General features: G+C 63.4%; 54 protein-coding genes, 1 tRNA gene, 1 other RNA gene and 2 riboswitches. Of the genes, 32 read left to right on the top strand and 24 right to left on the bottom strand.

Translation table 11 applies throughout. The annotated features are described in order from the left end of the window. The first annotated feature begins 152 nt into the window (after positions 1-152). The 12 genes from aceA to ACYVOC_RS17020 all read left to right on the top strand — a co-directional run bounded on the left by aceA (position 153) and on the right by ACYVOC_RS17020 (position 13242). Positions 153-1484 (top strand): isocitrate lyase, encoded by a 1332-nt coding sequence (gene aceA / locus ACYVOC_RS17075; protein WP_116003282.1) that lies wholly within the window; start codon positions 153-155, stop codon positions 1482-1484. 179 nt (positions 1485-1663) lie between these two features. Then, the gene (locus ACYVOC_RS17070) at positions 1664-2020 is read left to right on the top strand and encodes a hypothetical protein (protein WP_461162566.1); all 357 of its coding nucleotides are present in this window, start codon (positions 1664-1666) and stop codon (positions 2018-2020) included. Positions 2021-2339: 319 nt separating this feature from the next. Beyond that, complete coding sequence (gene thrS, locus ACYVOC_RS17065; RefSeq protein ID WP_461162565.1) at positions 2340-4259, top strand: threonine--tRNA ligase; 1920 nt, start codon at positions 2340-2342, stop codon at positions 4257-4259. Between the two features lie 77 nt (positions 4260-4336). Beyond that, positions 4337-4948, top strand: coding sequence for a translation initiation factor IF-3 (gene infC, locus ACYVOC_RS17060; RefSeq protein WP_116003284.1), 612 nt, complete (start codon positions 4337-4339; stop codon positions 4946-4948). Between the two features lie 187 nt (positions 4949-5135). Beyond that, on the top strand, positions 5136-5339 hold the full coding sequence (gene rpmI / locus ACYVOC_RS17055; RefSeq protein WP_116003285.1) for a 50S ribosomal protein L35: 204 nt from the start codon (positions 5136-5138) through the stop codon (positions 5337-5339). Between the two features lie 26 nt (positions 5340-5365). Next, complete coding sequence (gene rplT / locus ACYVOC_RS17050; protein WP_106447603.1) at positions 5366-5725, top strand: 50S ribosomal protein L20; 360 nt, start codon at positions 5366-5368, stop codon at positions 5723-5725. A 101-nt stretch (positions 5726-5826) separates the two neighbouring features. Beyond that, on the top strand, positions 5827-6879 hold the full coding sequence (gene pheS / locus ACYVOC_RS17045; protein WP_461162564.1) for a phenylalanine--tRNA ligase subunit alpha: 1053 nt from the start codon (positions 5827-5829) through the stop codon (positions 6877-6879). 121 nt (positions 6880-7000) lie between these two features. Next, positions 7001-9448, top strand: coding sequence for a phenylalanine--tRNA ligase subunit beta (gene pheT, locus ACYVOC_RS17040; RefSeq protein WP_461162563.1), 2448 nt, complete (start codon positions 7001-7003; stop codon positions 9446-9448). A gap of 20 nt (positions 9449-9468) precedes the next feature. Continuing rightward, complete coding sequence (locus ACYVOC_RS17035) at positions 9469-9792, top strand: integration host factor subunit alpha (RefSeq protein ID WP_116003288.1); 324 nt, start codon at positions 9469-9471, stop codon at positions 9790-9792. 113 nt (positions 9793-9905) lie between these two features. Then, positions 9906-10313, top strand: coding sequence for a MerR family transcriptional regulator (locus ACYVOC_RS17030; RefSeq protein ID WP_461162562.1), 408 nt, complete (start codon positions 9906-9908; stop codon positions 10311-10313). Positions 10314-10339: 26 nt separating this feature from the next. Continuing rightward, positions 10340-10416, top strand: a tRNA-Pro gene (locus ACYVOC_RS17025). Between the two features lie 132 nt (positions 10417-10548). Beyond that, positions 10549-13242, top strand: coding sequence for a bifunctional acetate--CoA ligase family protein/GNAT family N-acetyltransferase (locus ACYVOC_RS17020; RefSeq protein WP_461162561.1), 2694 nt, complete (start codon positions 10549-10551; stop codon positions 13240-13242). 19 nt (positions 13243-13261) lie between these two features. Here the strand turns inward: ACYVOC_RS17020 and ACYVOC_RS17015 are convergent, their stop codons facing one another. From ACYVOC_RS17015 to putA, 7 genes are all read right to left on the bottom strand, one after another. Beyond that, positions 13262-13552, bottom strand: coding sequence for an antibiotic biosynthesis monooxygenase family protein (locus ACYVOC_RS17015; protein ID WP_461162560.1), 291 nt, complete (start codon positions 13550-13552; stop codon positions 13262-13264). A gap of 84 nt (positions 13553-13636) precedes the next feature. Next, positions 13637-14116 (bottom strand): hypothetical protein, encoded by a 480-nt coding sequence (locus ACYVOC_RS17010; protein ID WP_116003291.1) that lies wholly within the window; start codon positions 14114-14116, stop codon positions 13637-13639. A gap of 142 nt (positions 14117-14258) precedes the next feature. Further along, the gene (locus tag ACYVOC_RS17005) at positions 14259-14732 is read right to left on the bottom strand and encodes a Spy/CpxP family protein refolding chaperone (protein ID WP_461162559.1); all 474 of its coding nucleotides are present in this window, start codon (positions 14730-14732) and stop codon (positions 14259-14261) included. Next, positions 14729-15175 carry an anti-sigma factor family protein gene (locus ACYVOC_RS17000; protein WP_461162558.1) on the bottom strand — a complete coding sequence of 149 codons (447 nt, stop codon included), beginning with the start codon at positions 15173-15175 and terminating at the stop codon, positions 14729-14731. Before ACYVOC_RS17000 ends, ACYVOC_RS17005 begins: the two co-directional genes overlap by 4 nt. Positions 15176-15189: 14 nt before the next feature. Beyond that, positions 15190-15744, bottom strand: coding sequence for a sigma-70 family RNA polymerase sigma factor (locus ACYVOC_RS16995; protein ID WP_461162557.1), 555 nt, complete (start codon positions 15742-15744; stop codon positions 15190-15192). Positions 15745-15861: 117 nt separating this feature from the next. Continuing rightward, positions 15862-16191 carry a hypothetical protein gene (locus ACYVOC_RS16990; RefSeq protein ID WP_233521073.1) on the bottom strand — a complete coding sequence of 110 codons (330 nt, stop codon included), beginning with the start codon at positions 16189-16191 and terminating at the stop codon, positions 15862-15864. Positions 16192-16328: 137 nt separating this feature from the next. Further along, positions 16329-20093, bottom strand: coding sequence for a trifunctional transcriptional regulator/proline dehydrogenase/L-glutamate gamma-semialdehyde dehydrogenase (gene putA, locus ACYVOC_RS16985; RefSeq protein WP_461162556.1), 3765 nt, complete (start codon positions 20091-20093; stop codon positions 16329-16331). 111 nt (positions 20094-20204) lie between these two features. On the opposite strand from putA, the gene ACYVOC_RS16980 reads away from it, so the two are divergent. The 3 genes from ACYVOC_RS16980 (at position 20205) to rlmD (ending at position 22514) form a co-directional block, all read left to right on the top strand. Next, complete coding sequence (locus ACYVOC_RS16980; RefSeq protein WP_116003295.1) at positions 20205-20681, top strand: Lrp/AsnC ligand binding domain-containing protein; 477 nt, start codon at positions 20205-20207, stop codon at positions 20679-20681. A 71-nt stretch (positions 20682-20752) separates the two neighbouring features. Further along, a complete protein-coding gene (locus ACYVOC_RS16975) occupies positions 20753-21025 on the top strand; it encodes a hypothetical protein (RefSeq protein WP_116005948.1) in 273 nt (90 codons plus the stop codon). 52 nt (positions 21026-21077) lie between these two features. After that, positions 21078-22514 carry a 23S rRNA (uracil(1939)-C(5))-methyltransferase RlmD gene (rlmD, locus tag ACYVOC_RS16970; RefSeq protein ID WP_461162555.1) on the top strand — a complete coding sequence of 479 codons (1437 nt, stop codon included), beginning with the start codon at positions 21078-21080 and terminating at the stop codon, positions 22512-22514. Positions 22515-22518: 4 nt separating this feature from the next. Here the strand turns inward: rlmD and ACYVOC_RS16965 are convergent, their stop codons facing one another. Together ACYVOC_RS16965 and ACYVOC_RS16960 are read right to left on the bottom strand one after the other, a co-directional pair. Then, on the bottom strand, positions 22519-22872 hold the full coding sequence (locus ACYVOC_RS16965; RefSeq protein ID WP_461162554.1) for a hypothetical protein: 354 nt from the start codon (positions 22870-22872) through the stop codon (positions 22519-22521). A 107-nt stretch (positions 22873-22979) separates the two neighbouring features. Next, positions 22980-23678 carry a Bax inhibitor-1/YccA family protein gene (locus tag ACYVOC_RS16960; protein ID WP_116003298.1) on the bottom strand — a complete coding sequence of 233 codons (699 nt, stop codon included), beginning with the start codon at positions 23676-23678 and terminating at the stop codon, positions 22980-22982. 213 nt (positions 23679-23891) lie between these two features. Between ACYVOC_RS16960 and ACYVOC_RS16955 the strand changes: the two genes are divergently transcribed. Continuing rightward, entirely contained in the window at positions 23892-24299 is a 408-nt protein-coding gene (locus ACYVOC_RS16955; RefSeq protein WP_116003300.1) for a GlcG/HbpS family heme-binding protein, read from the top strand. Positions 24300-24542: 243 nt separating this feature from the next. Here ACYVOC_RS16955 and hemP read toward each other — a convergent pair whose 3' ends face one another. From hemP to fnr, 10 genes are all read right to left on the bottom strand, one after another. Then, entirely contained in the window at positions 24543-24749 is a 207-nt protein-coding gene (gene hemP, locus ACYVOC_RS16950) for a hemin uptake protein HemP (RefSeq protein ID WP_116003301.1), read from the bottom strand. 77 nt (positions 24750-24826) lie between these two features. Next, a complete protein-coding gene (locus ACYVOC_RS16945) occupies positions 24827-25237 on the bottom strand; it encodes an ExbD/TolR family protein (protein WP_461162553.1) in 411 nt (136 codons plus the stop codon). A gap of 2 nt (positions 25238-25239) precedes the next feature. After that, positions 25240-25959 carry a MotA/TolQ/ExbB proton channel family protein gene (locus ACYVOC_RS16940; RefSeq protein ID WP_116003303.1) on the bottom strand — a complete coding sequence of 240 codons (720 nt, stop codon included), beginning with the start codon at positions 25957-25959 and terminating at the stop codon, positions 25240-25242. A 15-nt stretch (positions 25960-25974) separates the two neighbouring features. Continuing rightward, complete coding sequence (locus tag ACYVOC_RS16935) at positions 25975-26661, bottom strand: energy transducer TonB (protein WP_116003304.1); 687 nt, start codon at positions 26659-26661, stop codon at positions 25975-25977. A 140-nt stretch (positions 26662-26801) separates the two neighbouring features. Beyond that, positions 26802-27029: a (2Fe-2S)-binding protein gene (locus tag ACYVOC_RS16930; RefSeq protein ID WP_116003305.1), complete on the bottom strand. Its 228-nt coding sequence runs from the start codon at positions 27027-27029 to the stop codon at positions 26802-26804. A gap of 92 nt (positions 27030-27121) precedes the next feature. After that, positions 27122-28243, bottom strand: a complete 1122-nt coding sequence (locus ACYVOC_RS16925) for an alpha-hydroxy acid oxidase (protein ID WP_116003306.1) — start codon at positions 28241-28243, stop codon at positions 27122-27124. Positions 28244-28293: 50 nt separating this feature from the next. Then, entirely contained in the window at positions 28294-28983 is a 690-nt protein-coding gene (locus tag ACYVOC_RS16920) for a Fe2+-dependent dioxygenase (protein ID WP_461162552.1), read from the bottom strand. A gap of 26 nt (positions 28984-29009) precedes the next feature. After that, on the bottom strand, positions 29010-31241 hold the full coding sequence (locus ACYVOC_RS16915; protein ID WP_461162551.1) for a TonB-dependent receptor: 2232 nt from the start codon (positions 31239-31241) through the stop codon (positions 29010-29012). A gap of 225 nt (positions 31242-31466) precedes the next feature. Continuing rightward, positions 31467-31784 (bottom strand): SWIB/MDM2 domain-containing protein, encoded by a 318-nt coding sequence (locus ACYVOC_RS16910; RefSeq protein WP_116005950.1) that lies wholly within the window; start codon positions 31782-31784, stop codon positions 31467-31469. A gap of 163 nt (positions 31785-31947) precedes the next feature. Next, a complete protein-coding gene (gene fnr, locus ACYVOC_RS16905; protein WP_116003308.1) occupies positions 31948-32670 on the bottom strand; it encodes a fumarate/nitrate reduction transcriptional regulator Fnr in 723 nt (240 codons plus the stop codon). Positions 32671-32890: 220 nt separating this feature from the next. Here fnr and hemN point away from each other — a divergent pair, with 220 nt between their 5' ends. The 4 genes from hemN to ACYVOC_RS16885 all read left to right on the top strand — a co-directional run bounded on the left by hemN (position 32891) and on the right by ACYVOC_RS16885 (position 38887). Further along, positions 32891-34273: an oxygen-independent coproporphyrinogen III oxidase gene (hemN, locus tag ACYVOC_RS16900; protein ID WP_116003309.1), complete on the top strand. Its 1383-nt coding sequence runs from the start codon at positions 32891-32893 to the stop codon at positions 34271-34273. Between the two features lie 5 nt (positions 34274-34278). Continuing rightward, a complete protein-coding gene (locus tag ACYVOC_RS16895) occupies positions 34279-35007 on the top strand; it encodes a sulfite exporter TauE/SafE family protein (RefSeq protein ID WP_116003310.1) in 729 nt (242 codons plus the stop codon). Positions 35008-35141: 134 nt separating this feature from the next. Continuing rightward, positions 35142-36446 carry an HD-GYP domain-containing protein gene (locus ACYVOC_RS16890; RefSeq protein WP_461162550.1) on the top strand — a complete coding sequence of 435 codons (1305 nt, stop codon included), beginning with the start codon at positions 35142-35144 and terminating at the stop codon, positions 36444-36446. Then, complete coding sequence (locus ACYVOC_RS16885; RefSeq protein WP_461162549.1) at positions 36443-38887, top strand: sensor domain-containing protein; 2445 nt, start codon at positions 36443-36445, stop codon at positions 38885-38887. Before ACYVOC_RS16890 ends, ACYVOC_RS16885 begins: the two co-directional genes overlap by 4 nt. Here ACYVOC_RS16885 and ACYVOC_RS16880 read toward each other — a convergent pair. The 4 genes from ACYVOC_RS16880 to ACYVOC_RS16865 all read right to left on the bottom strand — a co-directional run bounded on the left by ACYVOC_RS16880 (position 38874) and on the right by ACYVOC_RS16865 (position 40515). Further along, a complete protein-coding gene (locus tag ACYVOC_RS16880; RefSeq protein WP_461162548.1) occupies positions 38874-39692 on the bottom strand; it encodes a sulfite exporter TauE/SafE family protein in 819 nt (272 codons plus the stop codon). The genes ACYVOC_RS16885 and ACYVOC_RS16880 overlap by 14 nt on opposite strands. A 45-nt stretch (positions 39693-39737) precedes the next feature. Then, positions 39738-39917: non-coding RNA, 6S RNA (gene ssrS, locus ACYVOC_RS16875), on the bottom strand. 29 nt (positions 39918-39946) lie between these two features. Next, entirely contained in the window at positions 39947-40297 is a 351-nt protein-coding gene (locus ACYVOC_RS16870) for a cell division protein ZapA (RefSeq protein WP_461162547.1), read from the bottom strand. After that, entirely contained in the window at positions 40294-40515 is a 222-nt protein-coding gene (locus tag ACYVOC_RS16865) for a DUF904 domain-containing protein (protein ID WP_116003315.1), read from the bottom strand. The genes ACYVOC_RS16870 and ACYVOC_RS16865 overlap by 4 nt, the downstream gene beginning before the upstream one ends. 37 nt (positions 40516-40552) lie before the next feature. After that, positions 40553-40793, top strand: a riboswitch (cobalamin riboswitch). Positions 40794-40874: 81 nt separating this feature from the next. Between ACYVOC_RS16865 and ACYVOC_RS16860 the strand changes: the two genes are divergently transcribed. The 12 genes from ACYVOC_RS16860 to cobT all read left to right on the top strand — a co-directional run bounded on the left by ACYVOC_RS16860 (position 40875) and on the right by cobT (position 54515). Further along, positions 40875-42779 (top strand): TonB-dependent receptor domain-containing protein, encoded by a 1905-nt coding sequence (locus ACYVOC_RS16860; RefSeq protein ID WP_461162546.1) that lies wholly within the window; start codon positions 40875-40877, stop codon positions 42777-42779. Positions 42780-42942: 163 nt separating this feature from the next. Continuing rightward, positions 42943-44289: a cobyrinate a,c-diamide synthase gene (locus ACYVOC_RS16855; protein WP_461162545.1), complete on the top strand. Its 1347-nt coding sequence runs from the start codon at positions 42943-42945 to the stop codon at positions 44287-44289. After that, on the top strand, positions 44286-44873 hold the full coding sequence (locus ACYVOC_RS16850; RefSeq protein WP_461162544.1) for a bifunctional adenosylcobinamide kinase/adenosylcobinamide-phosphate guanylyltransferase: 588 nt from the start codon (positions 44286-44288) through the stop codon (positions 44871-44873). Before ACYVOC_RS16855 ends, ACYVOC_RS16850 begins: the two co-directional genes overlap by 4 nt. Next, positions 44870-45778 carry an ABC transporter substrate-binding protein gene (locus ACYVOC_RS16845; RefSeq protein WP_461162543.1) on the top strand — a complete coding sequence of 303 codons (909 nt, stop codon included), beginning with the start codon at positions 44870-44872 and terminating at the stop codon, positions 45776-45778. The genes ACYVOC_RS16850 and ACYVOC_RS16845 overlap by 4 nt, the downstream gene beginning before the upstream one ends. Next, positions 45775-46896, top strand: coding sequence for a FecCD family ABC transporter permease (locus ACYVOC_RS16840; RefSeq protein ID WP_461162542.1), 1122 nt, complete (start codon positions 45775-45777; stop codon positions 46894-46896). Before ACYVOC_RS16845 ends, ACYVOC_RS16840 begins: the two co-directional genes overlap by 4 nt. Positions 46897-46958: 62 nt before the next feature. Further along, positions 46959-47693 carry an ABC transporter ATP-binding protein gene (locus tag ACYVOC_RS16835; protein ID WP_461162598.1) on the top strand — a complete coding sequence of 245 codons (735 nt, stop codon included), beginning with the start codon at positions 46959-46961 and terminating at the stop codon, positions 47691-47693. A 10-nt stretch (positions 47694-47703) separates the two neighbouring features. Then, positions 47704-48273, top strand: a complete 570-nt coding sequence (gene cobO, locus ACYVOC_RS16830) for a cob(I)yrinic acid a,c-diamide adenosyltransferase (protein WP_116003322.1) — start codon at positions 47704-47706, stop codon at positions 48271-48273. Positions 48274-48544: 271 nt separating this feature from the next. Next, positions 48545-49621 carry an adenosylcobinamide-phosphate synthase CbiB gene (gene cbiB, locus ACYVOC_RS16825; RefSeq protein WP_461162541.1) on the top strand — a complete coding sequence of 359 codons (1077 nt, stop codon included), beginning with the start codon at positions 48545-48547 and terminating at the stop codon, positions 49619-49621. Then, positions 49621-50664 carry an aminotransferase class I/II-fold pyridoxal phosphate-dependent enzyme gene (locus ACYVOC_RS16820; RefSeq protein WP_461162540.1) on the top strand — a complete coding sequence of 348 codons (1044 nt, stop codon included), beginning with the start codon at positions 49621-49623 and terminating at the stop codon, positions 50662-50664. The genes cbiB and ACYVOC_RS16820 overlap by 1 nt, the downstream gene beginning before the upstream one ends. 38 nt (positions 50665-50702) lie before the next feature. Further along, the gene (locus ACYVOC_RS16815; protein WP_461162597.1) at positions 50703-52154 is read left to right on the top strand and encodes a cobyric acid synthase; all 1452 of its coding nucleotides are present in this window, start codon (positions 50703-50705) and stop codon (positions 52152-52154) included. Between the two features lie 21 nt (positions 52155-52175). Continuing rightward, positions 52176-52528: riboswitch (cobalamin riboswitch) on the top strand. A gap of 46 nt (positions 52529-52574) precedes the next feature. After that, positions 52575-53336 (top strand): 5,6-dimethylbenzimidazole synthase, encoded by a 762-nt coding sequence (gene bluB / locus ACYVOC_RS16810; protein WP_461162539.1) that lies wholly within the window; start codon positions 52575-52577, stop codon positions 53334-53336. Between the two features lie 117 nt (positions 53337-53453). Then, positions 53454-54515, top strand: coding sequence for a nicotinate-nucleotide--dimethylbenzimidazole phosphoribosyltransferase (gene cobT / locus ACYVOC_RS16805; RefSeq protein WP_461162538.1), 1062 nt, complete (start codon positions 53454-53456; stop codon positions 54513-54515). 260 nt (positions 54516-54775) lie between these two features. Here cobT and ACYVOC_RS16800 read toward each other — a convergent pair. Then, a partial coding sequence (locus tag ACYVOC_RS16800) for a hypothetical protein (protein ID WP_461162537.1) occupies positions 54776-55401 on the bottom strand: 626 nt, incomplete at its 5' end.

Below are 55401 nucleotides of genomic sequence, written 5' to 3'. Positions count from 1 at the left end.
GAATAATTTACCTAAGTTGTTGATTTTATGTGTAAAATTTAAGTCTTCTATAAGACATAAGATATTGCGCAAGTCTTATAGAAGACTTAAAGTAGACCCATGCGCAGCACTTGCTGTACCGATAAATTTCAATCAACCGACGGAGTAATTAAATGCCCCAATCCCTGACCCAACAACTGAGCCGCGAACAGCAAATTGCTGCCCTGGAAAAAGACTGGGCCCAAAACCCCCGTTGGAAGGGCGTCAAGCGCGGTTACACCGCTGCCGACGTTGTGCGCCTGCGCGGTAGCCTGCAGCCCCAGCACACCCTGGCCCAGCGCGGTGCCGAGAAGCTGTGGGAAAAAGTCAATGGTGGTGCCAAGAAAGGTTACGTCAACGCTTTCGGCGCGATCTCTGCCGGCCAAGCCATGCAGCAAGCCAAGGCTGGGTTGGAAGCTGTCTACCTGTCGGGCTGGCAAGTAGCCGCTGACGGCAACACGTCGGAAACCATGTACCCCGACCAGTCCCTGTACGCTTACGACTCGGTGCCCACCATGGTGCGCCGCATCAACAACACTTTCAAGCGTGCGGACGAAATCCAGTGGAGCCGTGGCATCAACCCTGGCGACCAGGAATTCATCGACTACTTCCTGCCCATCGTGGCCGATGCGGAAGCTGGTTTTGGCGGCGTGCTCAATGCCTTTGAGTTGATGAAGAACATGATCGCCGCAGGCGCTGCCGGTGTGCACTTTGAAGACCAGCTGGCTGCCGTGAAGAAGTGTGGCCACATGGGTGGCAAGGTGCTGGTGCCCACGCAGGAAGCCTGCGAGAAACTGATTTCGGCTCGTTTTGCTGCCGACGTGATGGGTGTGCCCACCATCATCCTGGCACGCACCGACGCAGAAGCCGCCAACCTGATCACGTCCGACCACGACGCCAATGACAAGCCTTTCCTGACTGGCGAGCGCACGCAAGAAGGCTTCTACCGTGTCAAAAACGGTCTGGAGCAGTCCATCAGCCGTGGTGTGGCTTACGCCCCCTATGCCGATCTGGTGTGGTGCGAAACCGGCGTGCCTGACATCGGCTTCGCCCGCGAATTCGCCCAAGCCGTGCTGTCTGCCTGCCCTGGCAAGCTGTTGTCGTACAACTGCTCGCCTTCGTTCAACTGGAAGAAGAACCTCAACGATAAGCAGATCGCCTCGTTCCAGGAAGATCTGTCGGCACTGGGTTACAAATTCCAGTTCATTACGCTGGCTGGCATCCACATCAACTGGTTCAACACCTTCCAGTTCGCCCATGCCTATGCACGCGGCGAAGGCATGAAGCACTACACGGAAATGGTGCAAGAGCCCGAATTCGCAGCACGTGAGAAGGGCTACACCTTCGTGTCGCACCAGCAAGAAGTGGGCGCAGGCTACTTCGACGACGTGACTACCGTGATCCAGGGCGGTTCTTCCAGCGTGAAGGCCTTGACTGGTTCCACCGAAGAAGAGCAGTTCCACTGATCTGATGCTTTGGCGTCCATGGGGATGCCAAAGTAGAACTCAGCAAACCACCTGGTGCCTTGGCATCCGGTGGTTTTGCTTTTGGTGCCCTGCTGGTGTCGGCCACGCGCTTGGGATATTGCGATCCTCCATTGCAGTCCTAGAATGGAAAGGCGCGATGTGCTGCAAGCGAGGCCGACATGAAGAAAATTTGGATACTGACGCTTTGGCTGTTGGTGGGCAGTGCCCATGCGTACGATGGCCTGACGAGCGAATTGAGCCATGCCGCAGGTGGTGCGTTGCTGGCCAGTGCGGTGACGCGGTTCTATAGCGAATCCGAGAACCGTGCTTGGATTGGCTTCGCCCTGAGCACCTCTGCCATCGTGCTTGAATCGGCCTACCAGATCTCGCGTGGCGCGAAGCGGTCAAGCCAGTTGCTCGATATTGGTTCCCATGCGGCAGGTGCTGCCTTGGGGGCATGGGTCACCGATAAATATGTCCTCATGCCTGTGATCGGGCGCTCGTATGTGGGATTCATCTATTCCCGTCAGTTTTGACAGGGGGAGGCGACGATTCCTGTGCCGTTCCATGGGCCACGAGCCATGATGCCGACGCATGTTGATTGCTGCCTGATTTCCGGAATTGCCCGTACAGGCTAAAATAACCGCAGTTACTAATGCACAAGGGCGAGAAAGGCATGCTGGTTATGACACCGCGAACTACATCGGAGATGTTTACCGGCCGTTGAGGCTGGCCGTTCGCGCCTGCACAGGATTTGTACCCTCTCCCTGAAAAAGCGCGGACATGTTCCGCGCTTTTTTGTTTCTGCATGAGAAGCGCTGCATTGCACCCACACAAGATTTGACAAGGACTTCCATGATTCACATCACGCTCCCCGATGGCTCACAGCGCGAGTATCCCGGCCCGGTCACGGTGGCCGAGGTCGCCGCTTCCATTGGTGCCGGTCTGGCCAAGGCGGCGCTGGCCGGCAAGATTGGCGATAAGGTGGTCGATACGAGCTATTTGATTGCGCAGGACAGCCCGCTCTCGATCGTGACGGCCAAGGACGCCGATGGGCTGGAGGTCATTCGCCATTCCACGGCCCACCTCTTGGCCTATGCGGTCAAGGAGCTGTTCCCTGAGGCGCAGGTCACGATTGGCCCTGTGATCGAACACGGTTTCTTCTACGACTTTGCCTACAAGCGCCCCTTCACACCCGAAGATTTGGCTGCGATCGAAAAGCGCATGGCTGAACTGGCGGCCAAGGATGAGCCTGTGGTGCGCCGGGTGCTGCCGCGTGATGAAGCCGTACAGTACTTCAAGGACCTGGGCGAGCATTACAAGGCAGAAATTATTGCCAGCATTCCCAGTAATGAAGATGTGAGCCTGTACCGCGAGGGCGCTTTTGAAGACCTGTGTCGCGGCCCCCACGTGCCGAGCACGGGCAAGCTCAAGTTCTTCAAGCTCATGAAGGTGGCTGGTGCCTATTGGCGCGGCGACCACCGCAACGAAATGCTGCAGCGCATCTACGGTACAGCCTGGGCCACCAAGGACGAGCTGCAGCAGTACCTGACCATGCTGGAAGAGGCCGAGAAGCGTGACCACCGCAAGCTGGGCCGTGAACTGGACCTGTTCCACATCGACGAGCATTCGCCCGGTACGGTGTTCTGGCACCCCAAGGGCTGGACGCTGTGGCAGGAGGTGGAGCAGTACATGCGCCGTGTGTACCGCGACAACGGCTACCAGGAAGTCAAGGGGCCACAAATTCTGGACAAGGGCCTGTGGGAGAAGACGGGCCACTGGGACAAGTACCGTGAGAACATGTTCACCACGGAAAGCGAAAAGCGCGATTACGCGCTCAAGCCGATGAACTGTCCGGGCCACATCATCATCTTCAACCAGGGCATCAAAAGCTACCGCGATCTGCCGCTGCGTTTTGGTGAGTTTGGCCAGTGCCATCGCAATGAACCCACGGGCGGTTTGCACGGCATCATGCGGGTGCGTGCCTTCACACAGGACGATGGCCACATTTTTTGCACCGAAGAGCAGATCCAGGGCGAGGTGGTGGCGTTCACCACTTTGCTGCAGAAGGTGTACAAGGATTTTGGCTTTACGGACATCGTCTACAAGCTGTCCACCCGGCCTGAACAGCGCATTGGCTCCGAAGAAAGCTGGGACCGTGCCGAGCAGGCGTTGGCCGAAGGCTTGCGGGCTTCCGGCTGCGCGTTCGAGTACTTGCCGGGTGAAGGCGCCTTCTATGGCCCCAAGATCGAATACACGCTCAAGGACGCATTGGGGCGCCCCTGGCAGTGCGGCACCATCCAGGTGGATCCCAACATGCCCGAGCGACTGGGCGCGGAGTATGTGGGCGAGGATGGCGCGCGCCATCGACCCATCATGCTGCACCGTGCCATCGTCGGCAGTCTGGAGCGGTTCATCGGTATTCTGATCGAGCAGCACGCCGGTGCCTTGCCGGCCTGGCTGGCGCCAGTGCAGGTGGCAGTGCTCAATATCACCGATGCGCAGAGCGATTACTGTCGTGAAATTGCCGAAAAACTGGAAAAAGCACTGTCCCAACACCCTTTGCGTGTGGCGCTGGATCTGCGTAACGAAAAGATTACGTATAAAATACGGGAGCATTCCATGCAAAAGCTGCCTTTTATCCTCGTCGCTGGCGACAAGGAGCGGACAGCTGGTGCCGTCGCAGTACGCGCCCGTGGCAACAAAGACCTCGGCGTGATGCCGGTCGATGCGTTTATTGAACTCATCACCCAGGCGATTGCATCCAAGACCTAATTTTTGGTTGAAATGCGCTCCAGCGTAAGCTGGTTGCGCGCTAGCAGCTACGCTTTTTGTAGCGTTTTGATTTAAGGGTGAAAGCCATAGCTACTGAATTTCGTGATCGTCGCCACCGTGAAGAGCGCAAGCACCGCCTGAACCGTGAAATCATGGCCCCGGAAGTCCGTCTTTCCGGGCCGGAAAACGAGCCTCTCGGTGTGGTTAGCCTCATGGAGGCGCTGCGCATGGCGGGTGAACTGGATGTGGATCTGGTGGAAATCGCCGCTACGGCCAATCCGCCTGTCTGCCGCCTGATGGACTACGGCAAGTTCAAATACATTGAACAAAAGCGTGCAGCGGAAGCCAAGGCCAAGCAGACGGTCATTGAGATCAAGGAAGTCAAGTTCCGTCCCGGTACGGACGATGGCGACTACAACATCAAGTTGCGCAATATTCGCCGTTTTTTGGCGGAAGGCGACAAGTGCAAGATCACGCTGCGTTTCCGCGGTCGCGAGATTACGCACCAGGATCTGGGCTTGGCCCTGCTCAATCGCCTGCGTGATGATCTGGCCGATACCATTCTGGTGGAGCAGTTTCCCCGCCTTGAAGGTCGCCAGATGATCATGATGATTGCACCGGCACGCAAGAAGGCCGCTGCGCCCAAACCTGTTGCCGATGGCGCAGCAGGTGCGGATTCTGCGGATTGAGTCTTTGCCTGCGGGATATTCACAAGATGGGCTGGTTTCATTGGCGACGATGAAACCAGGCATAGGAGGGGCGCTAGCGCCTTTCTGCGGCGGGTTGTAAAGCCCGCCGGTAAAAGTGGCTCGGGGCCAACAAGTTTGCAAATCGTTTTGCAAACGCCTCACGAGCACAAAAAATAGGAGCATTCAAATGCCCAAAATGAAGACCAAGAGCAGCGCTAAAAAGCGCTTTCGCGTTCGTCCAGGTGGTACCGTCAAGCGCGGCCAAGCCTTCAAACGTCACATCCTGACCAAGAAGACCACGAAGAACAAGCGCCACCTGCGTGGCATTGTCGGCGTGCATGATGGCGATATGGGCTCCATCGCAAAGATGTTGCCCTCCGCTGGCCTGTAATCAACTGACGAACAAGGAGTACTCACATGCCTCGCGTTAAACGTGGTGTAACGGCCCATGCCCGTCACAAAAAGGTTCTGGCCCTCGCTAAGGGTTTTCGCGGTCGTCGCGGTAATGTTTTCCGGATCGCCAAACAGGCGGTCATGAAGGCGGGGCAATATGCCTACCGTGACCGCCGTGCCAAGAAGCGCGTGTTCCGCCGCCTCTGGATTGCCCGTATCAACGCTGGTGCGCGTGAACTGGGTCTGACCTACAGCCAGTTCGCCAACGGCCTGAAGAAGGCATCTATCGAGATCGACCGCAAGATGCTGGCCGACCTCGCGGTGCACGACAAGGCTGCCTTCGGCAGCATCGTGGAACAGGTCAAGGCCAAGCTGGCTGCCTGAGTTCACGGTTTGCAACTATCGTTTTGATAGCTGTAAGCGCTTAAACAACAAGGGCTAGGGCTTGAAAAGGCACTAGCCCTTGTTTCTTTTGAAGAACACATATGAACGAGTTGGACTCTCTGGTCGAAAGCGCGCAGCAGTTGTTTGCACAAAGCGCCACGCCCGCTGATCTGGAAAATGCCAAAGCCCAGTTTCTGGGCAAGTCCGGTCGTGTGACCGAACTCATGAAAGGCATGGCACAGCTTTCCGTGGAAGAGAAGAAATCCCGCGGCGCCGCCATCAATGTGACCAAGCAGGCCATTGAGGCCGCGCTCACGGCGCGCCGCCAGGCACTGGCAGATGCCGAGCTGCAGGCGCAGCTCAAGGCCGAGGCGCTGGACGTCACGCTGCCGGGCCGCCAGCGGGGCCAGGGTGGTTTGCACCCCGTGTCCCTGACGCTCGAACGTATCGAGGGTATCTTCGGTTCGATGGGTTTCGACGTGGCCGAGGGCCCCGAGATCGAGACCGACTGGTTCAACTTCACCGCACTGAACACGCCCGAAGACCACCCGGCGCGTTCCATGCACGACACTTTTTACGTCGAGGGCGGATCGCCCGAGGCGCCCCATCTGCTGCGCACGCACACCAGCCCCATGCAGATCCGCCACGCGGTGCAGCATGTCAAGCGCCACCGCGCACTGCTCGACGCCGGCCAGCCCATGCCCGAGATCCGCGTCATCGCGCCGGGCCGCACCTACCGTGTAGACAGCGATGCCACGCATTCGCCCATGTTCCACCAGTGCGAGGGCCTGTGGATCGGCGAGAACGTGAGCTTTAAAGATCTGAAGGTCATCTTTACGGCGTTTTGCCGTACTTTCTTCGAGAGCGATGACCTGGTGCTGCGCTTTCGCCCCAGCTTTTTCCCGTTCACCGAACCGAGTGCCGAGATCGACATCCAGTTCCAGGACGGGCCGCTCGCCGGCCGCTGGCTCGAAGTGGCTGGCTCCGGCCAGGTGCACCCCAACGTGGTGCGCAATATGGGGCTCGATCCCGAGCGCTACATTGGTTTTGCTTTCGGCATGGGGCCAGACCGGCTCACCATGCTGCGCTATGGCGTGAACGATCTGCGCCTGTTCTTCGACGGTGACATCCGTTTTCTGTCGCAGTTCCAGTAATACAAAAAAGTGAGCTGCCAGCGCTTATATTTATTGATTTTCAATTTGTTTTGTTGATCAAACCTATACCTGATAAGCGCAAGCAGCTCATTTTTTAAGAGCACGCCAAAGAAGTCTGACTATGCAATTTCCTGAATCCTGGTTGCGCGAATTCTGCAACCCGCCGCTCACAACCCAAGAACTGGCCGACACCCTGACCATGGCAGGGCTGGAGGTTGAAGAGCTGCAACCCGTGGCGCCGCCGTTCACGAAAATTGTCGTGGGCGAGATCAAGGCTGCCCTGCAGCATCCCAACGCCGACCGCCTGCGCGTGTGCCAGGTGGACGTGGGCCAGGGCGAGCTGCTCAACATCGTCTGCGGCGCGCCCAATGCGCGCGTGGGCATCCGCGTGCCTTGCGCCATGGTGGGCGCCGAGCTGCCGCCCGGCGAGGATGGCAAGCCCTTCCTCATCAAGGTTGGCAAGCTGCGCGGTGTGGAGAGCCAGGGCATGCTGTGCTCGGCGCGCGAGCTCAAGCTCTCCGAAGACCACGGCGGCCTGCTGGAACTGGCACAGGACGCCCCGCTGGGCCAGGACATCCGCGAATACTTGAATCTGGACGACACGCTGTTCACGCTCAAGCTCACTCCCAACCTGGCGCATTGCCTGAGCGTCTATGGCGTGGCGCGTGAAGTGGCTGCCCTGACCGGCGCACCCTTGAAGACGCCCACGTTCCCCGCCGCCGCTGTGGCGCTGGACGACCAGCTGGCCGTAAAAATCAGCGCACCCGACCTGTGCGGGCGCTTCTCCGGTCGCATCGTGCGCAACGTCAACACCCAGGCCAAGACCCCGCAGTGGATGGTGGACCGTCTGGCCCGCTGTGGCCAGCGCAGCGTGACGGCGTTGGTGGACATCTCCAACTACGTGATGTTCGAGCTGGGCCGTCCCTCGCACATCTTCGACCTCGACAAGATCCATGGCGGCCTGGAGGTGCGCTGGGGCCGCACGGGCGAACAGCTCAAGCTGCTCAACGGCAACACGGTTGAGCTCGATGAAAAGGTCGGGGTGATTGCCGACCAAGCCCAGGTTGAATCGCTCGCCGGCATCATGGGCGGTGACGCCACTGCCGTGTCGGATGACACGCGCAATATCTATGTGGAAGCCGCTTTCTGGTGGCCTCGCGCCGTGGCCGGGCGTTCGCGCCGGTTCAATTTTTCGACCGATGCCGGTCACCGTTTCGAGCGTGGTGTTGATCCACAGCTCACCGTGGAACACATCGAGCGCATCACGCAACTCATCCTTGAGATCTGCGGTACACCCGAAACCGTTTGCGGCCCCGTGGTGGACCAGCAGGCAGGGATGCCTGTTCCACAGCCCGTCACGCTGCGCGTAGCGCGCGCTGCCAAGGTGATTGGCATGCCACTCACCCAGGCGCAGTGCGCCGACGCACTCCAGCGCCTGGGATTGTCCGTGTTGCTGGGCGATGCGACGGTCACGGTGGTGCCGCCCTCGTACCGTTTCGACATTGCGATCGAAGAAGACCTGATCGAAGAAGTTGCACGCATGGTGGGCTACAACCAGCTGCCCACCACCCCGCCGCTGGCCCCGATCACCCCCAAGTTGCAGGCTGAAAACCGGCGCGGCCCGTTTGCGGTGCGGCGCCAGCTGGCCGGCTTGGGTTACCAGGAAACCATCAATTTCAGCTTTGTCGAGGAGCGCTGGGAGCATGGGCTGGCAGGCAATCCCAACCCGATCAAGCTGCTCAACCCGATTGCCAGCCAGATGGGTGTCATGCGCTCGACGCTGCTGGGTTCGCTGCTGCAGGTGCTGAAGTTCAATCTCGATCGCCGCACCGAGCGTGTGCGTGTGTTTGAGATGGGCCGCGTGTTTCTGCGTGATTCGTCCGTGGAAAACACCGATACGACGGTGGAGGGGTTCGACCAGCCCATGCGCGTTGCCGGTCTGGCGTGCGGCCCGGCCGATAGGCTGCAGTGGGGGCGCAAGGAGCAGGCGGTCGACTTCTACGACGTCAAGGGCGATATCGAAGCCTTGCTGGCACCCTTGCAGCCGCAGTTTGAAGTGGCCGCACACCCTGCAATGCACCCGGGTCGCTGCGCCCGCGTGCTGCTCGATGGCGAAGCCATCGGCTTTGTCGGCGAGTTGCACCCGCAGTGGCGCCAGTCGTGGGAGCTGGCCCAGGTTCCCGTGCTGTTTGAACTGGACCTGAACGCCGTGCAGGGGCGCGTGGTGCCGCGGTTCAAGCCGGTTTCCAAGCACCAGTCGGTCGAGCGCGACCTGGCGGTGGTGGTCGCCGAGCAGGTGACCCATGCCGATATCATGGCGTCCATTCGGGCGGCATTGCCGGGCACCCTGTTGCGCAATGCCGTGCTTTTCGATGTCTATCGGCCCAAGCCCGCCAAGCATGAAGGCGCTGCCGAAGGAGCCAACAGCCTGACAGCAGGCGAAAAGAGCCTTGCAGTGCGCTTGACGTTGGGCGGGGACGCCAACCTGACGGACGCTGAAATCGATGCAGCCATGCAAGCGGTGTTGGCCCGCCTGGTAGAGCAAGTCGGCGCAAGACTGCGCGTGTAAAACAGGAATGGAGCAGTGACGTGATCGAATTTGCGGTAGAGAGCCTCGAAACGCCGGCCCTGACCAAGGCGCAGCTTGCGGACCTGTTGTTTGACCACATCGGGCTCAATAAGCGCGAGTCCAAGGACATGGTGGATGCCTTCTTTGACCTGATCGCGCAAAGCCTGGTGGAGGGTGAGGACGTCAAACTGTCGGGGTTTGGCAATTTCCAGATTCGTACCAAGGCGCCTCGCCCTGGCCGCAATCCGCGCACGGGGGAAGCCATTCCCATTGGCGCGCGCCGCGTTGTCACCTTCCATGCCAGCAGCAAGCTCAAGGAGCAGATCCAGGGCGCTCCTGAGTGATGGGGGCCGGGCCCCGTTGTTGTGGCTCATTTGCTGCAGCCGGGTGGCGTTTAACGTGCGTCTGCAGTAGGCTTAAGGGTTTTCCGTCGCTGCATTGTTTCTGATCTGAATTCATGGGCACGCTGCTTCCTTCCATTCCGGCCAAGCGCTATTTCACTATTGGTGAAGTGGCCGAGCTTTGCGGCGTCAAACCCCATGTGCTGCGCTATTGGGAGCAGGAATTTACCCAGTTGCGCCCCATGAAACGGCGTGGAAACCGCCGCTACTACCAGCACCACGAGGTGTTGATGATCCGCCGCATCCGGGATTTGCTGTACGACCAGGGGTTCACCATCAGTGGCGCCCGCAACCAACTACAGGATTCACACCATGCGCAGCGACCTGCCCTGGAGATGCAAGCCGATACAGCGTTGCCCATGGACCCGTCACCCGAAGAGGTTTTGACGGGTCGATTGCAGAGCTGGGAAGCTGTTCAGAAAGAGTTGTTTGAAATTCGGGCGCTTCTTTCGTTGGACGCATAATTTTCGGCCTATAATCACAGGCTTGTCGGCGTGTGGCGCAGCCTGGTAGCGCACTTGCATGGGGTGCAAGGGGTCGAAGGTTCGAATCCTTTCACGCCGACCAAATATAAAGAAGACAACGGGTTACAGTAGAAATGCTGTAGCCCGTTTTCATTTCTGCGCAAGTTGCGCCCGTGTCCTGTAGTCTGCAGGGAGCTAGGCCGGATGTGCGTTGATACGGCTGTCGGAGAAAATCATGGAAAAGCATTACCTCACCCCTCTTTTCTCTCCCGAAACTGTTGCTGTCTTTGCCGGAGATTGCGAAGACGACGCCCATTTGACTTCTCAGGCCAAAGCGCTGCATGAAGCGTTGAGAGCGCAGCGTTATACGGGACGTCTGGTCTTTGTGGATCTGCAAAAAACGACGGGCTCCTTGGCCGATCTGGTTCAGACACGCGCCGATTTGGCGGTCATCGCACTGCCTGCGGCCGATGTGGCGGCGGCACTGGAAGTGGCGGGACGCATGGCCTGCCGGGCGGCGATGATTGTTTCGAGTGGCATTGGCCCCGACCTGGCCACACAACTGAAAAAGATTGCCCACCGCGAGGGCATGTACCTCCTGGGGCCCAACAGCCTGGGGCTGCAGCGGCCGGCCTTGCAACTCAATGCCAGTGCTGCGGGGCCGTTGGCCAGAACCGGCTCACTGGCACTGGTGTCGCAATCGGGGGCGCTCACAGCGTCCATCCTGGATTGGGCGCGCAACAATGCCGTGGGGTTTTCTTCCGTGGTGTCGCTGGGACCGAACACCGATATTGATATTGCGCAGGTGCTGGATTTCCTGGCCAATGACCCCCAAACCCACAGCATTGTGGTGTACATGGAGGGCATTACCAGCGCCCGTGCTTTCATGAGCGCTCTGCGGTCGGCAGCCAATGCCAAGCCCGTGGTGGTGCTCAAGGCTGGGCGCAAGCCGGCGGGCAATGAAGCCGCGCAGACCCACAGCGGCACCATCGTGGGCAGTGATGATGTGTTCGATGCCGCCTTGCGGCGGGCGGGTGCTGTGCGGGTGCGGTCCTTCGTGGCGCTGTTTTCTGCGGCCAAGTGCCTGGCATCGCGCTACCGTCCTGTGGGGCGGCGGCTGGCCATCGTCACGAATGGCGGCGGCCCCGGTGTCCTCGCGGCCGACTGGGTGAACGAGATTTTTCTGGATTTGGGCAAGCTCTCGCCAGAATCAGTTGCTGCACTCAAGCCGCAATTGCCAGAACTGGCCTCCTTGTCGGATTTGATTGATGTGTCGGAGGATGCCACTGCCGAGCATTACCGCATCGCCGTTGAAGCCGCTTCCAAAGACCGGCAGATTGACGGTGTGCTGGCCATCCATTCACCCAAGTCCGGTGTGGACCCTTCAGACGTGGCGCGCGTGTTGGCCGAAGTCAAACGCCAGATGACCAAGCCGCTACTGACCTGCTGGATGGGTGACGCCACCGTGGTCCCGGCCCGGGGCATCTTGCTTGAAGCCTCTATTCCGAGTTTTCGTACCCCTGAGGCGGCGGTTGGCGCTTTTGGCAACATCGCCGCCTTCCACCAGAACCAGCAACTGCTGCAGCAAACGCCGCCACCGCTCTCGGCCCTTGCCAAACCGGATATCAAGGGTGCGCGTTTGGTCATCGAGAGTGTGTTGGCCGAGCGCCGCAAGGTGCTCACCGAGATGGAATCCAAGACGCTGCTGGCGGCATTCCACATACCCGTCACCAAAACCATTCTGGCGCGCAGCGCGCACGAAGCCATGATGATCGCCACGCAACTGGGTTTTCCGGTGGCGCTCAAGATCGACTCGCCCGACATCAGTCACAAGTCGGATGTGCAGGGCGTGGCCTTGAACGTAATAGACGGCGCAAGCGCGCGTGATACCTATACCGATATGGTGGCGCGCGTAGCGCGCCTGCAACCCCATGCCCGCATCAATGGCGTCACCGTGCAGAACATGGTGCGCGCACGACGGGGGCGTGAAGTGTGCATTGGGTTGGTGACGGATGATCCTTTTGGTCCAGTCATTACCTTTGGTGCCGGGGGCACGATGATCGAGCTCATCAATGACCGTGCCATGGAACTGCCGCCCCTCAACCAGTTTCTGGCGCGCCGTTTGATCGAGCGTTCGCGCGTTGCCGAAACGCTGGGAGAGTGGCGCGGTGCCACGGCCGCAGACCATGAGGCGCTGGAGCAAATTTTGCTGCGTGTGTCAGAAATGGTGTGCCAGCTGCCTCAGCTGCGCGAGATGGACATCAACCCCATCATCGTGGATGAGTCAGGCGCCGTGGCGGTGGACGCCCGCATTGTGATCGACCATACCCCGCATTCCGGCAATGGCAGTGTCGGCCAGTATGGCCACTTGGCCATCCTGCCGTATCCCGCGCGCTACGAGCAGATCTGGCCGCTGCGCGGCGGTGGTGAATACACGGTGCGCCCTATCCGGCCGGACGATGCACAGATGCTTCAGACGCTGGTACAGAACCTCTCGCCAGAGAGCCGCTATTTCCGCTTCATCTCATCCATGGCGCAGCTCCCGCCGATGATGCTGGCCCGCTTTACCCTGATCGACTACGACCGTGAGATGGCTTTGGTGGCCATCTTCAAGGAACGCAAGGCAGGGCCGGATGGCGAAATCGTCGAAACCGAACGCATTGTTGGCGTGTCACGCTACATCACCAACCCCGATCATTCCAGCTGTGAGTTTGCCTTGGTGGTCGCGGATGATTTCAGTGGCAAAGGCCTGGGCTCACGGCTGATGCTCAGCATCATGGATGTCGCCCGTGACAAGGGGCTTGCTGAAATCGAAGGATTGGTGCTGGCGAACAACCCAGAGATGCTCAAGCTTATGCGCAACCTGGGTTTCTCGATCAAGGCTTATGCCGATGATCCAGAATTCAAGATGGTGACACACACGCTTTAGCAAGGCAGGGTGCGGTTTTTCAGCCAATGATCACATCGTAGAACTGAGGCGTCCGGCGGCCATCAAAAAGGGGTGCAACACGCTCACTGGCTTGGGCATGGGCGGGGGTGCTGTGCATTTTCATGAAAGTTTCATGGCTCTCATGCTCCACGATGGCTGCATAGTTGCCGCCTTTGAGGGGGTTCAAGAGTCGTCGGCTAATGAATCCTTCATGTTTTCCAAACTCATCGTTGGTCTGGATAAACCACTCACGAAACTCGGCATCCTTGCCCGGCTGGATCGGTGGGAAATCAATAATGACAATGAACATGGTGCGTACCTCGGTTTTTGGGATTGACGATTCCAACGAGCGGGGAGCGTAAGTTCCACCGCTCTTTCCAGTTCAACCTGCCCTTCAGTGCGGCACCTTGATCGCCTTCCAGCCTGCATGATCGAAGTGCTTGCCGTATGCATTGGCGGCCTGGGCAACCTTGACGACTCCCGCAGCGCGTTTCTTCTCGCCTTCCTTGCCCTCGGCGGCTTCCACGCCGCTCATCATGTCTGCCACGATGATGTGAAGTTGCTCATCGGCCTTGGGGTCGAGTTTGCAGTTCTCCACGATATAGGTGATTTGCGCTGTGACGTCCTTGCCAAAGGCTTCGTAATCGGCAACCTTTGCCTTGCCTGAATGGGCCGTGGGCAGCGTCTGCGAAACCGTTTGGTGGATGGTCGACATGGCCTGGCGCAGCGCGTCGTCGGTGCCCCACTTCTTGCCCGCATTCAGTTCGAGCTTGTGGGGGGCGGACTTGCCGTGGTCATGGGCGTCGGTAGCGGCCAGCGCGGCCAGGGGGGACGAAAGGGCAACGGCGAGCATCAGGGCGATGGGTGATTTCATGGGGACTCCGTGAGGGTAGATGGAAACTGGGGCCTCGCGATTGCGGGGCCTTGCTGGTTTCAACGAGCCGCCTTCGAAAATGTTCCATTTTCTTTGCATCTTTTTTCTCTGTATGGCTGCCGCGGGCTGCAGGACCGCCGCTTCAGTCCCGGTGCAGCTGTTCTTCCTCCGTGCTTTCCTGGGCGTAGCGGTTGAGCAGTAACTCCATCAGGCGCGTGCGCTGGTGTTCGTCCAGCAGGGCGCGTTCAGCCAGCAGCTGCGCGATGACATGTTGCTGCTGGGCACCCTGCAGGCGAGCGATGGCAGCCTGCTCTGCGTCGATGGCGGTACGGTCGGGTGTGGCGGCAAAGATATGCCGGACCAGCGCCTCGCGGTGCTGGCGGATGGCCTGCCAGTTGGCCGCCAGTGCCTGCAGAAAGTCTGGCTCCAGTGCCTGCCAGCGCGCGCGCTGCTCGGCGTTCAGCGCCAGGTGGTCCTGCAGGTTCAGGGGTGCTGGATGCGCCGGGTCGGTCTGCGGCCGGGGCCTGGATGATTGCCAGAGCAGGGCGCCAGCGATGCCCAGATTGAGCGACAGGGAGATGGCCAGCAGAGAGCGGGTCCAGTGGTTGCGGTTCATGGCATTCCTTTCGTCAGGCGGCACAGTTCAGCGGCGGCGCACAGCCCGCCTGGCGGCACCGGATCGAACACCCGCGCCATGGTGGCCGGGCGTGTGCTGGCGGCCCCGCCGCCAAGCAGCAGGCCGCCCATCCAGACGCCCGAGGCCAGCGCCATGCCGGCTGCAAGGCCCGCCGGTAGCCAGCCGCCCCAGTCGCCCAGCCAGTGCCGGGTCGGTGGGTGTTGTGGCCTGGGGCGCAGGCGGCCTTCCAGGCGGGAGGCGAGGTCAAAGCCCAGCGTGGGCGACGGCAGCGCGCGCAGTGCGTGTTGCAGTGACGTCAGTTCGCCAAGCCGGTGCTGGCACGCAGGGCAGCCCTGCAGGTGCTGCTGGAGCTGCGCGTGATCGCGCGGTGTGAGCATGTGGTCGGCGTAGGCGGACAGTTCTTCGGTTCCGGGGCAAGTCATGGCATTTCCTCCTGTCAGCGCGGCATTTTTTCCAGCAGTCCGGCGCGGGCCCGGGCGATGCGTGATTTCACGGTGCCCAGGCCGATGTCCAGCACGGCCGCGATATCTTCATAGGACATGTCTTCGATCTCCCGCAGCAGCAGGATTTCCCGGTGCTCGGTGGGCAGGCGTGCCAGTGCCCGCTCCAGCGCATGAAAGCGCTGCCGGGTTTCCAGCGCCGCATCGGGCGCGGGGGCCGGGTCGGGCAGGGAGGCCTCGTCGTCGTCTTCCAGCGCCACGAATTCGACCCGCTTGCCGCGCCGCAGCCAGTCAAAGGCCTGGTTGCGCGCGATCTGGAACAGCCAGGTCGTGAAGCGCGCCTCGGGGCGCCAGCGCTCCAGCGCTTCGTAGGCGTGGAGGAAGGTTTCCTGGGTCAGCTCCAGAGCGTCGTCCTGGGAGCGCGTGAGCCGCACCAGGAACCGGTAGATGCGGTCCTGATAGCGCCCCACCAGCTCCGAGAACGCTGCGCGGTCGCCCCGCTGTGCGTGGGCGATGCAGTCGTCGTCATCGAGATGGCGAAAGGATCTCATGGTGCTTGCCAGTGTCAACGAACGGGACGCGCAAAAGTTCCATATTTTTGCGCGCAGCCGGGGTCATGAGACTACTGTGTACAGGCCGCCTCGCCCATGTGTCCCGGCCGTGTGGGTCTAGCCCAGGTTACCAACAGGAATCTGGCGGGCGCGCTGGGCAGCGGCTGCCTCGGTCCGAACCACCTCGCGATTGGTCCGGGAAGGGGTATCCATGCTTGGCGGGGCGGATTCGTTCTTGAAATGGGGTGCTGCCATCCGGGCTTCGGCCCGTACTGCGACCCTGTCGCGGTAGGGCGTGAAGCGTGCTTCGAAATCCAGGCCGTAGAGGTCACCCTGTGACGCAGCCGAGTGCCGGTCCATGGCATCCGGGCTGTGCGGGGGGGCGGCAAACGAAACCATTGGTGCCGCGATGGCGAGGGTCCAGATAAGGAAGCGGGGAGATCGCATGGTAATTTCCAAGAGTTGAAGGATGGGGACCGACGTAGGCCGGCCCTTGTCTGATTCAACGGTCGGCCACTGGAGTTGTTCCCACTATTTTTTTCTGCATGCGACCACCCGGACTGTTTTGTCTGTTGGGCGGGGGATCAGCCGATGGTCATCAGGCTGGCATTGCCGCCGGCCGCCGCCGTGTTCACGCTGAGTGAGCGTTCCAGCACCAGACGCTCCAGCGGCACCTCCGTTCCGCCTGCGGGCTGAGCGGTCACACCCACGATGGGGCCGGGGCGCATGGCGATGGTGCGGCAGGCGGAGCGTAGCGCATCGCTGTCGCCGTGGTGCAGCACGGCATCAAACCACACGCCGTCGGCCTGCCACTGCGCCACCAGTGCCACGCGCTCCTGCAGCGCGGCGGGCAGGCGGGCATGCAGGTCGGTGTGCTGCACCGGCCACAGGGCCTGGCCGCCGGTGGCGAGCACGCAGGCCAGCTGGGTCAGCAGATCGCCATCCTGGCTCGCCAGGCACAGCACGCGCTCGCGGGGCAGGATCTGGTAGCTGTTGGTCTCGCCGGTGGGGCCGGGCAGGGTGCGCAGCACCCCGCTGGGCGTGGTGGCGGCCAGGTGCTGGCAGGTGTGTTCCAGCGCTGTGTTCTTGTGGCTGCGTGCCCAGTCTTCCAGTAGCTGCAGGTTGGCGAGCAGGGGCTGGCGCTGCGCTTCGTTGCGCGGCCTCGCTGCGTCGTCTTGTGCCAATGTGGTGGCCAGTGCATCGGCGGGGTGGCGGGACAGCATGCGCAGAAGGTACATGGGGCCGCCCGCCTTGGGTCCTGTGCCTGAAAGACCTTCGCCGCCAAACGGCTGCACACCCACCACGGCGCCCACCATGTTGCGGTTTACATAAACGTTGCCTGCGCGGGCCTGGTCCACCACCTGGGCGATGGTTTCGTCGATGCGCGTGTGCACACCCAGTGTCAGGCCGTAGCCGGTGGCGTTGATCTGTTGCAGCAGGCGCGGCAGATCTTTGCGGGCGTAGCGCACCAGGTGCAGGACGGGACCGAACACTTCGCGTTCAAGTTCGGCGATGCTGCTGATCTCGATCAGTGTCGGCGGTACAAAAGTGCCGTTTTCCGTCACGAACGTTGTGCGGGCCTGGTGCTGGAACACACGATGGCCCTTGTCCCGCAGCGCATCAATGTGCGCCAGGATGCCGCTGCGCGCCTGCGCGTCAATGACAGGGCCTACGTCGACCTTCAGGGCGTCGGGGTTGCCCAGGCGCAGCTCGCCCATGGCGCCTTGCAGCATGGCCACTACCCGATCGGCAGCGTCCTCTTGCACGCACAGCACGCGCAATGCGGAGCAGCGCTGGCCTGCGCTGTCAAAAGCGGAAGCCACGGCATCGCCCACCACCTGCTCCACCAGGGCCGAGGAATCGACAATCATGGCGTTCTGGCCGCCCGTTTCGGCAATCAGCACCACGGGGTTGCCTGCGGTATCGAGCCGGCCCGCAATGCTGCGCTGCAAAATGCGCGCCACCTCGGTTGAACCGGTGAACACCACACCCATGATGCGATCGTCACCCACCAGGCGTGCGCCTACCGTCTCGCCCTGGCCGGGCAGCAGTTGCACGGCGGCACGGGGAATGCCGGCCTGCCACAGGGTGCGTATTGCCTGGGCCGCAATTAAAGGCGTCTGTTCTGCCGGTTTGGCCAGCACCGTGTTGCCTGCGGCCAGCGCTGCAGCTACCTGGCCCATGAAGATGGCTAACGGGAAATTCCAGGGGCTGATGCAGGCCACGGGGCCCAGTGGGATGTGGGTCGTATTGTCAAAGCTGTGCTGCACCCGGGCGCCGTAGTAGCGCAGGAAGTCCACCGCTTCGCGTACTTCGGCAATGGCGTTGGTGCAGGTCTTTCCGGCCTCGCGCATCAGCAGGCCCAGCAGTGCTGGCGTTTGCTGCTCCAGCAAGTCTGCCGCGCGTGCCAGGGTGGCCGCGCGCTCTGCGGGCGGCGTGGCGGCCCATTGCGGTGCGGCTTGGTGGGCCCAGGCCACGGCATGGTCCACATCGCTTTCGGTAGCCTCGCACACTTGGCCCACCACGTCGCGGTGGTCGGCCGGGTTACGCACCGGCACGGCAAGGGCGGGCGCTACGTCTTGCGCCAGCAGAGGGCCTGCCTGCCAGGGCTGGCGGGCACTGTCTTGCAGGGCGGGGGCCAGGCGGGCAAGTTCGTGTTCACTGGACAGGTCCAGCCCTCGGGAATTGGGGCGTTCAGTGCCGTAGAGCTGCGGGGGTAGTGGAATACGTGGGTGGGGCAGGCCTGAAGCGCCTTCTGCTGCAGCCGCTTGCTGTACTGTCACGACGGGGTTGCGCACCAGTTCGTCCAATGCGATGGAATGATCCGCAATGCGGTTCACGAACGACGTGTTGGCGCCGTTTTCCAGCAAGCGGCGCACCAGATAGGCGAGCAGAGTTTCGTGCGTGCCCACGGGCGCGTAAATGCGGCAGGGGCGCCCGAGTTTGCCGACCGTGACGGCGCCTACCACCTGCTCGTACAGCGGTTCGCCCATGCCGTGCAGGCACTGGAACTCATACTGGCCGGCATAGTAGTTGTTGCCGGCCAGGTGGTAGATGGCGGCCAGCGTCTGCGCATTGTGCGTGGCAAATTGCGGGTAAATGGCCTCAGGCGCGGCCAGCAGCTTGCGCGCGCAGGCAAGGTAAGACACATCGGTGTGCGTCTTGCGCGTGTAGACCGGGTAGTCGTCCAGGCCATCGACCTGGGCGCGCTTGATCTCACTGTCCCAGTACGCACCCTTGACCAGCCGAACCATCAGGCGCCGTTGTGTGCGCCGGGCCAGGTCGATCACAAAATCGATCACGCGCGGGCAGCGCTTCTGGTAGGCCTGGATGACGAAGCCGATGCCGTTCCAGCCCTGCAGGCTGGGGGCATGGCACAGGCGTTCGAGTAGATCGAGCGAAATGTCGAGCCGGTCGGCTTCTTCGGCATCGATATTCAAGCCGATGTCGTACTGGCGCGCCAGTTCGGTCAGACGCAGCACGCGCGGGTAGAGCTCATTCATCACGCGCTCCCACTGTGCGCGGCTGTAGCGCGGGTGCAAAGCCGAGAGCTTGATCGAGATGCCGGGGCCTTCATAAATGCCCCGACCGTTGGACGCCTTGCCGATGGCGTGGATGGCCTGCTCATACGAGGCGTAATAGCGCAGCGCATCCTCGCTGGTGAGTGCGGCCTCGCCCAGCATGTCGTAGGAATAGCGGAAACCTTCGCTCTCCATCTTGCGCGCATTGGCCAGTGCTCCGCCAATGGTCTCGCCCGTGACGAACTGCTCGCCCATCATGCGCATGGCCATGTCGACGCCCTTGCGGATCAGCGGCTCGCCGCCCTTGGCCGTCAGGCGGCCGAGCGAGGCCGACAGGCTGCCCTCGTTGTGCGTGGAGACCAGCTTGCCGGTCAGTAGCAAGCCCCAGGTGGCGGCGTTGACGAACAGCGAGGGGCTTTTGCCCAGGTGCTGCTCCCATTGGCCGTTGCTGATCTTGTCGCGGATCAGCGCATCGCGCGTGGCCTTGTCCGGAATGCGCAGCAACGCTTCGGCCAGGCACATCAGCGCAACGCCCTCGTGCGACGACAGGGCAAATTCCTGCAATAGCCCCTGCACGATGCCTGCCCGGCCTGCCGAGCTTTTGCGCTGGCGCAGTGTGCCGGCAATGCGCAAGGCCAGTGCCTGGGCGGCGGCGTCCAGGTCTGGCGGCAGTTGAGCTTGCTCCAGCAAAGGGGCCAGTGCCTCGGGCTCTGGCGTGCGGTAGGCCGCTGTAATGGCCTCGCGCAACGGACCTTGATCTGCAGGGCGTGGAGCAAAGGCGGCGAAGGGCAGGGCAGGGGCGGCAGGCGCGTGGAGGGGCTGGTTCATGGCGATGGTTTCGTGCAAGAAGAGAGTGATCCCGATACAGCGAGATCATCATCGGTGGAGCGCAAAATTAATGGTCAAATATCGCCGAACAAACAAAACAATTCACTATTCATGAGCGACTTTGGAGCCGATCTGGACCGTATCGACCGAAAAATTCTTGCAATCCTGCAGGATGACGGGCGCATCGCCAACCTCAAGCTGGCTGAAAGCGTGGCCTTGTCGCCCACCGCCGTGCTCGCCCGAGTGCAGCGGCTCACACGCGACGGCTTCATCGTGGGCTATGAAGCACGGCTCAACCCGCTCAAGCTGGGTGCTGGCATGCTGGTGTTTGTCGAGGTTTTGCTCGACCGCACCACGCCCAATGTGTTCGACCAGTTCAAGGCCGCGGTGCAGGTGCGCCCCGAAATCATGGAGTGCCACATGGTCGCTGGGGGCTTTGATTACCTGCTCAAAACCCGTACCGCCGACATGAATGCCTACCGCGAGTTTGCCGGTGCCGTTTTGTGGCAATTGCCGGGGGTGCGCGAGACACGCACCTATGCCGTGATGGAAGAGGTCAAGCACAGCACCCGTCTGCCACTGGACTGAATCCATGCTTTTGAACAGCGGTGCCTGCCTGCATAATGGCCCGCAAAGAACCCCAGAGAAGGAGAAACCCAATGCGCATGCTCTCTATGGCCGCCGCTGTCCTGGCGGCTGGCCTGTTCAGCCAAGGCGCCTTTGCCGCCTGCTATGTTGTGTATGGCCCTGACAAAAGCGTGGTGTACCGCGCGCCCGAGCCACCGGTGGATTTGTCCCGTCCCCTGCACGAGACCTTGGCCGAGGTGCTTCCTGGCGGCACTCTGGTGTTTTCGCTCGAAGACTATGGATGCGATGTGGAAGTGCACAAGCTGCCCGTGGCGCGACAGGCCGGGCAGGAAAAATCCCGCTGAGCCCGACTTGGGGTCGGCGGCGGCCGCGCTGAGGCTCTGAGACAATCGGAGCATGAGTGAACCGACAGAAAAACAGCCCTCCCCCACGCCCGATTGGCTGGAGATTGAATCCCTGGACCTTGAAGCCCAGGGCGTGGCCCACAAGAGTGATGGCAAGGTGGTCTTCGTGGAAGGAGCCTTGCCGTTCGAGCGGGTAAGTGCCAGCACCTACCGCAAGAAGAACAACTGGGAACAGGCCCACCTGACAGCGATTCACCACGAATCGCCGCAGCGCGTGCGGCCGGGCTGCCCGCATTTCGGCCTGCATTCTGGCGCCTGCGGCGGCTGCAAGATGCAACACCTGCATGTGGGCGCCCAGGTGGCCGTCAAACAGCGGGTGCTGGAAGACAACCTGTGGCACCTGGGCAAGGTCAAGCCTGAAATGCTGCTGCGCCCCATCGAGGGGCCCACCTGGGGTTACCGCTACCGGGCGCGCTTGTCGGTGCGCTACGTGATCAAAAAAGGGATCGTGCTGGTGGGTTTTCACGAGCGTAAGAGCCGCTATGTGGCCGACATGGAAGTTTGCCCGGTGCTGCCGCCGCATGTCAGTGCCCTGCTCATGCCGCTGCGCGCACTCATCACTTCGCTCGATGCGCGTGACACCTGCCCGCAAATCGAACTGGCCTGTGGCGACACCGTGACGGCGCTGGTGCTACGCCACATGGAGCCGCTGAGCGGCGAGGACCTGGTGCGCCTGCGCAGTTTTGCTGCCGAGCAGAACGTGCAATGGTGGTTGCAGTCCAAAGGGCCCGATACCGTGCGCCTGCTCGATGAAGGCGGCGAGCAACTGGCCTATGCGCTGCCCGAGTTCGGTATCACCATGCCGTTCAAGCCCACCGATTTCACCCAGGTCAACCCGCATATCAACCGCGTTCTGGTCTCGCGCGCCCTGCGCCTGCTCGATGTGCAGCCGCACGAGCGCGTGATCGACTGGTTCTGCGGTTTGGGCAACTTCACCTTGCCTTTGGCCACCCAGGCCCGCGAGGTGCTGGGCATCGAGGGCAGTGAGACTCTGGTGGCGCGGTCCCGCGAGAATTATGATAGAAATTCGGCCCTAAGGCAGGAAGGTAATGCGCTGGCAGCTACTAATTTTGTAGCGCGCAATCTGTTTGAAATGACACCTGAAATGCTGGTGCAGGATGGGGTGGCTGACAAATGGCTGGTTGATCCTCCGCGCGATGGCGCTTTTGCGCTGGCCCAGGCCCTGGCCGCCATCGAGCAGGCACGCCGCGGAGTCGAGGGTGCTGCGCCGCTGCCTGCGGGGGCTGAACACTGGACACCTCCGAAGCGTATCGTCTATGTGAGTTGCAACCCCGCCACGCTGGCGCGCGATGCCGGGTTGCTGGTGCATCTGGCGGGTTACCGCTGCACGGCAGCGGGCATGGTCAACATGTTTCCGCACACGGCCCATGTGGAGAGCATGGCGGTGTTCGAGCGGGATGCCGACTGAGCGGTCAGGATTTTTTCTCTGCAGGTTCCGTTTCGATGTCGCTCGCAGGTTTCGCGGCGCCGGGTGCCTTGCCCATGACCGAGGGCGAGCCCTCGATCTTGTTTTCGCGCATGTACAGATCCATGTCTTTCCAGCCGTTGAAGACCGCGGCCTTGCTGGCTTTGGGGTTGAGCGCGTAGCAGTCCTCCAGGCCGCGCAGCGCGTGGCGGCAGGCGCCGCCGATGGCCTTGGCCTCCTCCTCGCGTTGAGCGATGCGGGGGTCGGGGCCCAGCCCGGGAATATCACAGCCCGAGAGCAGTGACACCAGGGTTGCGGCCAGAAGAATGCGGCGGGACATGGCAGATTTTTGAGGGAACATCTTTCTCCATTATCGGCAACCCGGCGCCAGGGTTGAGGCATGCTGCGGGTATATGCCCAGCAAAAAGGCTCCCGAGGGAGCCTTTGCGAGGATGGTTGGGTGCGGTATCAGTCGCGCTCGCCGCCCATGATGCCCAGCAGAGCGAGCAGGCTCTGGAACACGTTGAACAGGTCCAGGTACAGGGCCAGCGTGGCGCTGATGTAGTTGGTCTCGCCACCGTCCAGGATGCGCTTGAGGTCGTACAGCATGTAGGCGCTGAAAATACCAATGGCCGCCACCGAGATGGCCATCATGCCGGCCGACGAGCCCACAAACACGTTGACCATCGCGCCCACCATGAGCACCAGGGCGCCCACGAACAGCCATTTGCCCATGCCCGAGAGGTCACGCTTGATGACGCTGGCCAGGCTGGCCATCACGAAGAACACACCGGCCGTGCCGGCAAACGCCGTCATGATGAGCTCGGTGCCATTCGAGAATCCCAGCACCATGCCGATCAGGCGCGACAGCATCAAGCCCATGAAGAAGGTGAAGCCCAGCAGCACGGGGACACCGGCGGCAGAGTTCTTGGTTTTCTCGATGGCGAACATGAAGCCGAAGGCGCCGCCCATGAAGACGATCAAGCCCACGCCGCCGCGCAGCGACTGGGTGATGCCCGTGGCCACGCCCAGCCAGGCCCCCAGCACGGTGGGCAGCAGGCTCAGCGCCAGCAGCCAGTAGGTATTGCGCATCACCTTGTGGCGCTGCTCCTGCGAAATGCCGTAGCCATAGTCCGCAGAGGGGAGGGTGGTGACCCGATCGTTCATCGTTTCTCTCCTGAGTGACCTGCACAGCGCAGGCCGCATGATTGTAGATGGTGATGCATACAGCCATTTGCAATGGCGGGCACTACCTCGTTTTGGGTCAGGATTCTTTTGCCCTGCAAGCCAATGACGGATGTGTGACCCCGCGCTATCCTTTCGGTTCCATCACCCAGGCCCACGGGCCACTGAACAACGGCCCACAAGGCCGCATACCGCATGAAGACCACCTTTGAACTTGAACTGGCCGACGTCAAGAAGATTGCCGCCGCTGCCGAAGCCGAAGCCCTGAAAAACCAGTGGGCCGTAACCATTGCCATCGTCGATGCCGGCGGCCACCTGCTCTCACTGCAGCGGCTGGACGGCGCGGCGGCCATTTCTGCCCACATCGCGCCTTCCAAGGCCCGCACGGCAGCCCTGGGGCGCCGCGAGAGCAAGGTGTATGAAGACATCGTCAATGGCGGGCGCACATCGTTCCTGAGCGCTCCAACGATCGATGGTTTGCTGGAAGGTGGCGTGCCGATCCTCAAGGACGGGCAGTGCCTGGGCGCCGTGGGCGTGAGCGGCGTCAAATCGACTGAAGACGCTCAGATTGCCAAGGCCGGGATTGCTGCGCTCGGGTTGTAATCGATATTTTGCTATGGAATAAAGAGCTGCTAGCGCTTAATGGAAGGGCGTTACAGCCACTTTTCATTAAAAAACCGGCCAATGGCCGGTTTTTTGCTGGATCGGTGGAAAAAAAGCCTGGCTACGCGGGAGTACCGTTGGCTGGCAAAAACGACTCTCACGGACTGGACTGTCAGTCCGGGAGTCGCCCCACGATGATCGTTGCACCCTGCACGCGGGTTGCTGTGGCAGGCGCGCTGAAATTCATTTGGTCAGAATCAGCTTGCCCAGGCGCGTGGCCTGCAAGCGGTAGAGAGCGCCGTTGTGGTGGATGGTGACTGCCTTCTGGCCTTGCAGCAGGGCGTGGCTTTCTACCGCTGGCAGATGGTCTTCACGGGGCACTGCGGCAGGGGAGGCTGCGGGCGGGGTCTGGCTGAACAGGACGGGAAGGTGCAGGGTGGTGGCGTGCATGGAACAAGAAGCTGTGCTGTGCGATGCAAGTAATGATAACCATTCTCAACAAACTGTCCAGCACATTTTGAAGTTTTTTATTCTTGGGGATCGGTCACGAAACCAATCTTGCGCACGCCCGCGCGCTGGGCGGCGGCCAGAGCCTGGGCCACGCGTTCATAACGCACTTCGCGGTCGCCGCGGATGTGCAGGTCGGGCTGCGGCTCGCGGGCACCTTCGGCTTGCAGGCGGGTGGCCAGTTCGGCATCGTCAATGGTCTGGCCGTTCCAGTAGTAGGTGCCATCGGCCGCTACGCTCAAGCGCACCGTCTCGGGCTTGAGTTCTTCGGCCGTGTTGGCTGCGCGTGGAAGATCGACATTCACCGAATGCTTCATCACCGGTACGGTGATGATGAAGATGATGAGCAGCACCAGCATGACGTCCACCAGCGGCGTCATGTTGATCTCGTTCATCACCTCGTCGGCTTCGTCCTGGGTACCAAAGGCCATGGTCAGGCGCCTTTCTTGAGCGGGCGCACGTTGCCGCTGTCGCCCTGGGCATTCACCCGGGCGCCGGTCACAAAGTAGGCGTGCAGGTCATGGGCAAAGCTGTTGAGGCGCATGAGGATGTGCTTGTTTCCGCGCACCAGGGCGTTGTAGCCCAGCACGGCTGGAATGGCCACCGCCAGGCCCAGCGCCGTCATGATCAGGGCCTCGCCAATGGGGCCTGCCACCTTGTCGATGGTGGATTGGCCCGAGGTGCCAATGGCCAGCAGCGCGTGGTAGATGCCCCAGACCGTGCCGAACAAGCCGACGAAAGGCGCCGTGGAGCCGACCGAGGCGAGGATCGCCAGGCCCGATTGCAGGCGGGCGGTAAAACCGTCGATGCAGTTGCGCAGGCTGCCCGTAATCCAGTCGCTGATGTCCAGGCTCTCATGCAACTGGCCCTTGGTGTTGCGGTGGTGCGCCGTGGCTTCGCGCCCTTCCATGGCGAGCTGGCGGAAGGGGTTGGAGGGGTCGCTGCCCAGCCGGGTCAGCCCGGCGGCAAAGTCTTCGCTGTGCCAGAAGGTTTGCACCGCGCTGGCGTGCTTCTTGTATTTGACGATGTCCAGCGCCTTTACCAGGATGACGATCCACGAGGCCAGTGACATGCCCAGCAGCAGCACGGCGACAGCCCGGGTGACGAAGTCGCCCTGGGTCCAGACGTTGGCAAGGCCGAATTGCGATTCCATGAGAACTCCTGAAAATTATTCGAGAACAAAATTGATGGGCACCTGGTACCACATGGCTTCGGCCACGCCGTTGCGCTTGCCGGGCACGAAGCGCCAGCGCCTGACGGTGTCCTGGGCCTGGCGGTCGAGGCGGTCGAAACCGCTGGATTTCTGGACCTCCACCTTTTGCGGCAGACCATCGGTACCAATGAGTACGCGCAGCATGACCTTGCCCTGTTCGCCCATGCGTTTGCTGATGGCCGGGTAGCTGGGCGCCGGGTTCTGCAGGTAGGCGGCGTTGCTCGATGGCAGTTCGATGCGCGCGGGGGCCGGTGGGGCAGGGGGCGCCGGTGGTGCCGCCACTTCCACAGGCGCCTCGATGGGCGGCGCGGGTGGCTGTGGTGTCGTCACGCCCAGGGGGGCGTTGGGCGCAGGCGTGGGGTCGGGCACCGCCATGGGCATGGGGGCTGGGCGGGGCTTTTGAATTTTGGGCGCGGGCTGCACCGGCGGGGGCGCGGGGGGCGGGGGCGGTGCCACCTTGGGCGCGGGCGGGGTGATGAACTCGCTCAACAACTCGACGGGAACGACCACTTCCACGGCGCGGCGCAGCAGGCCGGTTTGCAGGGCCCACAGGCCAGCCACATGCAGCAATACCACGCCGATGGCGATGACAGCGGTGCGACTCAGCCCTCCGGGTTGCTCGAATCGATCGTAGGTTGACATAAAAATGAATAGCAGTCAGCGCAGTACAGGCCTGCACCACGGCAGAAAATGAGCGCTTTTTAACGGCGCAAAATCCAGCCCAGGGAACCCACTACCAGCAGCAGGCAGATCAGCAGTGTAGTGAAAAGCTCCATGGCGGCTCAACCTGCACAGGCGCAGGTTGACGGTGTGCATGCGGCTGTATTGTGCAATGCAGCAACCGGGTGGCTGCTTTGGCACTGGGCCACCACATCGCGTGCGCAGCCTTCGCACTGGCCGCACTGGGTGGCCACGCCCAGTTCAAACTGGATTTCGTCAAAGCCCATGCCCGCACGAACGTGGCGAGCGATTTCACGGTCAGAGACCCGGCGGCAGACACAGACGATCATGGCAGTCAGTGGTGGATGAAGTGATGAAATTATAAATGCGAATCCATCGCATTAGCAATATGTGTGAATCTTTGGGGTGGATAAAACACAGGTTATTCGAGCAGGGCGCGGCTGGCATGCGCGGGCGTGGCGCAGCCGGTCAGGGCCATGGCCATTTCCAGTTCGTCGCAGAGCAGGCGCAACACATGGGCGACACCGGTGGCGCCGGCGGTGGCCAACCCGTAGATGGCGGGGCGGCCCAGCAGCACGGCCGTTGCGCCCAGTGCCAGGGCCTTGAGCACATCGGTGCCGCGGTGGATGCCGCCATCGACCAGCAGCGGTAGAGCGCCTTGCAGGGCATCGGCAATCCGCGCCAGTGCATGGGCCGAGGCAGGTGCCGTGTCAAGCGTACGGCCGCCGTGGTTGGAAACGATCAGACCAGCCACGCCCAGGGCGGCCGCCTGCAGCGCATCCTGGGGGTGCAGCACGCCCTTGAGCAGCACCGGCAGGCGCGTCTGTGATTGCAGCCACTGCACATCGTCCCAGGTGGGGGCGTGCTCGACGAGGCCCTGGCACAGCAGGTGGGTACCGTCCGTGGTTTGCGGCTGAGGGGGCGGCGGAGCCAGCCCGGCCAGGTTCACCGCTGCAATGCCGGGTGGCAGGTGAAAGCCTGCGCGGCGTTCGCGGTCGCGTGCACCGCTGGTGGGGGCGTCTACTGTGAGCACCAGGGCTTCGTAGCCTGCGGCCTCTGCGCGCTGCACCAGCGCGCGGGTGAAGCCCCGGTCGTGCTGCAGGTAGAGCTGAAACCACAGCGGGCCACGCGCCGGGTCGTCCAGAAAGACCTGGGCCACTTCTTCCAGCGGCGTGCTGGCCTGGGTGCTGAGCACCATGCCTGCACCCAGCGCAGCGGCCGCATAGGCGCTGGCCCGTTCTCCGTCGGGGTGGGCCAGCCGCTGGTAGGCCACCGGGGCCAACAAAATGGGGTGGGCCAGCGTGCGCCCCAGCAGGGTGGTGCGGGTGTGGCCGCCGGCAAGAGAGCGCAGTATGCGCGGCTGCAGGGTGAGCCCGTCCCAGGCGCTGCGGTTGGCGCGCAGTGTGATTTCGTCCGCAGCGCCGCCGCTGAAATAGGCCCAGGCGGGATCGTCCAGGCGCTGGCGTGCATGCTGCGCGTAGTCGGCCAGGGCCACGGTGTCTTCTGGAATAGGCTGGCGCTGCAGTGAAAAAGTTTTAGTCAAAATGGCCTCTAGGGCAATACCATCAAGCGCAAGCAGCTATTGTTTTTAAGTCAGGCATCAGCCCACATGCGCAGCAGGTTGTGGTAGGTACCCGTCAGCCCGACGACGGCGGGCGCGCTCTCGCCGATGGCGCTGCGCAGCTTGAGCAAATCCATGTCCATGTCGAACAGCAACTGGCGTTGCTCGGTCGAGCGCACCATGCTTTCGATCCAGAAAAAGCTGGCCACGCGGGCACCCCGCGTGACGGGCGTGACCTGGTGCACCGTGGAGCTGGGGTAGAGCACCATGTCGCCTGCAGGCAGCCGCACGGCGCGCTCGCCCTGCGGGTGCTGGATGAGCAGCTCGCCGCCGTCGTAGTCCTGCGGGTCGGTGAGGAACAGGGTGCAGGAAATGTCGCTGCGTACCCATTGGTCGGGTACCTTGGAGCGCAGTACGGCACCGTCCACATGGGCGCCGTAGAAGTTGCTTTCGCCGCGGTAGCGGTTGAACAGCGGGTTGAATATTTTTTTGGGCAGCGCGGCAGAAAAGAACACGGCATCGCGCTGCAATGCAGACAGCACCAGGGCGCGCAGTTGCTGCGTCTGGGTGCTGTCCTGCGCGAGTTGCTCGTTGCGCTTGTGCGCCAGGGCCTGCGCCCCTGCGCTGCTGCGTCCATCCACCCAAGGAGCATCGTCGCCGAGCAGGCTGCGGGCGGTGGCGACCTCTTGGGAGGTGAGAATATTTTTGAGATGCAGGAACATGGTGGATGCAGCAGGCAGGCAGGGACTTAGAAGCGCGTCTTGAGCACCAGTTGCACCGAGCGCGGGGCGCCAGGGGCGTAGAAGCCGCGGTACAGCGCATCGGCATAGAGCTTGTTGGTCAGGTTCTGGACGTTCAGCTTGAGGGCGGTTTTGTCATCAAAGCTGTATTCGACCATCGCATCGGCCGTGACAAAGCTGCTGGCCTCCATGGCGCGCGAGCCTTCGGGGTTTTGTGCGCCACGGTAGGTCAGGCCGCCGCCTACGCGCACTTTGGGCGTCACCGCGTAGGTGCTCCAGAGGCTGCCGCTGTGCTTGGGCGTCAGGCCCGGGCGATCGCCCTGCACCTGTGCGCCACCGCCGTTGGCGGCGAGCACCGTAGTGCTTTTGTCGATTTTTGCGCTGGGAATCCAGGTGTGGTTCCAGAAGATCTCCCACTTCGGCGAAATGCGGCCCGCCAGATTGAACTCCATGCCGGTGGCGTGGCGCTTGCCCGAGAGCAGGTAGCCAGGGTTGTCGGGGTCGGTGTTGCGCTCGTTGAATTTTTCGCTGTAGAAAGCGGCCACGCCCAGCAGGGCGCGGCGCTCGAACAGCTCCCATTTGCCGCCGATCTCAAAGTTGCGGCTTTTCTCGGGCGGTGTGTCGGCCAGTGAACCGGTATTGGCGTTCACACTGCCGAACTGGTAGGTGTCGGCCGAGGTGTTGAACGAGGAGCCGTACGACACGTAGTAAGACGCCAGTTCATCGGGTTGGAACAGCACGCCCACACGGGGGCTCCACAGGCCGTCCGAGGTTTCATCGCTCAAAGAGCCGCTCGCGTTGCGGTACGAGGCCTTGAACTGGTCGTAGCGCAGGCCGCCGACCAGTTTGATGGTCGAGTTCAGCGACATCGTGTCTTGCAGGTACAGGCCAATATTCTGTGCCTTGAAGGTGTTGTAGGCCACCGGAGCGCGCATATCGGGTGCCCAGGCTCCGTTGTTGGGCGTGCCCACGGTCGTGCCCAGGCCGTTGGTGGCCGACGAATTGCCCGCTGCGTTGGCATAGCTTGAGTTGCGGTTGGCGTCGTCGTGGTAGTAATCCACGCCGGCCAGGATGTCGTGCTTCTTGCCACCCCAATTGAACGAGTGGGTGTAGTCGCTTTGCAGCTGCGTCATCGTGCTGTCGCCGATGCGGCCTTTGGAGGTGCGCGTCAGCGGCGTGCTGGCGTTGATCTGGTCGAGAGCGGTGATGGGCGTGCCAAAGCGGATCACGCTGGCCAGCAGGTCGCGCTCATACTTGCCGTGGCGCAGGCGCGTCTGCAGCTCGCCACCGTCGCCAAAGCGGTGAATGTGGCCCAGCGTGACGTACTGCGACGAGGTGTTGAGGTGGTCGCTGGCCAGGCCGTAGTAGTTTTTTGCCGGAAGTGTGGGCACGATCTTGCCGTTGTCGTTGATCCACGGGCTGTTGTAGCTGGGGCGGCCTTTGACATCCAAGGCGTACAGGCCGATAGAAAACTCATCGCGCGTGCCGATCCCCCAGGCAAACGTCGGCGCTATGCCGCGCTTGTCCTGCTTGGCCCCGTCGTTGTCGGAGTCGTGTACCAGGGCGTTGAGGCGCAGTGCGGCGTTCTCGCCGGTCTTGAAGTTGAAGTCACCGGTGAGGCGGTTTTCCTTGCCGGTGCCCAGGGTGTACGAGACTTCGTGCTGGTCGATCAGCAAAGGCGCCTTGTTGACCTGGTTGACCACGCCGCCGGTCGAGCCCTTGCCAAACAACATGGAGGCCGAGCCCTTGAGCACTTCGACGCGGTCGAGGTTGAAGGTGTCGCGCTCGTACAGTGGCGCATCCTTCATGCCATCGGTGTAGATGTCCCCCGCCTGGCCGAGCGAGAACCCGCGCAGGCGCACGTCTTCCTCACCCGTTTCGCCGGACTGGAAGGTCACGCCCGCCGTGGTGCGCAGCACTTCGCGGAAGTCATCCTGGTTGCGGTCGTTCATCAACTTTTCGGTGAATACGGTGACCGATTGCGGGATGTCGCGGATGTCCTGATTTCCCTTGCCCACGGTGGTTTTCTTCACCCGCACGGTGTCCTTGCTCTGGATCTCCGCCGTGTCTTTCACGGTCACCGTGGACAGGGTGGCCGCGTTATCGGTGGTTTGGGCCCAACTGCCCATGGACGCTGCGAGCATCAGTGCGCCCAGCGGAATCAGGGCCTTTTCAGCGGCAGGGGAATATGCGTTGTGCAAAAGCGTTGCGGAACGCTGCTGCGTGGGTTTCTTTGCCAAAGTGGCCTCCGTTGGTTGGAAATGCAATGGACACCGCAGAAGGTGTCGCCAAGGTGGAGCGCTAGGCAGTGGCTGGCAAAGGCGTGGCTGTGCGGGTATCGCGCACAAGGATGTTAAATCAAACAATAGTCATTATCATTCGTGTTGATGTATTTTCGCCACAGGATCAGATCAAACAGACGAAAAAAAGCCGGCAAAGCCGGCTTTGGGGAGCGCAGTCGCTCGTTATTTCACGTGCTTGCCAATCAGGCCGGCCATTTCGAACATGGACACCTGGGGTTTGCCAAAGATTTCCTTGAGCTTGGCATCGGCATTGATCATGCGTTTGTTGGCGGCGTCCTGCAGGTTGTTGGCCTTGATGTAGACCCACAGCTTGCTGATGACCTCGGTGCGTGGCAGCGGTGCTGCACCCACGACAGCCGCCAGGGCGGGGCTGGGCGTCAGGGCTTTCATGAACGCGGCGTTAGGGGTGCGCTTCTTGGCGGGAGCAGCGGTCTTGGCAGCAGCGGCTGGTGTGGCCGGGGCTTTTTTTGCAGTTGCCATGTTGGGAATTTCCTTGTTGGGATGGGTCAATGCACCAGCGAAAACCTGCTTTTCCACTGGCATACGGAATGCTACTGGTAAAAAATCGGCTTTCCAAGCGGGTTCAGGGTTTTTTTGCTTCGCCATGTTGCAGCATTGCGATGGCGACGCTCTTGTGGGCGCGCTAGTGACAGGCTTGCTGGCTATTGACGATGCGTTTGAGGGCATCGGGGCTCAAAATACGCACATGGCGCTGCTTGACCTCGACAATGCCTTCTTCCACAAATTTTGAGAAAGTGCGGCTCACGGTCTCAAGTTTCAGGCCCAGGTAGCTGCCGATTTCTTCGCGCGTCATGCGCAGCACCAACTCTGACTGCGAGAACCCGCGTGCATGCAGGCGCTGCACCAGGTTGAGCAAAAAGGCGGCCAATCGCTCTTCAGCGCGCATGCTGCCCAGCAGCAACATGACGCCGTGCTCACGCACGATCTCGCGGCTCATGATTTTGTGCACGTGGTGCTGCAGGGCGTTGACTTCGCGCGACAGTTCTTCAATGCGGTCGAAGGGCATGACGCAGACTTCGGCGTCTTCGAGGGCCACTGCATCGCAGGTATGGTGGTCGTTGACGATGCCGTCCAGGCCGATGATCTCGCCGGCCATTTGAAAGCCTGTGACCTGGTCGCGCCCGTCCTCGGTCGCTACGCAGGTCTTGAAGAAGCCTGTGCGGATGGCAAACAGCGAGGTGAACTGTTCGCCATTGCGGAACAGCGTGGTGCCACGCTTGATCTTTCGCCGTACCGCCACGACATCGTCAATGCGCTTGAGTTGTTCGTCGTTCAGACCCACCGGCATGCACAATTCACGCAAATTGCAGTTCGAACACGCAACCTTGAACGCCTGGGGTGTCATGTGAACGGGTACCTGTCCGGTTTCAGACAGAGCGCCCGACGACTCGTCGGCATGGGATGCGGGGACGATGGAGATGCGGGTTGGGGCTGACATAAGTCAAATTATCACCCATTCTGCATTTTTGCCAGAACAGAGCCAGTAGCTCCAACAGGTGCTTGACCAAAATCAAGATTCGAACCGCTAATCTGGGGCACATTAGAAAAGCCAGCTAGGAACCTAAATGACTGTTGTAACCCCTGAATTGCTCACCCGGTTTGATGTATCGGGACCCCGTTACACCTCGTACCCCACCGCTGACCGCTTTGTTGATGCCTTCGGTGAGGACGAATACGTGCTGGCCCTGCAGCAGCGCAGGCAAAGCGCCGTGGGCAAGGCCTTGCCCTTGTCGGTGTACGTTCACATCCCGTTTTGCGAGTCGCTGTGCTATTACTGCGCCTGCAACAAGATCATTACCAAGCACCATGATCGTGCTGATGTGTATCTGCGCTATTTGAACCGCGAGATTGAGTTACACACGGCGCACTGCGGCGTGGGCCAGGTGGTCAGCCAGATCCACTTGGGTGGCGGCACGCCCACCTTTCTCTCCGATGAGGGGCTGCGTGACCTCATGGGCATGCTGCGCAACCATTTCACTTTGGTGCCCGGCGGTGAATATTCGATCGAGGTCGACCCCCGTACCGTGGATGCAGATCGGCTGGCCCTGCTGCACGAACTGGGATTCAACCGCCTGAGCTTCGGTGTGCAGGATTTCGACCCCGAAGTGCAGAAAGCCGTGCACCGCATCCAGCCCAAGGAACAGGTTTTTTCCCTGGTCGAGTCGGCGCGCTCCATTGGCTTTGATTCCATCAACGTCGACCTGATTTACGGCTTGCCCAAGCAAACCCCTGATTCATTCGACCGCACGCTGGCGCAGGTAGCCGAGTTGCGCCCCGACCGCATTGCGCTGTATGCCTACGCCCATTTGCCCGAGCGCTTCAAGCCGCAACGGCGCATTGTGTGGGCGGACCTGCCCATGGCATCGGCCAAGGTGTCGATGCTGTCGCGTTCGCTGGAGGCATTCAGCGCAGCGGGCTATGTTTATGTGGGCATGGACCATTTCGCACTGCCGGACGATGCGCTGGCCATCGCCAAGCGCCAGGGGCGTCTGCACCGCAACTTCCAGGGCTACAGCACGCAGCCCGACTGCGACCTGATTGCCCTGGGGGTTTCTGCAATTGGCCGCGTGGGCGCTACCTATAGCCAGAACGCCAAAACCCTGGACGACTATTACGATCGGCTCAACCAGGGCCACCTGCCGGTGGTACGCGGCCTGGCGCTGACGCGCGACGACCTGGTGCGCCGTGCCGTCATCATGGCTTTGATGTGCCAGGGAGAATTGCTTTTTGAACCCATGGAGCAATCCTGGCTGATTGATTTTCGCACTTACTTTGCCACCGAGTTGGAGCAGTTGAAGGAGATGGAGGGGCAAGGCCTTGTTGTCCTGGGTCCTGAGGGCATCGAAGTGACGGCGATGGGTTGGTACTTTGTGCGGGGCATTGCCATGGTGTTTGACCGGTATCTGCAAGCCGACAAGAACAGAGCGCGGTTTTCCCGCATCATCTAAACCCCATGTTGGCTTCCTTGGCCTCGACTGCGTTGCTCATGGGGCTCGCAGGCGGGCCTCATTGTCTTGCCATGTGCGCCGCGCCGTGCTCTGTCGTGACCGGCCAGGCGCTGCCGCAGGTGCCTGACCAGGCGACCGAACATACACTGCATTGGCTGCCCCGCCCGGGCGGTTTGGCCCGCAGACTGGTGGCATACCACAGCGGGCGATTATTAGGCTATGCGGCCGTGGGTGCGTTGGCTGCCATGGCCATGCAGAGTCTGGCGTGGATGACGCAACACACGGCAGCGTTGCGCCCGGTCTGGACGTTCATGCATGTGGCCGTGCTCGCCTGGGGCCTGATGATGGTGCTGCAGGCACGCCAGCCGGCATGGGTGGAGCAGGCTGGGCGTAGCGTGTGGAATCGTGTCCGGCCATTGGTGCAGGCGCCGGGAGGCGTGTTTGTCACCGGATTTCTATGGGCCTTGATGCCTTGCGGGCTGCTGTATTCGGCCTTGCTGGTGGCGGCCCTGAGTGGTGGCGCGTGGCAGGGAGCGCTGAGCATGGCGCTGTTTGGCGTGGGTAGCGGCTTGTGGTTGTTGGCTGGCCCGTGGCTGTGGCAGCACTTGCGTGTACGCATGAATGTCCTGCGCGCCAGTTGGGGGACCCGGTTTGCGGGTTTCTTGTTGATGGCTGTGGCCTGCTGGGCCTTGTGGATGGACCTGGTGTACCGGCCGTCGTTGATCTGTCAGTAATAGAAACCGCGTTATCTCAGCCCTTTTGTGGCGCAAAAGCGCCATTGGGGCGATGTCAGCAAAAGTATCTCCAGATGGCTTGATAATGGGGCGCGCATTCCTTTCACGGGCCTTTTCCGCGACGCACCTCTGCAATGGATGACAACACCGCCATACCTATCGCCATAGACCAATTGCGTATTGGTATGTACATCCAGCTCGGACTGAACTGGATGAGCCATCCTTTTCCCGTCAGCAGCTTCCGCATTGCCTCAGAGTCCCAGATCGAGATTCTGCGCGGATTGGGTCTTGCAGAAGTCCGCTACGTTCCTGCCAAGAGCGATCCTGCCCCCGCTACAGCGCTATTAGAGAAGGCGGCGACGTCCCTTGATCAGCGCCAGCAAAAAAATGGCACGGTGTCGGCCAGCCCTGCGACAGAGCAGGAAGATTCGGCCCTGCGGTTGCGGTTGCAGTTGCTGGAGCAGCATCGTCGGCTGGACGCCTGTGACCAGCGGTTCATGGCGGCCACGCGCAACTACCGCAAGCTCGTCGAGAAGGTGGAGGGCGGGCCTATGCTGGCGCGTCTTGAAAGCGAGGCGCTGGTCACCGACTGTGTGCAGGAGTTACTGCAAAACACGGAATCCGTGATCAGTCTGCTGTCCGAGGGCGTGGGCGAGCGCAATGCCTTGCATCCGGTCAACGTCATGGTGCTTTGTCTGCTGATGGGCAAGGCGCAAGGACTGTCGCCCGAGGGCATGCAGGACCTGGGTATGGCCGGGTTGTTGCATGACATCGGCAAGATGCGCTTGCCAGAATCCGTGAATGGCCCGCAGGAGGGGATGACACCGGCAGAGCAGGCCCGCTACCGCAGCCATGTGGGTGAATCTGTGCGTCTGGGCCAAAGCATGGGTTTGTCCAGCGGCGTGCTACTGGCCATTGCGCAGCACCATGAAATGGCCGATGGCAGTGGTTTCCCCCTGCGGCTCAAGGGCGAGGAGTTGTGCCAGGCGGGGCGTACCCTGTCGTTGGTGAATCACTACGAGCGTTTGTGCAACCCGGGTCGCACAACCCCGGCCCTGACGCCCCATGAAGCCCTCTCCGTCATGTTTGCGCAGCAAAAAGGGTATTTCGATGCCGTTGTGCTGGGCACCTTCATTCGAATGATGGGCGTGTATCCCCCGGGCTCGGTGGTGCAGCTGGTCAATGACCGCTATGCCATGGTGGTGTCGGTCAATTCCTCGCGGCCCTTGCGCCCCCGGGTGATCGTTCATGATGACCGCGTCCCTCGGGACGAGGCATTGATTCTGGATCTGGAAAGCATGCCTGAACTGGGTATTCGTCGCAGTCTTCGTCCCTCGCAATTGCCCCGGGAGTCACTTGAATATTTGTCGCCGCGCAGGCGCATTTGCTACTTCTTCGAAAGAGCCGTAGACCAGGCTGCTGTCGGGGAACGGGTGTGAGCTGCGGCGCGCAAGAGAGTCTCTGGCAAGCTGCGTTTGACGGATTGCAAGAAGCTGTCTGGCTGGTGGATGCATGCGCGCGCACCATCGTTTTTGCCAACCAGCGTGTCGCGCAGCTGGTGGGTTTGCCCAGAGCCGCCCTGATAGGCGTGCCGGTGGAGCGTCTGGCGGCCACCCCCGAAGACCAGTGTTTCTGGTCCGACACTGAAGAGGTACTGACCCAGGGCATTCATTCCATGACCAGCCTGCTGCGGGGCGACGGCCAGTTGGTTCCGGTCGAGCGCAAGGTGGTGCCGTTCCGCGCGGAGGGAGCCCGGGTGTTGCTGCTGGTCAGCATGGTCGATTGCAGCGCCCGCCAGGCGGTCGAACGCGACCTGGAGACCTTGCTGGCAGAGCTGCGCGCCACGCTGGATTCGGCTGCCGATGGCATGCTGGTCTGCGGGCTGCATGGGGAAGTACGGGCTTTCAACCAGCGCCTGGTACAAATATGGGGCATGCCCCAAGAACTGCTGCTGCAACGCAATGACGACCAGGTGCATGCCTTTCTGGCATCGCGCGTACGGCATCCTGATGCCTACCGGGCTCGGCTGGAAGCAATTGCCACAGACGCTCAGGGGCAGAGCCAGGACGTGATCGAACTGCAGGGTGGCCAGCTCTTGGAGCGGCGCAGCGTGCCCCAGTGGAGCCATGGCGGGGTGACGGGACGGGTCTATTCGTTTCGTGACATCACGCTGGAGGTACAGGCGCAAACCGCCTTGCGCCTGGCGGCCAGGGTGTTTGATTCGAGCCCTTATCCAATTTTCATTGCCGACGACCAGCATCGCCTGGTACGACTTAATCCAGCCTGCGAACAGCTTTTTGGACGCACCAGCCAAAGCCTGCAAAGGTGCGATGTGGTCGGTTTTCTGGGTGTAGGCGCGGCCCGCCAGTTCATGGAGGGTGTGCAGGCCGAGTGGCAGCATGGAGGCCTGTGGAAGGGCGAGTTATGGCTGCCCCGCGAAGACGACAGTGGTTGTGCGATCCATCTCTCCTGGGTGGTGCTGCGCGACAAGGAGGGTAGGATTGAGCAAAGCATTGGCTTCGTGCGTGACCTGACCCAGCAGCATGCCGCGCAGAAACGTATCGACGAACTCGCCTACAGCGATGCCCTCACCGGGCTACCCAATCGGCTTTTGCTGTCGCAAAAAGTGGACTCCGCCATCCGCGCGGCGCGGCCAGACGGCACGGGTTTCGCCATCCTGTTCCTGGATCTCGATCGGTTCAAGGTCATCAACGATTCTCTGGGCCATCTTTTTGGTGACAAGGTGCTGCAGTTGGTCACCACACGCCTGCAAACCTGCCTGCGCCAGACCGACATGCTGTGCCGCATTGGTGGTGATGAATTTGCCATGTACCTGCATGCAGGCGATGCTTCGGGCGCCGAGCAGGTGGCGCGCCGCATGCTCGATGTCATGCGCCACCCTTTCACACTTGATGGCATGGGGTTTTCCATCCAGTGCAGCATCGGAGTGTCCCTGTATCCCCAGGACGGCCGGTCTCTGGACGAGCTGATCAAGCAGGCCGACACAGCCATGTACCGGGTGAAGGAGCGTGGGCGCGGCAGTTTTGGTTTTTACCAGCCGCAAATGAATGCCAATCTGCTGGAACGGATGCAGATGGAGCACGCCATGCGCCACGCTCTGGAAAACCAGCGCATGAGTGTGCACTACCAGCCCCAGGTGGATATGGCCTCAGGCCGCATCATTGGTGCGGAGGCCCTTTTGCGCTGGACGGACCCGGACCTGGGCTGTGTCGGGCCGGGCGTTTTCATTCCGTTGGCCGAGGAAACAGGCTATATCGTCCCCCTGGGGGCGTGGGTGCTGGAGCAGGCCGTGCAGGAGGCTGTGCGCTGGAAACAGGCGGGCACACCCATCGTGGTGTCGGTGAATGTCTCCGCACTGGAAATGCGGCAGCCCGATTTCATCGAGCGCCTGACCCGGGTACTGCGAGAAAACGAGTTGCCGGCCGAGTTGCTGGAATTGGAGTTGACCGAATCCATCCTGTTGCAGGACGCCCAGGAAGCCGCCCAGCGGCTGGAGGTGGTGGCCGCCCTGGGCGTGGCGCTGGCCATTGACGATTTTGGAACCGGTTATTCGAGCCTTGCCTACCTCAAAAACCTGCCCATCCACAAGCTCAAGGTCGACCAGTCTTTTGTGCGCGGCTTGCCCGATGATGAAGGCGACCACGCCATCGTCAGTGCCATCGTGTACCTGGGCCGATCCTTGCGCCTGTGCGTGGTGGCCGAAGGGGTGGAAACACTGGCCCAGCGTGCAGCGTTGCAGCAAATGCAGTGCGACCAGTACCAGGGCTATCTGTGTTCGCCTGCACTGCCGGCGCCGGAATTTGCGGCTTTGCTGGCCCGGCAAGCATCGGGCTCAGGCATCGTGGTCACGCCGCCGTAAGGCCCTTCCAGAGCATGTAAACCGCCAGCCCCAGCAGCAGGGCTGCAAACACCCGCTTGAGCTGCGCCACGGGCAGCTGGTGTGCGGCGCGGGCGCCCAGTGGTGCTGTGAGCACACTGAACATCGCAATCGTGACCAGGGCGGGCAGCCACACATAGCCCAGGGATGCTGGGGGCAGCCCGGTGACGGACTGGCCGCTGACCACATAACCGACGGCATTGGCCAGAGCAATGGGAAAACCCAGCGCAGCACTGGTGGCTACGGCATTGTGAATGGGTATGTTGCACCACACCATGAAAGGCACGCTGACGAATCCCCCGCCAGCGCCCACCATGCCCGAGAGAAAACCGATGCTGCCGCCTGCCGCCAGTTGCCCTGCTGTGCCGGGCATTTGGCGTGTAGGCGCTGGCTTTTTGTTGCGCAGCATCTGGTAGGCCGAAAAACTGACAAAGCAGGCGAATACGATGGCCAGCACCGAGCCTTTGAGCAGTGCGAAAACGCCCAGGCTTGCGGCCATGCTGCCCAACACAATGCCGGGGGCCAGCCGCCGGGCAATGTCCCAGCGCACGGCGCCGCGCTGGTGGTGGGCGCGCACGCTGGAGATGGACGTAAAAACGATGGTGGCCATGGACGTGGCAATGGCCATCTTCACGGCCAGCCCCGGGGCCACCTGCTGTTGGCCGAGGAAATAGGTCAGGAAGGGCACCAGCACCATGCCGCCGCCAATGCCCAACAGCCCAGCGAGAAAACCAGTGCCCAGGCCCAGCAGAGCCAGTTCAGCGATCAAAAGGGGGTCGAGCAGCATACGGCGCGGGGGAGAAAAGGCGGGGTGCGCCGGAGCGGGGCAGAAGAGGTGTCTGCGAATGCCACCGGACCCTCATCCTGAACCGGGGGTTCAGGTGGGCGAGGGCAGCCAGGCGTTGGGTTCATCTGACGCGAGATGATCACGCTCACCGGGCGATGTACCAAGCCCGTGCTCAATGAGCATTGGTTCAAGGAAATATTAAGCCCGACAGCACCGCAGACGCTTGCATTGTAGGCGCAGCGCAGGCTGTGCGCTCAGATCAGCCGGCCGTCATTGCCCAGGGCTTCGTCCAGGCGCTGCACCAGGGCGCGCAGGCGATCGTCGCCGTCCTGGGCATGGGCCGAGTGTGACGATTGGATGGACTCTGATGGTGGGAGCGCTCTGGCGGCGGCCAGGTCGGCAGACTCGCGGTCGGCCAGCTCAAACGCCATGTTCAGCGCGGCCAGCACGGCGATGCGTTCGCGTGCGCGCACCTTGCCCGCATCGCGGATGCGCAGCATGGCGGTGTCCACCCGCTCCACCGCTTCGAGCAGGCGCGCCTCGCGGCCTTCGGGGCAGCCAAGCAGATAGCTCTGCTGCATGATCTGCACCTCCAGCTGTTTCATTCGGAGTCCTTGGGGTCGGGTGATGTGGGCAGGCGCTCGATCAGGGAGTCCACCCGGGCGCGGGCGGCCTGCAGGCGTGAGCGCAGCGAATCGCGCTCCTGGGTGAGTGCGGCCACCTGTTCAGCCATGAGTTCGTTGGTGCGCTGCAGCTGTTCGTGGCGAACCAGCAGGCGCTCTACGCGCTCGGCAATCTGGTCGAGAGGAGACAAAGAGGCCATACAGCCCTGGATTGTAGGCAGTTGCATTACAAAGCGCCGTAAAATCCACGGTGTTGGTGCTCGCAGTGTGGTTCACATGCTGCAGTTCAACGGGAAGCAGGGAGGAGCGTGCCGCACGCGGCGCCCCCCGAGCCTGCGCTGCCCCCGCAACGGTCAGCGGCCGAATCGTTCGATTCACCTTTCACACCCAGTGCCACTGGGCGCCTTGAACAAGCGCCTGGGAAGGCCGTGAAAGGCGCGCCGCCAGCCCGGATACCGGCCAACACGGTGGTTGCGTGCGCCTTCTGGCGTGCGTGGCCGTATCACCCATACGCTGGCGGGGAAGCCGGCCCGGGTTGTTTGCAGACCTTGTGTTTTCCATGAAAAATCATTTGCCCCACGTGCGCCCTATTGCGTCGCTGCGTCCTGTTGTCCTTGCTACGCTGTCGCTTTTCGCTGCCCATGCGGCGCACGCTCAGGAGGTTGCCGCTCCCATCCTTCTCGCGCAAAACCTGCGCGCCCCGCAGCTCTCCGAAACCGTGGTGACGGCCACGCGCACCGAGCAAGCTTTGTCTGACTTGGTGGCCGATGTGTCCATCGTCGACCGGGAGACCATCGAGTCCAGCGGCGCCACCGGGGTGGCCGACCTGCTGGCGCGCCTGCCCGGCGTCGAAATCACGCGCAACGGCGGCGTGGGTAATGCCAGCAGCGTGTATGTGCGCGGTGCCGAGCAGCGCTTTACAGCCGTGTATATCGACGGTGTGCGCATCGACTCGCAGTCCACCGGCGGCGCAGTGTGGGAGCAGATTCCGCTCTCGCAGATCGAACGCATCGAGGTGTTGCGCGGCCCGGCCGCGGCGGTGTATGGCTCGGACGCCATTGGCGGTGTCATCCAGTTGTTCACCCGCAAGGGCGAAGGCCCGGCGGCGCCCTATGTCGGCATCGGCCTGGGCAACCAGGGTACGCGCAAGGTCGAGGCCGGCGTGAGCGGCGCGACCGGGCCCGAGGGCGCGCTGGACTATGCGCTGGGCCTGGCCCATGCGCGCAGCAGCGGCTTTGACAGCAAGTCCAGCGGCGCGCACAACCCCGACGATGACGGCTACCGCAGCACCAGCGCCACCGCGCGCCTGGGCTACCGCGTGAATGCGCAGCACCGCATCGGCGCCAACCTGCTCGTGAGTCGGCTCAACTCAGGCTACGACGGCTTTACTTACAAGCCTACGGCGCCCGACGACGACCGCAACCTCAACCGCCTGCACACGGCGGGCGCGCACTGGGCCGCCCAGTGGAGCGACTCCTACAGCACGCGCGTTTCGGTGAACGAGTCGCTCAGCCGCTACGAGACCACACCCTCGCCCTACCTCACGCAAACGCAGTTGCGCGGCTACCTGTGGCAAAACGACTGGCGTCTGGGCGCGCACCGTCTGAGCGCTGCGCTGGAGCGCCGTGATGACCAGCTTGAAAACGCCTCGCTGGTGGGCGGCACCACGCGCAGCCGTTCGCAGGACGCGCTGGCGCTGGGCTACGGTTTCAGCGCAGGCGCGCACAGCGTGCAAGCCAACCTGCGCCACGACAGCGACAGCGAATTCGGCGGCAAGGGCACGGGCAGCCTGGCCTACGGCTACGCCTTTGCACCGGGCTGGCGCGCCACCGCATCGGCGGGCACGGCATTTCGTGCGCCCACGCTGTACCAGCGCTTCAGCCAGTACGGCGACGCCTCGCTGCAACCCGAGACCAGCCGCAACGCTGAGCTGGGCCTGCGCTATGGGCAGGGCACAAGCGCCTTCTCGGCGGTGGTGTACCGCAACCGCGTGGCCAACCTGATCAACTTTGCCGCAGGCGGCACCTGTGGGGAGCCGTTTGGCTGCTACCTCAACACCGGCAATGCCGAATACAGCGGCGTGACGCTGGCAGGTTCCTACCAACTCGCCGGCGTGCAACTGCGTGGTTCGGTGGACTTCCAGAACCCGCACGACCGCGACACCGGCAAGCAGTTGGCACGGCGCGCCAAGCGCCACGCCACGCTGGGCGCCGACACGGTGCTTTCCGGCTGGACCCTGGGCGCCGAAATGCAGGCCTCGGGCCGCCGCTTTGACAATGCGGCCAATACCAAGGTGCTCGGCGGCTACACGCTGTTCAACCTGTATGCCAGCACACGCCTTGCCCGCGACTACACGCTGCTGGCGCGCATCGACAACGCGGCGGACAAAAACTACGAGACGGCTGGTACCTACGCGACTGGTGGGCGCCAACTCTACATCGGCCTGAAGTGGGAGCCATTGTGAGCTCAACCCCCTGTGGCGCTTCGCGCCTTCCCCCTTCTCTCACGCTTCGCGTGGGAAGGGGGACGCCGCCGGTGCGGCGGGGCGGCCCTTGCACGGCGGCCCGCGCCTGGTGCGGGCTAGGATCAAGCGTTGTGGGTGTTATCCAACGCCAGGAGTTTGTGTGATGACGCGTTGCCCCGCACTGCTGGTGGCCGCCCCGGCCTCTGGCCAGGGAAAAACCACGGTGGTGGCGGCCTTGGCGCGCCTGCATGCGCGCCAGGGGCGGCGTGTGTGCGTGTTCAAGTGCGGGCCCGATTTTCTCGACCCGCACTGGCACCAGCTCGCCAGCGGCGCGCCCGTGCATTCGCTCGATTTGTGGATCAATGGCGCCGAGGATTGCGCTGCGCGCCTGCATGCCGCCGCGCAGGAGGCCGACCTGGTGCTTATCGAAGGCGTGATGGGCTTGTTCGATGGCGAACCCAGCGCCGCCGACCTGGCGCGGCGCTTTGGCGTGCCGGTGCTGGCTGTCGTCGATGCTGCCGCCATGGCCGGCACCTTTGGCGCGCTGGCACATGGCCTGCGGCACTACCAGCCCGACCTGCCCTGGGCGGGCGTGCTGGCCAACCGCGTGGCGGGCGAGCGCCATGCCGAGATGCTGCAGCGCGGCCTGCGCGAGCCGGGCGACTGGCTGGGCGCCTTGCCGCGTGTGGCGCTGGCGAATGCCGCCCCCGCAGGCAAGAACGCCGCCCTGCTGCCCGAGCGCCACCTGGGCCTGGTGGCCGCGCACGAACTCCCCGACGCGATGGACCGGTTGGACGCCGCCGCCGATGCGCTGGCGTTGACGCCCCTGGGGCAGATGGATGCGGCGGATTTGCAGCGCTGGGCGGTGGACTTTCCGGCGCCACCTGCGCCGCAGCCCGTGCCGCCGCTGCTGGCAGGCCGTACTGTGGCCGTGGCACGCGATGCCGCGTTCAGCTTTATTTACCCGGCCAACCTCGACACCCTGGCGCAACTCGGCGCCCAGGTGCGCTTTTTCTCGCCGCTGGCAGGCGATACCTTGCCAGCCTGCGATGCCGTGTGGCTGCCCGGCGGCTATCCCGAGCTGCACGCTGCGCAACTGGCGGCGAACCAAGGCCTGCAGAACGACCTGCGCGCGCACCTGGCCGCAGGCAAACCCCTGTGGGCGGAATGCGGGGGCATGCTGGCGCTTTTCGAATCCTTGCGTCTGCAGGACGGCAGCGTGCAGGCGATGTGGGGCCTGTTGCCCGGCCAGGCCGCCATGCAGCCGCGCCTGGCATCGCTCGGGCCGCGACAAGTCAACCTGGCGGGCCAGGTGCTGCGCGGCCACAGCTTTCATTACTCCACTGCCGACTGCAGCGCCCCGGTGCTGGCGCGCAGCAGCCGGCCCGGTGGGGCGGATGCCGATGGCGAGCCGGTGTATGCGCTGGGCAGCCTGCGTGCCAGCTACTTCCACGCCTGGTTTGCCTCGAACCCAGTGGCGGTGGCGCAGTTGCTCGGAGGCGCAGCATGACCCTCTCCGTGGCCCGCAGCGAGCTCATTCTGGGTGGCCAGAAAAGCGGCAAATCGCGCCGCGCCGAGGCGCTGGCGGCCCAATGGCTGGCGGCCAGCCCCGCGCACCGCGCGCTATTGATTGCTACCGCAGAGGCGCACGACGAGGAAATGCGCCAGCGCATTGCCCGCCACCAAAGCGACCGCGCCGCGCGCGTGCCGCGCATGCAGACGTTGGAGGAGCCGCGCGACCTCGCTCGGGTTTTGGTGCAGCGCGGCGCGCCGGACACCCTCATCGTCGTCGATTGCCTGACGCTGTGGCTGACCCACTGGATGTTTGGGTTCGATGAAAATTTAATGCAAAAAGAGGCTCCAGCGTATGACTGGACTGCGCAGGCAGCTCTTTTTTTTGAAGCGTTGGCGAAAACCCCTGGGCCCGTTGTTCTGGTGGGCAACGAGATCGGCCTGGGGGTCATTCCCTTAGGAAGCCAGGTGCGCGCCTTTGTCGATGCACTGGGCGTTTTGAACCAGCAGGCAGCGCAGGCCTGTGCGCGCGCCACGCTGATGGTCTCCGGCCTGCCGCTCACCTTGAAGGACACCCCATGAAACCCACGCCCATCAAACGCATCCTCACCGTGCTGGCGATTTTGCTGGTGCTGGTGCTGGCCATGGCCACGCTGGCGCAGGCTGCGCCCATCAGCGTGGTGGACGATCGGGGCCGAACCGTCACGCTGGCCCACCCGCCCGAGCGCATCGTCAGCCTGCTGCCCTCGCTGACGGAGACCGTGTGCGCGCTCGGTGCCTGCGAGCGCCTGGTGGGCGTGGACCGCTATTCCAACTGGCCGGCCAGTGTGGTGCCGCTGCAGGGGGTGGGCGGCGGGTTGGACCCGAACATCGAGGCCATCGTCGCCCTGCGGCCCGACGTGGTGCTGATGGCGACCTCGTCGCGCGCCCAGGCGCGGCTCGAATCGCTGGGTGTGACCGTGGTGGCGCTGGAGCCCAAGACCCATGCCGACGTGCAGCGCGTGCTCGGCAAGGTGGGCCAGGTGCTGGGCGTGCAGGATGCGCAGCGGGTCTGGCGCACCATTGACGCGGGTGTGCAGGCCGCCGCCCAGTCGGTGCCGCCCACCGTGCGCGGCACGCGGGTGTATTTCGAAGTCAACAGCGGGCCGTACGCGGCAGGCCCGTCCTCCTTTATTGGTGAGACGCTCGCACGGCTGGGGGCCCGCAACATCATTCCCGCAGCGCTCGGGCCTTTCCCCAAACTCAACCCCGAATTCGTGGTGCGCGCCGACCCCGACCTGATCATGGTCGGTGCGCGCAGCGCCGAGGGCCTGGCCGCGCGCCCCGGCTGGAGCCAGATGCGCGCGCTGCGGGACGGCCGGCTGTGCCGGTTTGACGCAGCGCAGTCCGACGTGCTGATCCGCCCCGGCCCGCGCATGGCCGAAGCGGCGCGCCTGATGGCGACCTGCCTCACCGACAAGGCGCCCCGCAAAGAAGTGCGACCATGAGCGCCGTCATGCCCCTGCCGCCCATCCGCTTGCCCCCCTGCGCCAGCACCGTGCACGCACGGCGCGGCCGCTGGCTGGCGCTGGTGCTCATCGCTTTGGCGCTGTGCCTGTTCGTGCTGGGCACGGCGGTGGGCAGCAGCGGGTTTGAAAACCTCCTACCCGCGCTGTGGAACCCGCAGGGCGACAGCGCGGCGCACGCCATGGCGCAGCAAATCGTCTGGGACATTCGCCTGCCGCGCACGCTCGGCGCCTGGTGTGCAGGCGCGCTGCTCGGGCTGGCGGGTGCGGTGGCGCAGGGGCTGTTTCGCAACCCGCTGGCCGACCCGTATCTGCTGGGCAGTGCATCGGGCGCCTCGCTGGGCGTGGCGCTGGCGCTGGCCCTGATGGGGGGCGCGGGCGGAATGCTGGGCGGGGCGCAGAGCGCCATCACCATTTCGGTGTATTCCGGCCACTGGCTGGTGCGCCTGGGGCTGACGGGCGCGGCCTTCGTGGGCGCGGTGCTGGCGGTGCTGCTGACGCTGGTGCTGGCGCGCGGCGTGCAGCACACGCTGCGCCTGCTGCTGGCGGGCGTCATCGTGGGCGTGGTGCTGGGGGCGCTCACCTCGCTCATCCTGCTGCTGTCGCCCGATTCGCTGCAGGCCATGCAGGCGTTTTTGCTGGGCTCCACCGGCTTTGTCGGCTGGACGTCGTGCCTGCTGATGGCCGTCGTTTGGGGGCTGTGTCTGGTGGTGGCCTGGCTGCTGGCGCGCGGGCTCGATGGCCTGGCGCTGGGCGAAGCCACTGCGCTCAGCCTGGGGCTGCGGCTGGCGCCGCTGCGCGCGGTGCTGGTGGCGGTGCTGGCGCTGGCCACGGGCACCGCAGTGGCGCAGACCGGTTTGATTGCCTTTGTCGGCCTGGCCGCGCCGCACCTGGTGCGCGCCGCCGTGCCGGTGCCGCACGGGCGGCTGATGCTGCTGTCCAGCCTGATGGGCGGCGCGTTGCTGGCGGGCGCCGACCTGCTGGCGCGCGGCCTGCTGGCGCCGCAGGAGCTGCCCGTGGGCGTGCTCACTGCCGTGCTCGGCGGCGGCTATTTGCTGTGGCTGATGCACCGGCGCAGCTCCCCTGGGGGGCTGTTGTGACTGCTCCTGAAAAAATAGCTGTCAGTGCAGATCAGGTAAGCGCTGGCATAGGAAAACGCTCCATATTGCACGGCATCACGCTGCCGCTGGCGGCGGGCCGCTGGACCAGCATCGTCGGCCCCAACGGCGCGGGCAAATCGACCTTGCTCAAGGTATTGGCTGGGCTGTTGCCGGCGCAGAGTGGGCAGGTTGCCTTGTTCGGTCGCGCTTTGCACGATTGGTCGGCCCGCGAGCGCGCCCGCCAGATGGCCTGGCTGGGCCAGAACGAAGCGGCGGCCGATGACCTGACGGTGCTCGACGTGGCGTTGCTGGGCCGTTTGCCGCACCAGGGCTGGCTGCAGCCGCCCAGCCTGGCCGACCACGCCGCGGCAGAAGCCGCTCTGCGCCAGACGCAGGCCTGGGCCTGGCGCGAGCGGCCGCTGGGCCAGCTCTCGGGCGGCGAGCGCCAGCGCGTGCTGCTGGCGCGCGCCCTGGCCGTCAACGCGCAGGTGCTGCTGATGGACGAGCCCCTGGCCAACCTCGACCCGCCGCACCAGGCCGACTGGCTGCTGTTGGTGCGCAGTCTGGTGGCCGAGGGCCGCACCGTGGTCAGCGTGCTGCACGAGCTGTCGATGGCGCTGCAGGCCGACGACGTGGCGGTGCTGGAAGGCGGCCGCCTGCAGCACCACGGCGCCGCGCACAATCCGGCCACCCACCGCGCGCTGGAAGCCGTGTTCGGCCAGCGCATCGCCATCCACTGCGTGCAGGACCAGTGGCTGGCCTTGCCCCGGTTGCACGCCCCTGCATTCGCTACTTGAGGAAACCCCTATGGAAATCGAAACTGCTCCCACCGAGAAACGCTATGAAAAACCCGAGGGCGAACGCCGGGGCCTGGTCATCGTCCACACCGGCGACGGCAAGGGCAAAAGCACGGCCGCCTTTGGCCTGGCGCTGCGCGCGCATGGGCGCGGCAAAGCGGTGCGGATCTTCCAGTTCATGAAGGTGCCGAGTGCACGCTTTGGCGAGCACCGCATGTTCGAGCAGCTTGGCATCCCCATTGAAGGCCTGGGCGATGGATTCAGCTGGAAGAGCAAGGACCTGGAGCATTCCGCGCAGCTCGCCCGCGACGGCTGGGAAAAGGCGCGTGCGGCCATCCTCTCGGGCGAGCACTTCCTGGTGGTGCTGGACGAAATCACCTACCCGCTGATCTACGGCTGGCTGCCGCTCGAACCCGTGCTGGAGACGCTGCGCACACGCCCCAGGGACGTGCACGTCGTGCTCACCGGTCGCCGCTGCCCGCCCGAGATCATCGAACTGGCCGACACCGTGACCGAGATGGCGCTCATCAAGCATGCGTTCCAGGCCGGCGTTCCGGCGCAGCGCGGCATCGAGGACTAGGGCCTGTTCACACTATTTTTGCCAGATGCGTTGCGATCAAAAAGGGCCAGGCGCTAGGCGCCAAACGAAGCTGGGGTGCGGCCCCAGTGAGGCTTGGCAACGCCGCGAATGGCCCTTTTTGGTCGCAACCCGAAGGGAAGGCTTGCAAAACCGCGCTACTCGTCGTTGCGTTCCTAGCCAAGGCCCCGGCCTTGGCGTCGTCACGCGCCTAGATTGGCGCGGCTTTGCTGGCCTTCGCACTGGCAAAAATAGTGTGAACAGGCCCTAGCGCATGCCCTGGCACTGGCTCTATCCCCTCGCGGCCTCGCCCTGGGAGGGCGCGGCCTGCCTGGCGTGGGCGGTGCTGGTGGCGCTGGCGGTAGACCGCCTGTGGGGCGAGCCGCCCGCGCGCTGGCACCCGGTGGTGTGGATGGGCAGCGCGCTTGCGGCCTGCGGCGCGCGCATTGCGCCAGCGACGCAGACGGGCCGGGATTTGAAGGTTTTTTGGCTTGCTGCGCTTGCCTGGTGTGCGCTGGCAGCTCTTGTTTTTATAGCGTTTTCAGCGGTGCAAGGCCTGCTGTGGTGGCTGGGCTGCCCCGTGCATTCCAGTGCCCATGCTTTGGACATTGCGGGCGTGGGCTTGGCCGGCGCCCGTTCGGTGCAAACGACGCTGGCCGCGTTGCTGACGGCCACGGCAATGGGCCTGGCACTCAAGCCCTTGCTGGCGCTGGCCCTGCTGCAAAGCGAAGTGCGCGCCGTAGAGGCGGCTTTGGGCGAATCGCTGCAGGCTGGGCGCGAGCGGCTGGCGCATTTGGTAAGCCGCGACGTGCATGCGTTGGATGCCGCTGGGGTGCGTGAGTCGGCCATTGAATCGCTCGCCGAAAACCTGAACGACTCGGTGGTGGCCCCTATTTTCTGGTTCGTGCTGGCGGGCCTGCCCGGCGCGGCGCTGTACCGCTTCGCCAACACCGCCGACGCCATGTGGGGCTATCCCGGCATGCGCGGCGGGCGCTACTGGCAATGGGCAGGCAAGTGGGCGGCACGGGCCGACGATGTGCTCTCGTGGCTGCCCGCGCGGCTGACCGCGTTGCTGCTGGCGCTGGTGGCCGGGGGCGTGCCGCTGCGCAGCTTGGCGCAGGAAGCGCGCAAGACGCCATCGCCCAACAGCGGCTGGCCCATGGCGGCGATGGCGCTGGCGCTGGGTGTGCGGCTGTCCAAGCCGGGCGTGTACCAGCTCAATGCTGCGGGCCGCGCGCCCACCCATAAGGATGCCGAGCGCGCGCAAAAATTAGTATCAAAAGTGGCTCTGGCGCTTGTCCTGATTGCGCTGGCAGCTATTGTTTTTGTGGCTTTTGGAATGCTTGCCTGATGCCACATGCACGCTTCATGCACGGTGGCCCGGATGCACAGGGTGTGCCGCTGTACGACTTCTCCACCAACGCCAACGCCTGCGGGCCGTGCCCCGAGGCGCTGGCTGCCGTGCAGCAGGCCGATGCCACGCGCTACCCGGACCCGACTTACACGGCGCTGCGCGAAGCTTTGGGCGCTTTCCATGCGGTGGCGCCCGAGCGGATCGTGCTGGCAGCGAGCGCCAGCGAATGCATCCACCGCTTCACGGCGCTGGCTGCGTTGCAAGGTGCCCGGCTTGTGAGCGTGCCCCGGCACAGCTATGGCGACTACGCGCAGGCCGCCCAGGCCCGGGGTCTGGCCGTTCTGCACGAACCTGCCGCGGACGTGGGGCTGCAATGGGCATGCGAGCCTGCCAGCCCGCTGGGCGATGGGGACCTGCAGCGTGCCCGCTGGCGGCTGGCGCCCGACATGCCCGATACATCCCATGCGGAAGAGGCGCAGGCGCTGCGGGTGCTCGATTGCGCCTATGCGCCGCTGCGGCTCGATGGCACGCCCTGGCCTGCTGCGGCGCCCGGCGTCTGGCAACTCTGGACGCCCAACAAGGCTCTGGGCCTGACCGGCGTGCGCGCTGCTTATGCGATTGCCCCGCATGCCGAAGCGGCCCACCGCCTCGCCGCATTGGCGCCGTCCTGGCCCCTGGGCGCGCACGGTGTGGCTTTGCTGGCCGCCTGGGTGCAGCCGTCGGTGCAGCGCTGGCTGGCCGACTGCCTGCCACGGCTGCGCAGCTGGAAAACACGCCAGCAGACACTGTGCACAACCTTGGGCTGGGCGGTGCTGCCGGGCAGCACGGCCAATTTTTTCTGTGCCCGTCCACCGCAGCAGCATTTGCCTGAGCGGCTTGCCGCCCTGCGCAAGGCGGGTATCAAGCTGCGCGAATGCAGCTCCTTTGGATTGAGCGGCGTTCTGCGCCTGGGCGTGCTGCCGCCGCCCGCGCAGGATGCGCTGCAGGCGGCTTGGCGGGCGGCCTGCAGCGCCCATCCCTCTACCGAGAACATGCAATGACATCTCCCTTTCAAGGTCACCGCCCCGCCGTCTGCGTGATGGTGCTGGGCACCACCAGCGGCGCTGGCAAAAGCTGGCTCACCACCGCGCTGTGCCGCTACTACAGCAACCAGGGCCTCAAGGTGGCGCCGTTCAAGGCGCAGAACATGAGCAACAACGCGCGCGTGGTCGAGGGCGAGGGCGGCCAGTGGGGCGAGATCGGCTCGGCGCAGTATTTCCAGGCCCTGGCCGCGCGCGCCGTGCCCGATGTGCGCATGAACCCGCTCTTGCTCAAGCCCGAGGCCGACACGCACAGCCAGGTGGTGCTGCTGGGGCAGGTGAGCGAGCCGCTCACGGCGCTGCCCTGGCGCGGCCGCAGCGCTGTGGTGTGGCCGCAGATCGCCGCCGCGCTGGACGCACTGCGCGCCGAGAACGACGTGGTGGTGATCGAAGGCGCGGGCTCGCCCGCCGAGACCAACCTGCACGCCAGCGACATCGTGAACATGCGCGTGGCGCGCCATGCCGGCGCGCGCTGCCTGCTGGTCACCGACATCGACCGGGGCGGCGCTTTTGCCCACCTCTACGGCACCTGGGCGTTGCTGCCCGAGGACGAGCGTGCGCTGATCCACGGTTTCGTGCTCAACAAGTTCCGGGGCGACGCCAGCCTGCTCGCGCCCGCGCCCCAGGACCTGCAGGAGCGCACCGGCGTGCCCACCGTGGCCACCATTCCCATGCAGTGGCACCACGGCCTGCCCGAAGAGGATGGCGTGTTTGACGACCGCAGCACCACCCCCGGCGCCGTGCACACCACCGTGGCCGTGGTGGCCTACCCGCGCATCAGCAACCTGGATGAATTCCAGCCGCTCAAGAACGTGCCCGGCCTGCGCCTGCAATGGGTGCGCAGCCCGGCCGACGTGGCGGGCCTGCGGCCCAGCGACTGGATCGTGCTGCCAGGCTCCAAAGCTACCGCCGCCGACCTGGCCTGGCTGCGCGCGCAGGGCCTGGACCAGTCCATCGCCGCGCACGCGGGGCAGGGTGGCACCGTGCTGGGCGTGTGCGGCGGCCTGCAGATGCTGGGCGAGGCGCTGATCGACCCCGAGGGCATCGACGGCAACGGCCCCGGCCTGGGCCTGCTGCCCCTGGTCACCGTGTTCGAGCCCGCCAAGACCGTGCAGCGCACTGCCGCGCAGTTTGGCCCGCTGGCCGGTGCCTGGACGCCGCTCTCGGGCGTGGCTGCCTGCGGCTACGAAATCCACCACGGCCAGACCGCCCAGCACCCCGCCATGGCCGCCCAGGGCGACGTGGCGCGCGAGGTCATGCCCGGCATCGCCTGGCAGAACCCGGCGGGCAATGTGCTGGGTGTGTACCTGCACGGTTTGTTCGAGGACGCCGCCGTGCTGCACGCCCTGTTTGGCGCCCAGGCGCCCACGCTGGAGACGGTGTTCAACGGCCTGGCTGAGGGCGTGGCCCGGCACTTCAACCCGGGCGTGCTGGACGCGCTGATCGCGTAAGCATTTCGCAGTGGGCGGCTGCTATCATCGCGCCCCTCAGGTGCCCAATGCCATGATGGCAAAGGGAGAATCGGGAAGGCGGTGCAAATCCGCCGCGTGCCCAACGCTGTAAGGACGATGCCGCGCACAGATACCACTGGCTGCATGGTGCAGTGTTTCACGCTATCTGACACATAAAAAGGCGTCTTTTCGGCCCTGGCTGCGTTGCAAATCCTCGCGATACCGCCTGGTATCGCTGTGGTTTGCGCCTTGCCAGGACCAAAAATCCATCCTTTTTATTCGTGTCATCCAGCGTAAAACACTGCACTGGCCGGGAAGGTGTGTGAAGGCAGACGACTCCAAGCCAGAAGACCGGCCTGAGCCATTTTTGGCGCTGCAAGGCCGGGCAGCGCTGCCACTATTCACGCACAGGGGACTGCCATGAATACCAGCGCAGTGGCGCAAGCCACGCCCAGCGCGCACGCCTTCACGCAAGAAGCGCGCGACGCCATTTACCACGCCATCTTTTCACGCCGCGACGTGCGCGGGCAGTTTTTGCCCACGCCCGTGCCCGACGAGGTGCTCAGCCGCATCCTCACCGCCGCGCACTACGCACCCTCGGTGGGCTTCATGCAGCCCTGGAACTTTCTGGTGGTGCAGTCGCAAGACACCAAGCGCCGGGTGCACGACGCCTTCGCCAAGGCCCATGCCGAAGCCGCCGACATGTTCGAGGGTGACAGACGTGCCGTGTACCAAAAGCTCAAGCTCGAAGGCATCATCGAGGCGCCCATCGGCATCTGCATCACCTGCGACCGCGAGCGCACCGGCCCCGTGGTGGTGGGCCGCACCCACATGAAAACCATGGACCTGTACAGCAGCGTCTGCGCCGTGCAAAACCTGTGGCTCGCCGCGCGTGCCGAGGGGCTGGGCGTGGGCTGGGTCAGCATCTTCCACCAGGCCGACTTGCAAGAGGCGCTGGGCATTCCCAAGGGCATCACCCCCATTGCCTACCTGTGCGTGGGCTACGTGAGCCACTTCCACGCCAAGCCCGAGCTGGAAACCGCCGGTTGGCTGCCGCGCCTGCCCATGGAAGACCTCGTGTACTTCGACCAATGGGGCCAGCAGGGCGACCAGCAGCCCCTCATCGCCCACCTGCAGCGCGACCAGGCCGCCGCCCAGCGCGGGCGTGAAGCCACCGCCTGACCCGCACCTGGCCCCACCGCAGCGTGCCGGGCTGGCCCGCTGTACACCACCCCATCCAAGGCGCAGGCCCCGGTGCACACGGGCCGCGCCACACCCCGATTGAAAGTTGAACAAGCCATGAATGCCCACCTACCCCTGATTGCCGACATCGCCAACGCGCAGCTCACCCAGGCCCTGCAGCACAAGCTGGACCACAAAACCAAACCGCTGGGCTCGCTGGCCCGCCTGGAAAGCCTGGCGCTCACGCTGGGGCAGATTCTGGGCACCGAAACCCCGGCGCTGGAGCAGCCGCAGATGGTCGTCTTCGCGGGCGACCACGGCCTGGCCGCGCGCGGCGTCTCGGCCTTCCCGAGCGACGTGACCTGGCAGATGGTGGAGAACTTCCTCGCCGGCGGCGCCGCCGTCAGCGTGCTGGCCCGCCAGCACGGCCTGGCGCTCACCGTGGTGGACTGCGGCGTGGCGCGCGACATCGCCCCGCGCGAAGCCGCCCCCGGTCAGCCACGCCTGCTGATGCGCAAGGTGGCGCCCGGCACGCAAGACGCCAGCACCGGCCCAGCCATGAGCGCTGACCAATGCGCCCAGGCGCTCAGCCACGGCATCGAACTGGTGCGCGAACTGCCTGGCAACGTGCTGCTGCTGGGCGAAATGGGCATCGGCAACACCTCGGTGGCCTCGCTCCTGCTGGCGCGCCTGTGCGGCCTTTCGCTGCAGGATTGCACCGGCGCGGGCACCGGGCTGGACGCCGCGGGCATCGAGCGCAAGCGCGCCGTGCTGCAACAGGCGCTGGACGCCAACGCCGCCGCCACCACGCCGCTCGAAGTCCTGGCCGCGCTGGGCGGCTACGAGGTCGCCACCATGGTTGGCGCCGTGCTGCAGGCCGCGCAGGAGCGCCGCGTGATCCTGGTGGACGGCTTCATCACCAGCGCCGCCGTGCTCGTCGCCAGCCGCATTCAGCCCTTGATGCTGCAACGCTGCGTTTTCGCCCACCGCTCGGGCGAGCGCGGCCACCAGCTCATGCTCGCGCAAATGCAGGCCGAGCCGCTGCTGGACCTGGGCCTGCGCCTGGGCGAAGGCTCGGGCGCCGCGCTGGCCTGGCCGCTGCTGCCGTCGGCCTGCGCCATCCTGCGCGAGATGGCGAGCTTTGAGGCGGCGGGGGTGTCGGAGCAAACCGCAGCGTGATGGGTGTCCCGGCGTTGCCCCCAGTTGGAGGCAACGGTAAGCGCTAACAGCTATTGATTCAATAGCTGTTAGCGCTTGTGGTATAAGCCTTACAGGGCGTTTTTGCTCTTGATCTGCGCGGCCTGTTTGAGTCTGAGCAGGTGTGAAACGGCGTTGTTTGTGGAGCAGCTTTCGGCCAGGAACAGTCGGTGGCAATTAGAGAAAGCAGACGCTCAACGTAAAGGTGACCGGCGACTCACAGCCGCATAGCTCAAGCGCGCTCATTCCTGCATTCGCAGTAGAACCTCGATACACAATGTTCCCGCATCGAGCGTTAGCTTCGCTCGCTCTATCAAGTAGTTGTCCAATGCCATCAGCGGCGTGATCTTCTTGCTGCCTCTGGAGATCATTTCGGCGGCTTGGACAACGCGCAGCAACTCGGCGAGATCCAGCAGATGGATAAAACCTCCCGTCGCCTCCATGAAGCCCGCAATAAACGCCGGACCGTAGTTTTCTTGATTTTCTATTAAGTCGAACTCAGGAATGAGAACCACGGCGTGCGCGGGCTTTGACCGCTCAACGTCGATTGAGGATCCCGCCCGAGTGGAAACTGGTGCGCCATCTTTGAGCCGTCGGATGCTTCCGCGCAGCTGACGAACCGCTTTTTCGACGTGCTGGGATACATCCTTCGCTAGCTTTGTTCGATTAGGCAACGTGTCGCGGTTGAAGACAGTGAGCGCCTTCGATTCGATCAACAGTGCACCGTACTCATGGCTGAGGAGAATATCGGTGAGCTCGCGGGTTCCGTTCCCCTTAGGTATCTGCGGACTGTGGTGTATGAATCGCCCCGGGTTTTGAGGAGGCTCTTTTCTCTGAGAGGATTGAGCCATGAAGAAGTCAAACAAGT

Source organism: Simplicispira piscis, from assembly GCF_054783455.1.
The sequence above is the reverse complement of the archived record's forward strand: the minus strand, read 5'-3'. Positions and strand labels throughout refer to the sequence as shown.

Excerpts from the sequence above, each read along its gene's own strand:
- aceA (WP_116003282.1), top strand. The coding sequence starts at position 153 with ATGCCCCAATCCCTGACCCAACAACTGAGCCGCGAACAGCAAATTGCT.
- ACYVOC_RS17070 (WP_461162566.1), top strand. The coding sequence starts at position 1,664 with ATGAAGAAAATTTGGATACTGACGCTTTGGCTGTTGGTGGGCAGTGCC.
- thrS (WP_461162565.1), top strand. The coding sequence starts at position 2,340 with ATGATTCACATCACGCTCCCCGATGGCTCACAGCGCGAGTATCCCGGC.
- rpmI (WP_116003285.1), top strand. The coding sequence starts at position 5,136 with ATGCCCAAAATGAAGACCAAGAGCAGCGCTAAAAAGCGCTTTCGCGTT.
- rplT (WP_106447603.1), top strand. The coding sequence starts at position 5,366 with ATGCCTCGCGTTAAACGTGGTGTAACGGCCCATGCCCGTCACAAAAAG.
- pheS (WP_461162564.1), top strand. The coding sequence starts at position 5,827 with ATGAACGAGTTGGACTCTCTGGTCGAAAGCGCGCAGCAGTTGTTTGCA.
- pheT (WP_461162563.1), top strand. The coding sequence starts at position 7,001 with ATGCAATTTCCTGAATCCTGGTTGCGCGAATTCTGCAACCCGCCGCTC.
- ACYVOC_RS17030 (WP_461162562.1), top strand. The coding sequence starts at position 9,906 with ATGGGCACGCTGCTTCCTTCCATTCCGGCCAAGCGCTATTTCACTATT.
- ACYVOC_RS17020 (WP_461162561.1), top strand. The coding sequence starts at position 10,549 with ATGGAAAAGCATTACCTCACCCCTCTTTTCTCTCCCGAAACTGTTGCT.
- ACYVOC_RS17015 (WP_461162560.1), bottom strand. The coding sequence starts at position 13,552 with ATGTTCATTGTCATTATTGATTTCCCACCGATCCAGCCGGGCAAGGAT.
- ACYVOC_RS17010 (WP_116003291.1), bottom strand. The coding sequence starts at position 14,116 with ATGAAATCACCCATCGCCCTGATGCTCGCCGTTGCCCTTTCGTCCCCC.
- ACYVOC_RS17005 (WP_461162559.1), bottom strand. The coding sequence starts at position 14,732 with ATGAACCGCAACCACTGGACCCGCTCTCTGCTGGCCATCTCCCTGTCG.
- ACYVOC_RS17000 (WP_461162558.1), bottom strand. The coding sequence starts at position 15,175 with ATGACTTGCCCCGGAACCGAAGAACTGTCCGCCTACGCCGACCACATG.
- ACYVOC_RS16995 (WP_461162557.1), bottom strand. The coding sequence starts at position 15,744 with ATGAGATCCTTTCGCCATCTCGATGACGACGACTGCATCGCCCACGCA.
- ACYVOC_RS16990 (WP_233521073.1), bottom strand. The coding sequence starts at position 16,191 with ATGCGATCTCCCCGCTTCCTTATCTGGACCCTCGCCATCGCGGCACCA.
- putA (WP_461162556.1), bottom strand. The coding sequence starts at position 20,093 with ATGAACCAGCCCCTCCACGCGCCTGCCGCCCCTGCCCTGCCCTTCGCC.
- ACYVOC_RS16980 (WP_116003295.1), top strand. The coding sequence starts at position 20,205 with ATGAGCGACTTTGGAGCCGATCTGGACCGTATCGACCGAAAAATTCTT.
- ACYVOC_RS16975 (WP_116005948.1), top strand. The coding sequence starts at position 20,753 with ATGCGCATGCTCTCTATGGCCGCCGCTGTCCTGGCGGCTGGCCTGTTC.
- rlmD (WP_461162555.1), top strand. The coding sequence starts at position 21,078 with ATGAGTGAACCGACAGAAAAACAGCCCTCCCCCACGCCCGATTGGCTG.
- ACYVOC_RS16965 (WP_461162554.1), bottom strand. The coding sequence starts at position 22,872 with ATGTTCCCTCAAAAATCTGCCATGTCCCGCCGCATTCTTCTGGCCGCA.
- ACYVOC_RS16960 (WP_116003298.1), bottom strand. The coding sequence starts at position 23,678 with ATGAACGATCGGGTCACCACCCTCCCCTCTGCGGACTATGGCTACGGC.
- ACYVOC_RS16955 (WP_116003300.1), top strand. The coding sequence starts at position 23,892 with ATGAAGACCACCTTTGAACTTGAACTGGCCGACGTCAAGAAGATTGCC.
- hemP (WP_116003301.1), bottom strand. The coding sequence starts at position 24,749 with ATGCACGCCACCACCCTGCACCTTCCCGTCCTGTTCAGCCAGACCCCG.
- ACYVOC_RS16945 (WP_461162553.1), bottom strand. The coding sequence starts at position 25,237 with ATGGCCTTTGGTACCCAGGACGAAGCCGACGAGGTGATGAACGAGATC.
- ACYVOC_RS16940 (WP_116003303.1), bottom strand. The coding sequence starts at position 25,959 with ATGGAATCGCAATTCGGCCTTGCCAACGTCTGGACCCAGGGCGACTTC.
- ACYVOC_RS16935 (WP_116003304.1), bottom strand. The coding sequence starts at position 26,661 with ATGTCAACCTACGATCGATTCGAGCAACCCGGAGGGCTGAGTCGCACC.
- ACYVOC_RS16930 (WP_116003305.1), bottom strand. The coding sequence starts at position 27,029 with ATGATCGTCTGTGTCTGCCGCCGGGTCTCTGACCGTGAAATCGCTCGC.
- ACYVOC_RS16920 (WP_461162552.1), bottom strand. The coding sequence starts at position 28,983 with ATGTTCCTGCATCTCAAAAATATTCTCACCTCCCAAGAGGTCGCCACC.
- ACYVOC_RS16910 (WP_116005950.1), bottom strand. The coding sequence starts at position 31,784 with ATGGCAACTGCAAAAAAAGCCCCGGCCACACCAGCCGCTGCTGCCAAG.
- fnr (WP_116003308.1), bottom strand. The coding sequence starts at position 32,670 with ATGACACCCCAGGCGTTCAAGGTTGCGTGTTCGAACTGCAATTTGCGT.
- hemN (WP_116003309.1), top strand. The coding sequence starts at position 32,891 with ATGACTGTTGTAACCCCTGAATTGCTCACCCGGTTTGATGTATCGGGA.
- ACYVOC_RS16895 (WP_116003310.1), top strand. The coding sequence starts at position 34,279 with ATGTTGGCTTCCTTGGCCTCGACTGCGTTGCTCATGGGGCTCGCAGGC.
- ACYVOC_RS16890 (WP_461162550.1), top strand. The coding sequence starts at position 35,142 with ATGGATGACAACACCGCCATACCTATCGCCATAGACCAATTGCGTATT.
- ACYVOC_RS16880 (WP_461162548.1), bottom strand. The coding sequence starts at position 39,692 with ATGCTGCTCGACCCCCTTTTGATCGCTGAACTGGCTCTGCTGGGCCTG.
- ACYVOC_RS16870 (WP_461162547.1), bottom strand. The coding sequence starts at position 40,297 with ATGAAACAGCTGGAGGTGCAGATCATGCAGCAGAGCTATCTGCTTGGC.
- ACYVOC_RS16865 (WP_116003315.1), bottom strand. The coding sequence starts at position 40,515 with ATGGCCTCTTTGTCTCCTCTCGACCAGATTGCCGAGCGCGTAGAGCGC.
- ACYVOC_RS16860 (WP_461162546.1), top strand. The coding sequence starts at position 40,875 with ATGAAAAATCATTTGCCCCACGTGCGCCCTATTGCGTCGCTGCGTCCT.
- ACYVOC_RS16855 (WP_461162545.1), top strand. The coding sequence starts at position 42,943 with ATGACGCGTTGCCCCGCACTGCTGGTGGCCGCCCCGGCCTCTGGCCAG.
- ACYVOC_RS16850 (WP_461162544.1), top strand. The coding sequence starts at position 44,286 with ATGACCCTCTCCGTGGCCCGCAGCGAGCTCATTCTGGGTGGCCAGAAA.
- ACYVOC_RS16845 (WP_461162543.1), top strand. The coding sequence starts at position 44,870 with ATGAAACCCACGCCCATCAAACGCATCCTCACCGTGCTGGCGATTTTG.
- ACYVOC_RS16840 (WP_461162542.1), top strand. The coding sequence starts at position 45,775 with ATGAGCGCCGTCATGCCCCTGCCGCCCATCCGCTTGCCCCCCTGCGCC.
- cobO (WP_116003322.1), top strand. The coding sequence starts at position 47,704 with ATGGAAATCGAAACTGCTCCCACCGAGAAACGCTATGAAAAACCCGAG.
- cbiB (WP_461162541.1), top strand. The coding sequence starts at position 48,545 with ATGCCCTGGCACTGGCTCTATCCCCTCGCGGCCTCGCCCTGGGAGGGC.
- ACYVOC_RS16820 (WP_461162540.1), top strand. The coding sequence starts at position 49,621 with ATGCCACATGCACGCTTCATGCACGGTGGCCCGGATGCACAGGGTGTG.
- ACYVOC_RS16815 (WP_461162597.1), top strand. The coding sequence starts at position 50,703 with ATGGTGCTGGGCACCACCAGCGGCGCTGGCAAAAGCTGGCTCACCACC.
- bluB (WP_461162539.1), top strand. The coding sequence starts at position 52,575 with ATGAATACCAGCGCAGTGGCGCAAGCCACGCCCAGCGCGCACGCCTTC.
- cobT (WP_461162538.1), top strand. The coding sequence starts at position 53,454 with ATGAATGCCCACCTACCCCTGATTGCCGACATCGCCAACGCGCAGCTC.